Source organism: Falsiroseomonas sp. (assembly GCF_051860665.1).
Lineage (GTDB): Bacteria > Pseudomonadota > Alphaproteobacteria > Acetobacterales > Acetobacteraceae > Falsiroseomonas.
In genome coordinates this window covers 54505-112175 of sequence record NZ_JBHYDM010000002.1, presented here as the reverse complement: position 1 = coordinate 112175, position 57671 = coordinate 54505, and the positions used below count along the sequence as shown (strand labels likewise).

At 69.2% G+C, this 57671-nt stretch carries 47 protein-coding genes and 3 tRNA genes (2 of these 50 only partly in view); 11 read left to right on the top strand and 39 right to left on the bottom strand.

The genetic code is table 11. The annotated features are described in order from the left end of the window. The 4 genes from ACTIF1_RS02320 to ACTIF1_RS02305 form a co-directional block, all read left to right on the top strand. Window positions 1-1287 carry the 3' portion of a hypothetical protein gene (locus ACTIF1_RS02320; RefSeq protein ID WP_439594753.1) on the top strand. It extends 237 nt beyond the left edge of the window, so only the last 1287 of its 1524 coding nucleotides appear in the window; its start codon lies off the left edge, out of view; its stop codon occupies window positions 1285-1287. Then, complete coding sequence (locus tag ACTIF1_RS02315; RefSeq protein WP_439594752.1) at window positions 1280-2560, top strand: glycosyltransferase; 1281 nt, start codon at window positions 1280-1282, stop codon at window positions 2558-2560. Before ACTIF1_RS02320 ends, ACTIF1_RS02315 begins: the two co-directional genes overlap by 8 nt. A 20-nt stretch (window positions 2561-2580) precedes the next feature. Continuing rightward, window positions 2581-3639 (top strand): glycosyltransferase family 4 protein, encoded by a 1059-nt coding sequence (locus ACTIF1_RS02310; protein ID WP_439594751.1) that lies wholly within the window; start codon window positions 2581-2583, stop codon window positions 3637-3639. A gap of 67 nt (window positions 3640-3706) precedes the next feature. Continuing rightward, on the top strand, window positions 3707-4648 hold the full coding sequence (locus ACTIF1_RS02305; protein ID WP_439594750.1) for an alpha/beta fold hydrolase: 942 nt from the start codon (window positions 3707-3709) through the stop codon (window positions 4646-4648). A 60-nt stretch (window positions 4649-4708) separates the two neighbouring features. Here ACTIF1_RS02305 and ACTIF1_RS02300 read toward each other — a convergent pair whose 3' ends face one another. The 3 genes from ACTIF1_RS02300 to dnaE form a co-directional block, all read right to left on the bottom strand. After that, window positions 4709-5872, bottom strand: a complete 1164-nt coding sequence (locus ACTIF1_RS02300; protein ID WP_439594749.1) for a hypothetical protein — start codon at window positions 5870-5872, stop codon at window positions 4709-4711. Continuing rightward, window positions 5872-6606, bottom strand: coding sequence for a hypothetical protein (locus ACTIF1_RS02295; protein ID WP_439594748.1), 735 nt, complete (start codon window positions 6604-6606; stop codon window positions 5872-5874). The genes ACTIF1_RS02300 and ACTIF1_RS02295 overlap by 1 nt, the downstream gene beginning before the upstream one ends. Window positions 6607-6688: 82 nt before the next feature. Beyond that, window positions 6689-10132: a DNA polymerase III subunit alpha gene (gene dnaE / locus ACTIF1_RS02290; protein ID WP_439594747.1), complete on the bottom strand. Its 3444-nt coding sequence runs from the start codon at window positions 10130-10132 to the stop codon at window positions 6689-6691. A 113-nt stretch (window positions 10133-10245) separates the two neighbouring features. Here dnaE and ACTIF1_RS02285 point away from each other — a divergent pair, with 113 nt between their 5' ends. Continuing rightward, entirely contained in the window at window positions 10246-10917 is a 672-nt protein-coding gene (locus ACTIF1_RS02285) for a methyltransferase domain-containing protein (RefSeq protein WP_439594746.1), read from the top strand. Continuing rightward, complete coding sequence (locus tag ACTIF1_RS02280) at window positions 10914-11384, top strand: nucleoside deaminase (protein ID WP_439594745.1); 471 nt, start codon at window positions 10914-10916, stop codon at window positions 11382-11384. The genes ACTIF1_RS02285 and ACTIF1_RS02280 overlap by 4 nt, the downstream gene beginning before the upstream one ends. A 7-nt stretch (window positions 11385-11391) precedes the next feature. Here the strand turns inward: ACTIF1_RS02280 and ACTIF1_RS02275 are convergent, their stop codons facing one another. The 32 genes from ACTIF1_RS02275 to ACTIF1_RS02120 all read right to left on the bottom strand — a co-directional run bounded on the left by ACTIF1_RS02275 (window position 11392) and on the right by ACTIF1_RS02120 (window position 45415). Further along, window positions 11392-12264, bottom strand: a complete 873-nt coding sequence (locus ACTIF1_RS02275) for a hypothetical protein (protein ID WP_439594744.1) — start codon at window positions 12262-12264, stop codon at window positions 11392-11394. 25 nt (window positions 12265-12289) lie between these two features. Beyond that, window positions 12290-12973, bottom strand: a complete 684-nt coding sequence (locus tag ACTIF1_RS02270) for an ABC transporter ATP-binding protein (protein ID WP_439594743.1) — start codon at window positions 12971-12973, stop codon at window positions 12290-12292. Next, on the bottom strand, window positions 12966-14216 hold the full coding sequence (locus tag ACTIF1_RS02265; RefSeq protein ID WP_439594742.1) for a lipoprotein-releasing ABC transporter permease subunit: 1251 nt from the start codon (window positions 14214-14216) through the stop codon (window positions 12966-12968). The genes ACTIF1_RS02270 and ACTIF1_RS02265 overlap by 8 nt, the downstream gene beginning before the upstream one ends. A 2-nt stretch (window positions 14217-14218) precedes the next feature. Then, window positions 14219-15523 carry a proline--tRNA ligase gene (proS, locus tag ACTIF1_RS02260; protein ID WP_439594741.1) on the bottom strand — a complete coding sequence of 435 codons (1305 nt, stop codon included), beginning with the start codon at window positions 15521-15523 and terminating at the stop codon, window positions 14219-14221. A gap of 424 nt (window positions 15524-15947) precedes the next feature. Then, window positions 15948-16256, bottom strand: a complete 309-nt coding sequence (locus ACTIF1_RS02255; RefSeq protein WP_439594740.1) for a DUF1467 family protein — start codon at window positions 16254-16256, stop codon at window positions 15948-15950. Window positions 16257-16263: 7 nt separating this feature from the next. Next, window positions 16264-17901 (bottom strand): ribonuclease J, encoded by a 1638-nt coding sequence (locus tag ACTIF1_RS02250; protein ID WP_439594739.1) that lies wholly within the window; start codon window positions 17899-17901, stop codon window positions 16264-16266. Between the two features lie 102 nt (window positions 17902-18003). Continuing rightward, window positions 18004-18819 carry a type III pantothenate kinase gene (locus tag ACTIF1_RS02245; RefSeq protein ID WP_439594738.1) on the bottom strand — a complete coding sequence of 272 codons (816 nt, stop codon included), beginning with the start codon at window positions 18817-18819 and terminating at the stop codon, window positions 18004-18006. Between the two features lie 6 nt (window positions 18820-18825). Continuing rightward, window positions 18826-19563, bottom strand: coding sequence for a biotin--[acetyl-CoA-carboxylase] ligase (locus ACTIF1_RS02240; RefSeq protein WP_439594737.1), 738 nt, complete (start codon window positions 19561-19563; stop codon window positions 18826-18828). A 4-nt stretch (window positions 19564-19567) separates the two neighbouring features. Continuing rightward, complete coding sequence (nuoN, locus tag ACTIF1_RS02235) at window positions 19568-20986, bottom strand: NADH-quinone oxidoreductase subunit NuoN (protein WP_439594736.1); 1419 nt, start codon at window positions 20984-20986, stop codon at window positions 19568-19570. Between the two features lie 8 nt (window positions 20987-20994). Further along, window positions 20995-22506 (bottom strand): NADH-quinone oxidoreductase subunit M, encoded by a 1512-nt coding sequence (locus tag ACTIF1_RS02230; RefSeq protein WP_439594735.1) that lies wholly within the window; start codon window positions 22504-22506, stop codon window positions 20995-20997. Further along, window positions 22503-24422 (bottom strand): NADH-quinone oxidoreductase subunit L, encoded by a 1920-nt coding sequence (gene nuoL / locus ACTIF1_RS02225; RefSeq protein ID WP_439594734.1) that lies wholly within the window; start codon window positions 24420-24422, stop codon window positions 22503-22505. Before nuoL ends, ACTIF1_RS02230 begins: the two co-directional genes overlap by 4 nt. Window positions 24423-24426: 4 nt before the next feature. Continuing rightward, complete coding sequence (nuoK, locus tag ACTIF1_RS02220; protein ID WP_216836199.1) at window positions 24427-24738, bottom strand: NADH-quinone oxidoreductase subunit NuoK; 312 nt, start codon at window positions 24736-24738, stop codon at window positions 24427-24429. Next, on the bottom strand, window positions 24738-25418 hold the full coding sequence (locus ACTIF1_RS02215) for an NADH-quinone oxidoreductase subunit J (protein WP_439594733.1): 681 nt from the start codon (window positions 25416-25418) through the stop codon (window positions 24738-24740). The genes nuoK and ACTIF1_RS02215 overlap by 1 nt, the downstream gene beginning before the upstream one ends. Before the next feature lie 12 nt (window positions 25419-25430). Further along, entirely contained in the window at window positions 25431-25919 is a 489-nt protein-coding gene (gene nuoI / locus ACTIF1_RS02210) for an NADH-quinone oxidoreductase subunit NuoI (protein ID WP_439594732.1), read from the bottom strand. 3 nt (window positions 25920-25922) lie between these two features. Beyond that, entirely contained in the window at window positions 25923-26930 is a 1008-nt protein-coding gene (gene nuoH / locus ACTIF1_RS02205) for an NADH-quinone oxidoreductase subunit NuoH (RefSeq protein ID WP_439594731.1), read from the bottom strand. Between the two features lie 4 nt (window positions 26931-26934). Continuing rightward, window positions 26935-28974, bottom strand: a complete 2040-nt coding sequence (nuoG, locus tag ACTIF1_RS02200) for an NADH-quinone oxidoreductase subunit NuoG (RefSeq protein ID WP_439594730.1) — start codon at window positions 28972-28974, stop codon at window positions 26935-26937. A 5-nt stretch (window positions 28975-28979) separates the two neighbouring features. Beyond that, entirely contained in the window at window positions 28980-30290 is a 1311-nt protein-coding gene (gene nuoF / locus ACTIF1_RS02195; RefSeq protein WP_439594729.1) for an NADH-quinone oxidoreductase subunit NuoF, read from the bottom strand. A gap of 3 nt (window positions 30291-30293) precedes the next feature. Beyond that, complete coding sequence (locus ACTIF1_RS02190) at window positions 30294-30905, bottom strand: complex I 24 kDa subunit family protein (RefSeq protein WP_439594728.1); 612 nt, start codon at window positions 30903-30905, stop codon at window positions 30294-30296. Next, window positions 30902-32107, bottom strand: coding sequence for an NADH-quinone oxidoreductase subunit D (locus ACTIF1_RS02185; RefSeq protein WP_439594978.1), 1206 nt, complete (start codon window positions 32105-32107; stop codon window positions 30902-30904). The genes ACTIF1_RS02190 and ACTIF1_RS02185 overlap by 4 nt, the downstream gene beginning before the upstream one ends. A 29-nt stretch (window positions 32108-32136) precedes the next feature. Next, a complete protein-coding gene (locus ACTIF1_RS02180; RefSeq protein ID WP_439594727.1) occupies window positions 32137-32784 on the bottom strand; it encodes an NADH-quinone oxidoreductase subunit C in 648 nt (215 codons plus the stop codon). Next, entirely contained in the window at window positions 32777-33337 is a 561-nt protein-coding gene (locus ACTIF1_RS02175) for a NuoB/complex I 20 kDa subunit family protein (RefSeq protein ID WP_216836191.1), read from the bottom strand. Before ACTIF1_RS02175 ends, ACTIF1_RS02180 begins: the two co-directional genes overlap by 8 nt. Window positions 33338-33419: 82 nt before the next feature. After that, window positions 33420-33788, bottom strand: coding sequence for an NADH-quinone oxidoreductase subunit A (locus ACTIF1_RS02170; protein WP_305672488.1), 369 nt, complete (start codon window positions 33786-33788; stop codon window positions 33420-33422). A gap of 288 nt (window positions 33789-34076) precedes the next feature. Further along, window positions 34077-34153 (bottom strand) — tRNA-Asp (locus tag ACTIF1_RS02165). A gap of 531 nt (window positions 34154-34684) precedes the next feature. Continuing rightward, window positions 34685-34756: transfer RNA gene (locus ACTIF1_RS02160), tRNA-Val, on the bottom strand. 113 nt (window positions 34757-34869) lie between these two features. Beyond that, window positions 34870-35142: an HU family DNA-binding protein gene (locus tag ACTIF1_RS02155; RefSeq protein WP_216836189.1), complete on the bottom strand. Its 273-nt coding sequence runs from the start codon at window positions 35140-35142 to the stop codon at window positions 34870-34872. Between the two features lie 293 nt (window positions 35143-35435). After that, a complete protein-coding gene (gene lon, locus ACTIF1_RS02150) occupies window positions 35436-37856 on the bottom strand; it encodes an endopeptidase La (protein ID WP_439594977.1) in 2421 nt (806 codons plus the stop codon). A gap of 179 nt (window positions 37857-38035) precedes the next feature. Next, on the bottom strand, window positions 38036-39292 hold the full coding sequence (gene clpX / locus ACTIF1_RS02145; RefSeq protein WP_439594726.1) for an ATP-dependent Clp protease ATP-binding subunit ClpX: 1257 nt from the start codon (window positions 39290-39292) through the stop codon (window positions 38036-38038). A gap of 178 nt (window positions 39293-39470) precedes the next feature. Further along, window positions 39471-40112: an ATP-dependent Clp endopeptidase proteolytic subunit ClpP gene (gene clpP / locus ACTIF1_RS02140; protein WP_439594725.1), complete on the bottom strand. Its 642-nt coding sequence runs from the start codon at window positions 40110-40112 to the stop codon at window positions 39471-39473. Window positions 40113-40394: 282 nt separating this feature from the next. Beyond that, the gene (tig, locus tag ACTIF1_RS02135; protein ID WP_439594724.1) at window positions 40395-41741 is read right to left on the bottom strand and encodes a trigger factor; all 1347 of its coding nucleotides are present in this window, start codon (window positions 41739-41741) and stop codon (window positions 40395-40397) included. 150 nt (window positions 41742-41891) lie between these two features. Next, a tRNA-Leu gene (locus ACTIF1_RS02130) sits at window positions 41892-41972 on the bottom strand. Between the two features lie 12 nt (window positions 41973-41984). Further along, entirely contained in the window at window positions 41985-43034 is a 1050-nt protein-coding gene (locus tag ACTIF1_RS02125; protein WP_439594723.1) for a class I SAM-dependent methyltransferase, read from the bottom strand. Then, on the bottom strand, window positions 43031-45415 hold the full coding sequence (locus tag ACTIF1_RS02120) for a 1-deoxy-D-xylulose-5-phosphate synthase N-terminal domain-containing protein (protein WP_439594722.1): 2385 nt from the start codon (window positions 45413-45415) through the stop codon (window positions 43031-43033). The genes ACTIF1_RS02125 and ACTIF1_RS02120 overlap by 4 nt, the downstream gene beginning before the upstream one ends. A 260-nt stretch (window positions 45416-45675) precedes the next feature. Between ACTIF1_RS02120 and ACTIF1_RS02115 the strand changes: the two genes are divergently transcribed. Genes ACTIF1_RS02115 through ACTIF1_RS02105 form a run of 3 tightly spaced genes read left to right on the top strand, consistent with a single transcriptional unit; the run spans window position 45676 to window position 48679 of the window. Continuing rightward, window positions 45676-47202: a sensor histidine kinase gene (locus tag ACTIF1_RS02115; protein WP_439594721.1), complete on the top strand. Its 1527-nt coding sequence runs from the start codon at window positions 45676-45678 to the stop codon at window positions 47200-47202. Then, the gene (locus tag ACTIF1_RS02110; protein WP_439594720.1) at window positions 47199-47636 is read left to right on the top strand and encodes a response regulator; all 438 of its coding nucleotides are present in this window, start codon (window positions 47199-47201) and stop codon (window positions 47634-47636) included. Before ACTIF1_RS02115 ends, ACTIF1_RS02110 begins: the two co-directional genes overlap by 4 nt. Continuing rightward, on the top strand, window positions 47633-48679 hold the full coding sequence (locus ACTIF1_RS02105) for a sensor histidine kinase (RefSeq protein WP_439594719.1): 1047 nt from the start codon (window positions 47633-47635) through the stop codon (window positions 48677-48679). The genes ACTIF1_RS02110 and ACTIF1_RS02105 overlap by 4 nt, the downstream gene beginning before the upstream one ends. Before the next feature lie 30 nt (window positions 48680-48709). On the opposite strand, the gene ACTIF1_RS02100 is transcribed toward ACTIF1_RS02105, so the two are convergent. From ACTIF1_RS02100 to ACTIF1_RS02085, 4 genes are all read right to left on the bottom strand, one after another. Next, window positions 48710-51895 carry a chemotaxis protein CheB gene (locus ACTIF1_RS02100; RefSeq protein ID WP_439594718.1) on the bottom strand — a complete coding sequence of 1062 codons (3186 nt, stop codon included), beginning with the start codon at window positions 51893-51895 and terminating at the stop codon, window positions 48710-48712. Window positions 51896-52202: 307 nt separating this feature from the next. Continuing rightward, window positions 52203-53408 carry an MFS transporter gene (locus ACTIF1_RS02095; protein WP_439594717.1) on the bottom strand — a complete coding sequence of 402 codons (1206 nt, stop codon included), beginning with the start codon at window positions 53406-53408 and terminating at the stop codon, window positions 52203-52205. Window positions 53409-53476: 68 nt separating this feature from the next. Continuing rightward, window positions 53477-54916 carry a malonyl-CoA decarboxylase gene (locus ACTIF1_RS02090; protein ID WP_439594716.1) on the bottom strand — a complete coding sequence of 480 codons (1440 nt, stop codon included), beginning with the start codon at window positions 54914-54916 and terminating at the stop codon, window positions 53477-53479. 21 nt (window positions 54917-54937) lie between these two features. Beyond that, window positions 54938-56392, bottom strand: a complete 1455-nt coding sequence (locus tag ACTIF1_RS02085; RefSeq protein WP_439594715.1) for an NAD(P)H-hydrate dehydratase — start codon at window positions 56390-56392, stop codon at window positions 54938-54940. 300 nt (window positions 56393-56692) lie between these two features. Here ACTIF1_RS02085 and parA point away from each other — a divergent pair, with 300 nt between their 5' ends. Then, window positions 56693-57328 carry a ParA family partition ATPase gene (gene parA / locus ACTIF1_RS02080; RefSeq protein ID WP_439594714.1) on the top strand — a complete coding sequence of 212 codons (636 nt, stop codon included), beginning with the start codon at window positions 56693-56695 and terminating at the stop codon, window positions 57326-57328. Between the two features lie 145 nt (window positions 57329-57473). After that, window positions 57474-57671, top strand: the 5' end (the start) of a protein-coding gene (locus ACTIF1_RS02075) for a GNAT family N-acetyltransferase (RefSeq protein ID WP_439594713.1). The gene runs 234 nt beyond the window's last position; only the first 198 of its 432 coding nucleotides appear in the window; the start codon lies at window positions 57474-57476; its stop codon lies beyond the right edge, outside the window.

Sequence of the window (57671 nt, the reverse complement as noted above, 5' to 3'; positions counted from 1 at the left end):
CTCCCCGCCGAAGCACGCCTCGTGCTGCGGGCCGGGGAAGCCTCGGCCGGGCTGCCCCTGCGGGCGGAAGGCGACCTGGCCGCGGCGCTGGCCGCCCGCCCGATGCAGGCCGGCTTCGCCCTGCTGCAGGACTGCGCCAACAGCCCCGCCCTGCACCCGCTGCTGGCCGAGGGGCCGCGCCCCTTCGGCGCCTTCGCCGATTGGATCGCCCGGCTGAACCCGGTGCGCGGCAAGGTGGTCGAGGATGCCCTGGGGCTGGAGGAGGCGGAGACGCTGACCTCGCTCGCCGGCGAGGTGATGGTGGTGGTGCGCGGCAGCACCGCCTTCCCGCGCGAGGCGCTGCTGGAGGCGGTGCCCCTCGGCCTGCTGCCGGATGCCGTGACCGGGCAGACGGAAGCCGTGGCCCCGCCGCTGCTGGACTGGCAGGCGGTGGCGCTGCCGCAGGCCCTGGTCGGCTATGGCCGCATCGACCCGGCCTGGCTCGATCGCCTCTCGGTGCTCGACCTGGTGCTGCAGGTGAAGCCCCGGGGCGAGGAGGCGCATTGGCTGCGCTGCCGGCCCCGCGCCGCCACCGTGCCGGACCTGCTGGACGCCGTCTGCCGCACCACCCCCTTCGCCGAGCCGAACGAGGTCGCCGGCGTTGCCGCCCTCGCCCAGCTGCGCCTGCTGCTGGCGCGGCGGGAAGCCGCCTTCGCGCCACTGCTGGCGAGCCTGGCCGCCCAGCGCGCCGCGCCGGAGGCCGCAGGCCGCCTGCCGCGCCTTGGCCTGATCCTGGCGGCGGATGATCCGGTGGCCGCGCGGCTGTTCCAGGTGACGGCCGGGGAATTCGAGGGCCGCTGCGACCGGCTGCTGGTGATGGGCGATGCGGCGGAGGCGGTGGCCCAGGCCTTCATCCGCCGCGGCCGGCTGCCTGTTCTGGTGGGGCCCGCGGCCGTGCAGGCGCTGCGCGAGGCCGCCGGCCGCGCCGGCGTGCTGGCCGTGGAAGCGCCGCGCTTCGCGGAAGCCGTGGCCCGTGGCCGGCCGGCCGAGGCCTTCTCCCAGCCGCTGGGCGCGGCGGAGCTGGCGCGGCTGCTGGCGCTGCATGGCACGGCCGGCTGCGAATCCGCCCTTTCGGACACATTGGCGCGGCTGCTGCGCCTGCATCGCCTGCGCCCCGGCGATCCCGCCTTCCTGCCGGTGCAGCGCGGCTGGACCAGCCCGCATGCGGCGGAGCTGGTGAATGCGCATCTGGCGCGGCTCTGGTCGATCGGCCCGATTGGCGGCCGGGCGGAGATCGCGCATGGCTGAGCGGGACCGGGTCTGCATCATCGCCCATTCGCACCCGGAATTCTCCAAGGGTGGCGGCGAGCTGGCGGCCTATCGGCAGTTCGAGACGATGCGCGCGGCCGGCCGCGACGTGGTCTTCCTCGGCGCCTGCGAGGTCGGCACCCAGTATGCCGAGGCCCGCCAGATCGAGACGGTGATGCCCTTCGGGGAGGGTGAATACGTCTTCTCCTTCGCCGGGATGGCGGAGGACAAGCTGGCCTGGGAGGATGCCTTCCAGCGCCGCGTGCTGGTGGATTTCCTCGCCGCCCTCGATTGCGACGTCTACCACTTCCACCACTACTGGCGGCTCGGCGTCGACCTGATCGACGAGCTGATGGAAGCCCGCCCCGATGCACGCTTCGTCATGACGCTGCATGAGATGCTGGCGATCTGCCTGCATCACGGCCAGATGGTGAAGACCCGGGCGCGGGAGCTGTGCCGGCGCGAATCGCCGTTGCGCTGCCTGGCCTGCTTCCCCGACCAGACGCTGGAGCGCTTCGCCTATCGCAAGGCGACGCTTCTGTCCGTGCTCTCGCGCTTCGACAGCGTGATCCACCCGAGCGAATTCATCCGCGGCCGCTACCGCGACTGGGGCCTGACCGTGCCGCGCGACCCGGTGGTGGAGAACTACCTGGGGGACGCCATGCTGGCGCGCCCCCGGCGCCCGGTGGATGCGGAGGCGATGGCGCATCGCTTCGGCTTCTTCGGCCAGCCCACCTCCTTCAAGGGGCTCGACGTGCTGCTGCGCGCCCTGCCCATGGCGCTGCGCGGCAACCCGGAGATCGTGCTGACCATCTTCGGGGCGGAGCGCGAGGATGTGCTGCGGCTGTTCCCGACGCTGGAGCCGGTGGTGGAGGCCGCCGGGCCGAGCCTGACCTTCGCCGGCCGCTACGACCCGCTGGATGCGGTGGAGCTGATGGGCAGCGTCGGCTGGGTGGTGGTGCCCAGCATCTGGTGGGAGAATTCCCCGGTGGTGATCCAGGAAGCCCGCCGCGCCGGCACGCCGCTGATCGTCTCCGACATCGGCGGCATGGCGGAGAAGGTGCTGCCCGGCATCGACGGCCTGCACTTCAAGCGCGCGGCGCCGGTGGACCTGGCGCGGGTGATGACGGATGCCGCCAGCCCCGCTTTGCGCGCGGCCTGCGGCGCCAGCCTGCGGGACGTGATGGGGCGCGCCGAGTTCCTCGCGGCGCTGGATGCGGCCTATGCGCCGCGCCAGGCCGTGCAGGTGGCACTGGGCCGGGCAGCGGAGTGAACAGCGGAGTGAGCAGCGGCGTGACCAGCGGCTTGAGCGGGGCGAAGGGCGTGCAGCGCCTGGCCATCCTGATGTCCCATTCCAGCCGCACCATGGGCGGCGCGCGGCGGGACATCATCCTGGCGCGTGCGCTGCGCGCACGGGGCATCGATGCGCGCATGTTCCGCATGCATCCCGGGCCGGAGACGGAGCGGGAGATGCTGATGGACAGCGTGCCCGGCACCTTCTGCTCCTCCGATGACCCCAAGCTTCCCGTGCATCGCCAGACCAGCGCGGCGCTGCGGGCGGAGATCGCGGCCTTCGCGCCGGATGCGATCCTCTACAAGGGGCTCGGCTACGACGTGAATGCGGATGTCCAGTCCGCGCTGCCGTCCGGCACCAGGATCGGCCTGGTGATCGGCGGCGGCGTGAAGGACCCGCTGGTGCCGCAGGCCAGCCTGGTGCTCGGCGAATATCCCGAGCAGATGCAGCAGCACTTCCCCGAGCTGTTCAAGGCAAAGCGCGCCTTGGTGCTGCCGAAGTTCATCGACCTCACCGCCATCGGCGATGGCCGGCCGGTGCCGCGGCGGGAGGCGCTGCACGATATCGCCAATGTCGGCAATTTCGGCGAGACGCGGAAGAACCAGGGCGTGCTGCTGCCTTTCGCCGAACGCCATCGCGTGGTGCTGATCGGCGCCGGCCCGCTGCTGGCGCCGCTGCAGAAGGCGCATGGCGACAATCCCAACCTGACCTTCGCCGGCCACCTGCCGCAGCCCAAGGTCTTCGAGGTGCTGCGCCGATCGCGCATCATGGTGCATACCTCCACCATGGATGGCCTGCCGCGCGCGACGGTGGAGGGCATGGCCTGCGGCCTGCCGGTGATCGCCTTCCAGAAGACGATCAGCGGCGGCATCCCGCCCGGCGCCGGCCTGCTGGTCTCCGAGGCCGGGCTGCCGCATGCGGTGGAGCTGCTGCTGGCCGATGACGGCATGCGCATGCGCATGGGCCGCGCCGCGCGCCGCTATGTCGAGCGCAACCACGGCAAGGCGGCGATCGAGGCCTGCGCGGGCGAGGTGATCCGGCTGCTGTCGGAAGACTGATTGGCCTTCGCAAGGGCTTGACCCGCCCCCGCGCCGGGCGAAGCCTGGGCGCGGAGGAAACCAAGCCATGACCCAGGACGCGGACCAGCCGCCGCCGAGCCCCTATGCCGCCGCGCTGATGCCCGGCTTCCGCTACCGGCGCATCCAGACATCCGGCGCTGAGATCCTCGCCGCGATCGGCGGCGCGGGTCCGCCGCTGCTGCTGATCCACGGCAATCCGCTGACCCATGTGAGCTGGCACCGTGTGGCCGGCGATCTGGCGCGGCGCTTCACCGTGGTGGCCATGGACCTGCGCGGCTATGGAGACAGCAGCAAGCCCGAGGGCGGCGCCGACCACGCCGCCTATTCCTTCCGCGCCATGGCGCAGGACGGGGTGGAGGTGATGGCCGCGCTGGGTTTTGCCCGCTTCGGCGTGGCTGGCCACGATCGCGGCGCCCGCGTCGCGTTCCGCATGGCGCTGGATCATCCCGCGGCAGTCTCCGCCCTGGCCTCGCTGGACATCGTGCCGACCTGGCACCTGCTGTCCAATATCACCCTGGGCTGGGGGCTGGAGAGCTACCACTGGTTCTTCATGGCGCAGAAGGCGCCCTTCCCCGAGAGGCTGCTCTGCGCCGATCTCGGCTACTACATCGACTACAAGCTGAACAAGAAAGGCGTCGGGCTTTCGATCTTCGCGCCCGAGGCCTTCGCCGAATACAAGCGCTGCACCACGCCGGAGCAGGTCCATGCGGTCTGCGAGGATTACCGCGCCACCGTCACGCTGGACTACGAGATGGACCGGGCGGATTTCGGCCAGCGGCGCATCGCCTGTCCCGTGCTGGTGCTCTGGGGCAGCAACAGCCATGTCGGGCGGCACCTGGCGGTGATGGAGGCCTGGCGGCCCTGGGCGCCGGACCTGCGCGGCTGGGCGATCCCGACGGGACATTATCCGGCGGAGCAGCGGCCGGACCTGGTGCTCGGCGCCTTCCTGCCCTTCTTCGCCGGGGAGGAGCCAACGGAGGCGGTGTAGCGCCGGCCCCCACCCGGCCGCTGCGCGGCCACCCTCCCCCGTAGACGGGAGAGGGAGGCTTTAGCCTCGCTCCTTCGCCCGCGCCTGGGCCAGATCCCAGGGCAGTTGGAAAAAGATCTCGTCCCAGCCCCAGAACTGGCGAAGCGAGGTGCGCAGGGCATTCGGCGGCAGCACCGGGCGGCGGCCATCCGGCGCGGTCACCGCCAGCACCGGTGCCAGCACGCCGCGCCAGAAATCGGCGGAGAGCCAGGCATCCACCACGCTGGCATGCCGCCCCGGCGCCAGATCCGCGCGGCGCGGGGCGATGCGCATCGGCGGGGTGCCGAGGAAGATCCCCTCCTTGCCGAAGAACCGTGCCTCCGCCACCACGGAGGAGGAGACACCGACCACCGTGCGGATGGCATCCTGCGCCAGCAGCACATAGGCATTCTCCCGCGTCTCCCGGATGCGGGACAGCGGCAGGCCGACATGGTGCAGGCCAAAGCCATCCGGATTGTAGGGATGCGGCTTGAACAGCACCGGGGCTTCCGGCCCCAGCACGCCATGCAGGGGCACGGCGAAATGCGACAGGTCCAGCAGCCGGCCGTGGCGGATCAGCGCGCGGTCCACCTGGGTCTGGCCGACCAGCAGGCAAGTGGATTCGACCGGCACCCGCGGCGGCATCTTCACCGCGGTGGCCGCCAGCAGGTCGGCCCAGGGTTCGAAGACGTGATCCTCGGCGTGATGCGGCACGAGGCGCGCCAGGATCTCGGGATGGTCGGTCTGGATGGCGAAAAGCACATCCGGGCCGAAGCGATAGGGGTGGATGTTCACGTCCAGCCAGGGGATGCCGGCCAGCGTCAGCAGCCGCTTCTGCAGCTCGGTCAGCTCGAAGCCCACCACCGCCGCGGCCCCGGCGAAGGGGGCGGCAAGCCGCGCCGCGGCCTCCCGCGGCAGCTCCATCGCGTCGAAGACCGCGACCCAGCCCGCGACATCCGGCGTGACGCCGGCGGCGGCGTAGAAGCCGGGCGTGTCGAAGGCGAGCACATCGCTGCCGGGCGGGGCGATGCCCGGCTCGTCCCACAGCAGCGCCTGCACCGGCAGGCCGGTGGCATTCGCCAGGGCGCGGCGCACCAGGCGGTGGAACCACAGGATATTGCCGTTCTGGGAGGATTTGAACAGCTTGTCCTGCGGCCGCAGCAGGTCGCCCGTGACGATGATGCGCGGCGCGGTCGCCCCCTTCATCAGGCGGCGCGCTCGATCCGCAGCCAACCCAGGCCGAGGCCCAGCGCGCGGGTATCGCGCAGCGGGCCCGTCGCCGGGTCGGTGAATCGGTCGCCCGCCACTAGCAGCGTGGTGCGCGCGCCCGCCGGCAGGTCCGGCAGGATGGCGACGCCCTCGCAGGTGGCGACCGCGCCGTCCTGGGAGACCAGGCTGAGGTCGAGCTTCAGCCCATCCAGGAAGACCTCCTGCGCCGCCAGGTCGAGCGGCATGCCGAACGGGGTGCGCAGCGCCAGCGTGACGCGCAGCGCGCCGCCGCCGAGCGCCGGCAGTTGTACCGTGGCCTGCCGCGCCAGGCCGGACCAGCGCAGCGGGCCATCCGCCGTCATCTCGGCCGGGTACCAGCCGAAGCCGGTGAAGCGTTCCGCGGCCACGTCGAAGGCAACGGGGCCCGCTTCCGCCGCCACCTCCGGCCCGGCGGCGGCGCTGCGGCGCTCGGCCGGGATGAAGGGCAGCGGGTCGATGCGCATGCGCTCCGCGCGCGACAGCGCATCGGCCTCCCGCAGCTGGGCCAGCGCCTCCACCTGGGCGGAGAGGCGGGCGATCTCCTCGACGAGGAACTCGCCAAAGAGCCGCGCCTCGGGGTCCAGCCTTTCCAGGAAGGGGCCTGCGACCTCCCGCATCCGGGTCGCCTGGGCGTGCTGCAATGCCGCCTCGATCAGCGCCGCGGCGCGTCGGTCGGGGGAGAGGTCGAGCAAGGGATGATGGCCGTGCGACAGAACAGACCCCCTCCTGCGGGTGGCCTACTGGTAGCCTACCGCGGCGCGGTCTGCGAGGGGGCTACAGCTCCGCCACATCCGCGACGCCCGGCACCACCTTCATCGCCTGCATCAGCCGAGGGGAGACGTTGAAGCGTCCGGGGAGCGCGATCTCCACCTCCTGCCCCGGGCCGGTGACGGAGACGACGCGCACCTCCCCGCGGCCCTTGCCCTCGCGGTCCAGCATGGCGCGGATGTGCTCCACGGCGGCGGTCTGGTCGAGCCAGAGGCGGATGCCCTGGCCCATGCCCTGGGCGACACGCTCCAGCGGCTCCAGCTCCATCGCCGTCAGCCGCACCGTATCGCCATCCAGCCGCACCTCGGTGGTGACCAGCACGGCCGTGCCCTCCGCCAGCATGCCATCGGCGCGGGCAAGGCTTTCGCTGAAGAAGGTGACTTCGAAGCTGCCTTCGGCATCGCTGAAGCGCACCCAGGCCATCTTGTTGCCGGACTTGGTGCGGCCCGACTTCACCGCGACCACCGTACCCGCCAGCTTCATCCGCCCGGACCCGCCGCGGGCGCGCTCCGCGATGCGGGAGGAAGGCACGGCGCCGAGCTTGGTGAGCACGCGCTTGTAGGTATCCAGCGGATGCGCCGAGAGGTGGAAGCCGACGGCATCGGCCTCGTAGCCCAGCTTCTCCAGTTCCGGCCAATCCTGCACCTCCGCCAGGCGCAGCGGCGGCGGGGCGGTCTCGGCACCGAACATGTCCCGCGTCGGATTCGCCCGCCGCTCCCCGGCTTCCTGGGCCGCGCGCAGCACCTGTTCCACGCCCTGCACCATGCGGGCGCGGTTCGGCTCCAGGCTGTCGAAGGCGCCGGCCTTGGCCAGGTTTTCGAGCTGCATCTTGTTCAGATGCTTGGGGTCCACGCGGCCCGCGAAATCGGAGAGCGAGGCGAAGGGCGCGGTGGCGTCGCGCTGCGCCACCAGGTCCTTCATGGCGGCGAGGCCGACGCGCTTCACCGCGGCCAGCGCGAAGCGGATGGCGGGCGTTCCGTCTTCCTTCGCCTCGATGCGGAATTCCGCGCCGCTGCGGTTGATGTCCGGCGGCAGCACGGGAATGCCCAGCCGCGACGCCTCCTGCATATGCCCCGCCAGCTTGTCCGTATTGCCGAGGTCGAGCGACATCGACGCGGCGAGGAAGGCGACCGGATGGTTCGCCTTGAGCCAGGCCGTCTGGTAGCTGACCAGCGCATAGGCGGCCGCGTGCGACTTGTTGAAGCCGTATTCCGCGAACTTCTCCATCAGGTCGAAGATCTCGCCGGCCTTGCCCTCCGGCACGCCGTTCTTCGTCGCGCCCTCGACAAAGATCTTGCGCTGGGCCTCCATCTCGGAGCGGATCTTCTTGCCCATGGCGCGGCGCAGCAGGTCGGCGGTGCCGAGCGAATAGCCCGCCAGCTCCTGGCTGATCTGCATGACCTGCTCCTGGTAGACCAGGATGCCGTAGGTCTCGTTCACGATCGCCGCCATCTTGGGATGCGGCGCCTCCCAGGGCTCGCCATGCTTGCGTTGGCAATAGGCGGGGATGTTGGCCATCGGGCCCGGGCGGTACAGCGACACGGCCGCGATCAGATCCTCGAAGCGGTCGGGACGCATCATGCGCAGGCAGTCGCGCATGCCCTGGCCTTCGAACTGGAACACGCCCGCCGCATCGCCGCGCGCCAGCATGGCGTAGGTCTTCGCGTCGTCCAGGGGGATGCGGTCCAGGTCGATGGTGACCCCCTGCCCTGCCAGCAGCTGCACGGCGCGCTGCAGCACCGTCAGCGTCTTCAGGCCCAGGAAGTCGAACTTCACCAGCGACGCCTGCTCGACGTACTTCATCGAGTACTGGGTGATGAGGTCCGGGCTGCGCGGGTCGCGATAGAGCGGCACGATATCGACCAGCGGGCGGCGGCCGATCACCACGCCGGCGGCGTGGGTGGAGGCGTTGCGGTACAGCCCCTCCAGCTCCTGCGCCACTTCCAGCAGGCGGTGCACCTGTTCGTCGCTGCGCTGCATCTCCTGCAGCTTCGGCTCCCCCTCGATCGCCTGCGCCAGCGTCACGGGCTTGGCCGGGTTGAAGGGGATCAGGCTGGCGATGCGGTCGACCTGGCCATAGGGCAGGCCCATGACGCGGCCGACGTCACGCACGGCGGCCTTGGCCTGCAGCTTGCCGAAGGTGATGATCTGCGCGACGCGATCCTCGCCATATTCGCGGCGGACATAGTCGATGACCTCGTCGCGGCGGTCCTGGCAGAAGTCGATGTCGAAGTCCGGCATCGAGACGCGCTCGGGGTTCAGGAAGCGCTCGAAGAGCAGGCCCCAGCGCATCGGGTCGAGGTCCGTGATCAGCAGCGCCCAGGCGGCGACGGAGCCGGCGCCCGAGCCGCGGCCCGGCCCCACCGGGATGCCCTGCTGCTTCGCCCATTGAATGAAGTCGGCGACGATCAGGAAGTAGCCGGAGAAGCCCATCTTCTCGATGACGGAAAGCTCATAGGCCAGGCGTTCGCGATAGGGCGCGCGGGCGGCCTCCTCCAGCCCCAGCACGTCGAGCCGCCCTTCGAGGCCCTGCTTCGCCATGGCGAAGACCGTCTCGGCCTCCGTCATGCCCTCCATCACCTTGGGGCAGATCGGCAGTTCCGGCTTCTTCGATTCCGCCATCACCGCGCAGCGGCGGGCGATGGCCAAGGTGTTGTCGCAAGCCTCCGGCAGGTCGGAAAAGAGCTCGCGCATCGCGGCGCTGGATTTGAAAAAGTGCTCGGCGGTGACGCGGCGGCGGTCGGGCTCGGCGATGACGCGGCTTTCGGCGATGCAGAGCAGCGCGTCATGCGCCGCGTGCATCGCGGCCTCGGCGAAATAGACATCGTTGGTGGCGACGATGGGCAGGCCGGCTTCATCGGCCAGCGCCAGCAGCCCGGCCTCCACCATCTTCTCCTGCGCCAGGCCGTGGCGCTGGAGTTCCACCACCAGGTCGTCCGGGCCGAAGATGTCCTTCAACTGGGCCAGCAGCTTCGCCGCGGCGTCGCGCCGGCCCTCCGACAGCAGGCGGCCGAGCGGGCCGGTGGTGCCGCCGGTCAGCAGGATCAGCCCGCCGCGGTAGCGGTCCAGCGTCTCCAGCCCGATGCAGGGCATGCCCGAGATGTCGCTGCCGAGATAACCGGCGGAGGAGAGGCGCTGGAGATTGTCCAGCCCCTGGGCATCCCGCGCCAGGGCCACGATCGGGTCCGGCCGGTGCCGCGCCGGGTCGCCGCCACGCCCCGCCTCATCCGTCACGCCGCGGCCGAGGAAGAGCTGGCAGCCGATGATCGGCTGGATGCCCTTGCCGGTGCAGGCCTGGGAGAATTCCAGCGCGCCGAAGAGATTCCCCGAATCGGTCAGTGCCACCGCCGGCATCCCCGCCGCCCGCGCCAGCGCCGGCAGCTTCTCGGCCTTGATGGCGCCCTCGCTGAGGGAGTAGGCGGAATGGGTGTGCAGGTGGATGAAGGACAAGGCTAGGTCGTCTCCGGCTTCACGGCCCAGGATAGGCGCTCCGCCCGCCCGGCTCCAGCGATGGCTGCGCGCCGCGTCGAGCAGCATGGCACCACCGGCCGGATCCCGATAACGTGGCACCGCGACAACGGGAGGATCAGCGGATGAAGCTGCACAGCTACCTGACCCCGGACGGGATGTTCGACTACGAGAAGTACAAGGCGGTTCAGGAGGCCGGGAACCGGCGCAAGCTGCACGCCCATTGGGTGCACAGGGAGACCATTGGCTTCCTCAGCAACTGGCTGCGGCAGAATATCAGCCCGCTGCGCTTCGGCCTGTGCCACGGCACGCGGCGTGGCTATGAACAGAGCTGGATGCGGGAGCAGCTGGGCATCGAGGTGATCGGCACCGAAATCAGCCCGACCGCCACCGAATTTCCCCATACCATCCAATGGGACTTCCATGATACGAAGCCGGAATGGCTTGAGTCCGTCGATTTCATCTACAGCAACTCCTACGATCACAGCTACGATCCGGAGAAGTGCTTCACCGCCTGGGCCTCCTGCCTGCGGGTCGGCGGCGTGATGCTGCTGGAGCATACCGACCAGAACAGCCCGAAGGCGGTGAGCGAGCTGGATCCCTTTGGCGCCGAGCGCGATGAGCTGGTCGCCCTGCTGAACCGGATCGGCGGCGACCACTTTGGCGTGCGGGAGGTCATCGGGACCTTCCCCTTCACGCCCGCCGCGCACCTCAAGGACCTGCACTTCATCATCGTCGAGAAGCGCAAGCGGATGGACGGGCGGTGAGCGAGGGCGATCTCGCCCTTCTGCGTCGCACGATCACGCTTTCGGCCGAGGCGCATGCCGCGGGGCAGCACCCCTTTGCGGCGCTGCTGGCGGATGCCGAGGGCCGGGTGCTGATGGAACAGGCCAATGCCTTCCACCCGCAGGGCGACGGCACCGCGCATGCGGAGCGGGTGCTGGCCACCCGCGCCTGCCTGGAACTGCCGCCCGAGGTCCGCGCCCGATCCACGCTTTTCAGCAGCGCGGAGCCCTGCGCCATGTGCGCGGGCGCGATCTACTGGGCCGGGATCGGCCGGGTGGTCTTCGGCCTGTCCGAGCGTCGGCTGAAGGCGCTGATCGGACCCCACCCCGAGAACCTGACCCTGGACCTGCCCTGCCGCGAGGTCTTCGCGGCCGGCCAGCGGCGGATCGAGGTGGTGGGCCCCCTGCTGGAAGACGAGGCCGAGGCGCCGCACCGGGGCGCCTGGTAGCGCCGCGCTACGCGGAGAGTTCGTGGCAGACCAGGCGCAGCGCCTCCTCCGCGGCGATCGCCTGCCCCGCCTCCGGGCCGGCGAGGAGCAGGTCCATCTCCTCCGGCGTCGCGGTCCAGGGCGCCACGGGAAAGCGGTGGAAGCGATAGCGCGCATCGCTCACCGGCAACAGGTCCACATCCGGCCGCTGTTGCGGATGGAACATGCCAGCCAGCGGAAGATGGATCGTCTCCGCCTCCGACAGCCAGGCCGCAAGCCAGGAGAAGCTGCTGATGGAAACGACCAGGTGCCGCGCCGCGCGCAGCGCCGCGAAATCCTCCATCGCGCCGCGGCTCGGCAAGAAGGTGGCGTCGGGGAAGCGGGTGCGCAGCGCGCTGGAATAGGCGTCTTCCCCGAGCTGCCCGAGGAAGACGGGATGGCGGCCGGTCTCCGCGACCAGCCGCGCATAGAAGGCGATGGGCAGCGGGCGATAGTCCTTGTGGACCCCGCCGATGATCTCGGCGCCGCGGACGTTGATCACCAGATCCTCCGGCCCGAAGCCGGGATCGCGGCAAGGGCCTGCGCGGAACAGGTTGCGGACCTCCTCCAGGGGGTCCAGCAACTCCATCCGCATGCCCAGCGCATTGGTCTCCACGCCCTGCACCAGGCCGGTCCGCAGCACATAGGCCAGCCTGTCCAGGTTGAGCTTGTGGCCGACCACCTTGAGGTGGCGGGCCGGAAGCGGGAGGACGGGCGGGCGGATTCCCCAGTCCCGCAATGGCTTCCCGGTGAGCACCGCACCCGGAACGCGCCGCGCCAGCGCGACCGCGAACATGTGCTGGAACATCATATTGCCGAGGCCGGCGGTCAGGTGCTGGTGGATGACTACGGGGTCCGCCATGGCCCCGTCCTTCCAGGCAGGTCGATCAAGCGGACATCACCTTGCCGTCCCGCAGCGTCACCACCCGGTCCATCCGCCGCGCCAGGTCGGGGTTGTGGGTGGCGATCAGCGCCGCCATGCCCTGCCCGCGAACCGCCTCCAGCAATTCGGCAAAGACCCGGTCGCTGGTGCCGACATCAAGGTTGCCGGTCGGCTCGTCCGCCAGCAGCACGCGCGGCTTGTTGGCGAGCGCGCGGGCGATGGCGACGCGCTGCTGCTCGCCGCCCGAGAGCTTGCCGGGGCGATGATCCTCCCGCCCCTTCAGGCCGAAATCGGCGAGCAGCGCGCGGGCCCGCGCATCGGCCTCGGGCTTCGCCACACCATCGGCCATCTGCGGCAGGGCAATGTTCTCGATGGCCGAGAATTCGGGCAGCAGGTGGTGGAACTGGTAGACGAAGCCGATGCCGGTGCGGCGGATGGCCGTCCGCGCATCATCGCCCAGCGTGCCGGCGGCCTGGCCGGCGAAGAAGACCTCGCCCGCATCCGGCTTCTCCAGCAGGCCTGCCAGGTGCAGCAGGGTGGACTTGCCGGTGCCGGAGGGGGCGACCAGGGCCACGATCTCGCCGGCCACGAGAGTCAGGTCGGCGCCCTTCAGCACCTCCAGCGTGCCGGCTTCGGTGCGGAAGCGGCGCGTGACGGCGCGCAATTCCAGCGGTGCGGGTTCACTCATTGCGCAGCGCCACCACAGGGTCGGTCTTGGCCGCGCGCCAGCTCGGATAGATGGTGGCCAGCAGCGACAGGCCGAGGCCCATGCCGACCACCTGCATCACCTCCTTCGGATCGACCACCGCCGGCAGGCGCGTCAGGAAATAGACCTCCGCATTGAACAGCTCGGTGCCCGACAGCGACTGGATCGCCTGGCGGATCGCCTCGATGTTCAGGCAGAAGACGAGGCCCACGGTGAAGCCGATCAGCGTGCCCAGCACGCCGACGGAAGCGCCACACAGCAGGAAGACGCGCAGGATGGCCCCGCGCGTGGCCCCCATGGTGCGCAGCACGGCGATGTCCCGCCCCTTGTCCTTCACCAGCATGATGAGCGAGCTGACGATATTGAAGGCGGCCACCAGGATGATCAGCGTCAGGATCAGGAACATCACGTTCCGCTCCACCTGCACCGCCGCGAAGAAGCTGGAATTCGCATCCTGCCAATCGACGATGCGCACGGGCGTATTCTGCAGGGCCGTGCGGATCTCCCGCGTGACGGCGCGCACGCCGGTGGGATCGCTGACAAATACCTCGATCTGCGTGGCGGCATCGCCGGTCTGGAAGAAGGTCTGCGCGGCCGGCATGGGCAGGAAGACGAAGCTGCTGTCGTATTCCTGCATGCCCACCTGGAACAGCGCGACGACGGTATAGGCGCGCACCCTGGGGACCGTGCCGAAGACCGTCGTGCGCCCCTGCGGCGAGACCAGCGTCAGCTTGTCGCCGATGCCGATCCGCAGCTTCTGCGCCAGCCGCGTGCCGATGACGATGGCGTCGTCACCCTCGAACCGCGCCAGCGAGCCTTCCATGATGTTCTGCGCGACCAGGCCGCGGGCGCGCAGATCCTCCGGCTTGATGCCGCGCGCGAGACCGCCCGAGGCGCCGCCCTGCTCGCTGGTCAGCAGCACCTGCCCCTCGATGATCGGCGTGGCGGAGACCACGCCGGGCAATCCGCGGATGCGGCCGGCCATCGCGTCGTAGTCGCTGATCGGCCGCTCGATGCCGTGCACGCCGAGATGGCCGTTCAGCCCGAGGATGCGCCCCAGCAGTTCGATCCGGAACCCGTTCATCACGGACATCACGATGATCAGCGTGGCAACGCCCAAGGCGATGCCGACGAGGGAGAAGATCGCGATGACGGAAACGAAGCGCTCGCCCTTGCGGGCGCGCAGATAGCGGAAGGCGATGGCGCGTTCGAAGGCGTTGAACATGCTCAGCCGCGTATTTTCGCCAGCGCATCCTCGGGGGAGACTTCCATCTTCTCCCCCGTGGCGCGGCGCTTGAGTTCGACCACGCCATTGGCGGCGCCGCGCGGGCCCACTACCACCTGCCAGGGATGGCCCATCAGGTCGGCATCGGCGAATTTCGGCCCCGCCCGTTCGGCGCGGTCGTCATAGAGTGCCTCAGGGATCGCGGCATACATCCGCTCGCTGAGCGCGTCGCAGGCGGTGTCGCCCTGCTTCAGGTTGATCACCACCGCCGTGAAGGGCGCGACCGCATCCGGCCACTTGATGCCGGCCTCGTCGTGGTTCGCCTCGATGGTGGCGCCGACCAGGCGGGAGACGCCGATGCCGTAGCTGCCCATCTCCGGCACCACCGGCTTGCCATCCGGCCCCTGGACCGAAAGGCCCATGGAGGCGGAGTACTTGGTGCCGAAATAGAAGATATGGCCGACCTCGATGCCGCGGGCGGAGACCCGCTTGGCCTCCGGCACCTGTTCCCAGGCGGCGGGGTCGTGCATTTCCTCGGTCGCCGCGTAGTGGCTGGTCCAGGCGTCCACCGCCGGCGCCAGGTCGGCGCCGTAATCCGGGGCGCTGGCCAGCGCGTTCATCTCGAGCAGGTCCTGGCTGACGAAAACCTGCGATTCGCCCGTCTCGGCCAGGATGATGAATTCGTGGCTCAGGTTGCCGCCGATCGGCCCGGTATCGGCGCGCATCGGCACCGCCTTGAGGCCCATCCGGGCAAAGGTCCGCAAATAGGCCAGAAACATCTGGCGGTAGCTGTGCTGGGCGCCTTCCTTGGTGAGGTCGAAGGAATAGGCGTCCTTCATCAGGAATTCGCGCCCGCGCATCACGCCGAAGCGCGGCCGCACCTCGTCCCGGAACTTCCACTGGATGTGGTAGAGGTTGCGCGGCAGGTCCCGGTAGCTCTTCGCGAAGCCGCGAAAAATGTCGGTGACCATTTCCTCGTTGGTCGGGCCGAAGAGCATCTCGCGGTCGTGCCGGTCGCGCAGGCGCAGCATCTCCGGCCCATAGGCGTCGTAGCGGCCGGACTGGCGCCAGAGCTCGGCGGACTGGATGGTGGGCATCAGGATCTCCTGGGCCCCTGCCCGGTCCTGTTCCTCCCGCACGATCTGCTCGATCTTCTGCAGCACGCGCCAGCCCAAGGGCAGCCAGGCATAGATGCCGGCGCTGGTCTGCCGCACCAGCCCGGCGCGCAGCATGAGGCGGTGCGAGGCGATGGTCGCCTCGGCCGGGGTTTCCTTCAGGGTCGGCAGGAAGGCGCGGGAGAGGCGCAAGGAGCGGCTCCTCAAAGAGATCGGGTGGGGCAAACTAATGCCCGCCTTGCTCCGGCGCCAGGGAGGGTGGCCGCTTTGCCGGTTCCTGCGAGGAGTGCTGCACCGCAGCAATAAAAATGCGCCGACCCGCCCATGCGGGTAAGGAAAGAGCAGAAAAATGCTTCGACCCTTAAGATAGTCCTTGCAAGCGCCCCGGCTCTAGGTAAAAAAGAAGGGCCGCACCCGTCAGGGTACGGCCCGAGTTTAGGGAGGAAACGCCAGTCACACGGCAGAAGGAGGATCAACCTCCCTCTGGAACCTAGATTGGCCTCGGCACCCAAGGCGGCACAACAGCAAACGCCGCTGTCGGAAGCTAAAAAAGAGGCTTCCAAAACTGATGTGCCTGGTTATGAGGCGGCACCCGCGGGGAGGCGGGTTTGCCGCCTTAATTTTGTGCAGGCGCCCGCGCGGGACCCGGGAAGACGGCCGAACTGCCGGGTCCGGTATAGGCCCACCAGCCGTCCCGGAAGCTCACCCAGCCACTTTCCATGATGGCGAAGACGCCCAGCCAGAGAATCGCGGCCAGCACCGTGGTGCCCACCAGCTTGCGCAGCAGCAGCGGCTTCTCCGGCGCGCCGCGCCAGCCGCCATCCTCCGGCGCCACATCCACGGGCCGCGTGCCGATCGGCAGCACGATGAACAGGGCGGTCCACCAGATCAGCAGATAGACCACCACGCCGGTGAACCAGGTCATCGGACCCTCACACCCGCATCAGATGCACTTCGACCGAGGGGCGCTTGCGCAGCCGGCGGCCGACGGCCTTGCGCACCGCGGTCCGCGCGGCTTCCCGCAGCAGCCCGTCCTCGCGCTTCAGATTGCCGGGCAGCTCCGTCACGGCGCGGGCCAGGTCGGCCGCGATCTGCCCCGGCTCCTCGCCCGTCTCATCGAACAGGCCGGGACCGGAGATCTGCGGCTTGCCCAGCACCTTGCCCGAGCCGTCGACGACGAAGGAGGCGACGATGACGCCGTTCATCAGCATCTTCTTCCGCGCCGCCAGCACATCGCCGTCCAGCCGCAACAGCCGGTCGCCATCGATGGCCAGGCGCCCGACCGGCACGCTTTCCACCACATCCGGCTTGCCGGGGGCGAAGCGCAGCACGTCGCCATCCTCGATCACAAAGGCGATGGCGCCCAGGCTCTCCGCCAGGTTCGCGTGCTCGTTCATGTGGCGCCACTCGCCATGGACGGGAATCGCGTATTTCGGCCGGACCAGCTGGTACAGGCGCTTCAGCTCGTCCCGTGCCGGATGGCCGGAGACATGCACCATGTGGTCATCCGCGGTCATCACCTTGACCCCGGCGCGCGAGAGTTCGTCCTGCACGCGCAGGATCGCCCGCTCATTGCCCGGGATCATGCGGGAGGAATAGATCACGCAATCCCCCTCCCCCAGCGAGATATGCGGATGGGTATCGGCGGCGATCTTGGTGAGGGCGGAGCGGGGCTCGCCCTGGCTGCCGGTGCAGATCACCAGCAGCTTGTCGTCCGGCACATCCTCCGCCTCATCCTCCGAGAGGAAGCGCGGGATGGAGCGGAGGTAGCCGCATTCGCGGGCCGAGGCATCGGCATTGCGCAGGCTGCGGCCGAAAAGCGCCACCTGCCGCCCGGCGGCGCGGCCGGCGAGTGCGATGGATTCGATGCGCGCCAGGTTGGTGGAGAAGCAGGAGACGGCCACACGGCCCTTCAGCCCCTTGATCAGCGCGGCGAGGTTGCGCCGCACCTCGGCCTCACTGCCCGAATGGCCCTCCACCATCGCATTGGTGCTGTCGCAGACCATGGCCAGCACGCCCTCATCGCCCAGGCGACCGAAGGCGGCTTCGTCGGTCGGCGGGCCGATCAGCGGATTGGGGTCCAGCTTCCAGTCGCCCGTGTGCAGGATGGTGCCGTGGCGCGTCCGGATCGCCAGCGCCTGCGGCTCCACGATCGAATGGGCAACTCGCAGAAATTCGAGGTCGAAGGGCGCCAGCTTCCAGCGGCCGCCGAGCGGGATCACGTTGATCTCCGCCTGCTGCGCCAGACCCACCTCGCCCAGCTTGCGGCGCAGGACGGAGGCGGTGAAGGGGCTGGCATAGATCGGGCAGCGCAGCTTGGGCCAGATATGGGCCACCGCGCCCACATGGTCCTCATGCGCATGGGTGATCACCAGCCCCACCAGCTTGTCCCGGCGCTCGACCAGCCAGGTCGGGTCGGGCACCATCACCTCGACTTCCGGATGCTCCGATCCGCCGAAGCCCAGGCCGAGGTCCACCGCCAGCAGGGCGCCGTCACAGCGGTAGACGTTGAAGTTGAGTCCGATTTCCCCCGTCCCGCCGAGCGGGATGAAGGCCAGGTCACCAGTCATTCTTCTTGTTCCAGTCTTATGCAGCGTTCGTCGTATCGGGGCGCTTCGCGAAGCCCGGCCGCCGCTGTCCCGTCGCCTTCAGGGCGCCTGGGATGGGTGGGCTCAGGGGTCGTCGCGTCGCGCGGTTCGGGTAAAGATGGGTGCGGGATTGCGGAGCGCCAACAGGCGCAAACCATCCAAGGTTGTATCCTGGTCCGTCGTTTCGATCACGGTGGTGCCCTCGGCGAACAGGGGCGCCAGGCCACCGGTGGCGATGACCTTCAGATTGCCGGCGGGATGCTCCTCCTGCTCCGCCCGGATGCGGGCGACGATCCCTTCGATCAGCCCGACATAACCCCAATAGATGCCCGATTGCATCGCCGCCACCGTATTCCGCCCCACAACCGCCTGAGGTCGGCCGATTCCGATGCGCGGCAGGCGCGCGGCGGCCCGGTGCAGCGCCTCGATCGAGAGGTTGATGCCGGGCGCGATGACCCCGCCGAGATAGGCGCCGTCCTTGCCCACCACGTCGAAGGTGGTGGCGGTGCCGAAGTCGATCACGATCAGCGGGCCGCCATAGGTGTGATGCGCGGCCAGCGCATTCAGCAGCCGGTCCGCCCCCACCTCATGCGGCGCATCCACCTGGATCGCAAAGCCCCAGTCCAGATGGGCGCGGGCGACCAGAGGCTCGCATTCGAACCATTCGCGGGACAGGCGGCGCAGATTGTAGAGCGCGGCCGGCACCACGGTGCCGATGACGCAGCGGGTGATATCGGCCGGCTTCAGCCCGGCATGCTGCAGCAGCGTCAGCAGCCAGACCGCGTATTCATCCGAGGTGCGCTCCGCATCCGTGCGGATCCGCCAGCGGCCGCGCCATTCCGTGCCGTCATGCACGGCGAAGACGACATTGGTATTCCCCGCATCCACTGCCAGCAGCATGTTTTTTCAGCTTGCCTCCCGGAAGGCTATCTCGCCGGTCGAGACGGAATGGACCCGGCCCTCGGCGGCGAGCAGCAGGCTGCCATCCTCGGCCAGGCCCGCATATTGGCCTGAACGACCGCCACGGAGCGTGAGCGGTGCCTGCAGCGCCGGCCCATGCGCCATCCAGGCCGCGCGGATGGCGCCAAAACCCTCGTCGCGCCACAGCGCCCGGGCGCGTTCCAGCGCGGCCAGCATGGTGCAGGCCACCGCCTCCGGCGGGATCGGGCCGAGTCCGGCGGTCGGGCGGTCCGGCAGCGCGGGGGGCGCGGCGAGATTGGCGCCGATGCCCATGATGAACCAATCCAGCGTGCCCTCGGCCGTCGCCGCGCTTTCGCAGAGCACGCCGGCGAGCTTGGCCTCGCCCAGCAGCACGTCATTCGGCCATTTCAGCCGCAGGTCCTGGTGGTGCGCCGTGAAGGGTCTGAGCCCCTCGATCATGGCGAGGCCCGCGACCAGCGCCCAGCGCCCGGCATCCCGCACCGGCCCGCCGGGGCGCAGCAGCAGGGAGAAATACAGATTGCCCGGCGGGCTGGACCAGACCCGCCCATCGCGGCCGCGCCCGCCGCTCTGCTCGCGGGCCAGGATCGCCAGCCCCTGCGGCTCCCCGGCCACGGCCAGGCGCTGCAGCAGGGTGCTGGTCGAGGGAAGGCTCTCCTCGATGCGCAGCCGCCAGCCGGGTGGCGGCGCGGCCGGCTCGGTCACCACCTCATCCGGCGATGGCCGTGATGGCCACCTGCGCCGCGGCGATGATCGGCGCCGGGAAGAGGAAGAACAGCACCGTCGCGATGCCGGTGGCGGCCATGACCACCGTGAGCCCAGCGGGGCGCGCATCCAGCGGCGCCGTGCCGGCGTCGAAATACATCACCTTCACGATGCGCAGGTAGTAGTAGGTGGCGACGACGGAGGTGCCGATGCCGACCGCGGCCAGCACCCAGTAGCCGCCCTGCACCGCGGCCAGGAAGACGTAGAGCTTGCCGAAGAAGCCGGCGAGCGGCGGGATGCCGGCCATGGAGAACATGAACACCGCCATCCACATCGCCATGGCGGGATCGGTGCGGCCAATGCCGGCCAGGTCATCCACCTGTTCCAGCGCGCGGCCGTTGCGGCGCATGGCGACCAGCACGGCGAAGGTGCCGATCGAGGTCACCATGTAGATGGCCATATAGACCAGCACGCCGCGGAAGCCGGTGTCGCTGGCCACGGCGAGCCCCATCAGCGCGTAGCCGACATGGCCGATGGAGGAATAGGCCATCAGCCGCTTGATGGTGCGCTGGCCGATGGCGGCGAAGGCGCCGAGCAGCATCGAGCCTATGGAGGCCACCCAGATCACCTGCGACCACTGCGCGGCGAGATCCCCGAAGGGCCCGGCGAGGACGCGCATCAGCAGGGCGATGGCGGCCACCTTGGGCGCGGTGGCGAAGAAGGCGGTCACCGGCGTCGGCGCGCCTTCGTAGACGTCGGGCGTCCACATATGGAAGGGCACGGCGCTGATCTTGAAGCAGAGTCCCGCCAGCACGAAGACCAGGCCCACGATCAGGCCAAGGCTCGCCGTGCCACCGCCCAGCGCATCCGCCAGCCGGTCGAAGTTGGTGCTGCCCGCGAAGCCATAGACCAGCGAGGAGCCATAGAGCAGCAGGCCGGAAGCCAGGGCGCCCAGGACGAAATACTTCAGCCCGGCCTCGGCGCTGCGGGGATTGTCGCGGTCGAAGGCGGCGATGACATAGAGCGAGAGCGACAGCAGCTCGAGCCCGATATAGAGCGACATCAGGTCATTGGCCGAGACCATGACCAGCATGCCGAGCGTGGCGAACAGCATCAGCACCGCATATTCGAAGCGCCCGATGCCCGCCTTCTCGTTGAAATCGAGCGAGAGCACCACGCCCATCGCCGCGCCCAGCAGGATCAGCACCTTCGCGAAGCGGCTGAAGGCGTCCGAGACATACTGGCCGAGGAAGGCCGTGCCCTCCCCCTGCCCGATCACCAGCACCGCGGTCAGCACGAAGGCGCCGATCACGGCCATTGAGACGGGGAAGAAGGTCTCCTTCTTCGGGATCACGCCGGCGGCCAGGATCAGCAGGCCGGCGATGCCGAGGACGATCTCCGGCGTGGCAAGGGTCCAGTTCATCGGGCTCATCACATCCCAGCCAGGCGCGCGGCGCCGAGGGCGGCTTCATGGCGCGCCACCAGCGCGGCCACGGTCGCCTCGAAGAAGTTGAGGAAGGAGGAGGGATAGACCCCCATCCAGATGGTCAGCAGGATCAGCGGCGCGAAGGTGGCGTATTCGCGCGGGCTGAGATCCAGCAACGCCTTCAGATCCTCGCGGACGATCTTGCCGAAGATCACGCGGCGATAGAGGTAGAGCGCATAGGCGGCGCCCAGGATCATGCCCATGCAGGCGCCGAGCGCGACCCAGGGATTCACCTTGAAGGCGCCGACGATCACCAGCAGCTCACCCGGGAAGCCCGCGAGCCCTGGCAGCGCAACGCTGGCCATGGTGAACAGCATGAAGACCAGCGCATAGGCCGGCATGATCTTGGCGACGCCGCCGTAGCGCGCGATTTCTCGTGAGTGAACCCGATCGTAGAGCACGCCGACGCAGAGGAAGAGCGCGCCGGAAACCACGCCGTGGCTCAGCATGGTGAAGAGCGCGCCCGAGAGGCCCTGCGCCGTGAAGGTGAAGATGCCGAGCGTGACGATGCCCATATGGGCGATCGAGGAATAGGCGATCAGCTTCTTCATGTCCTCCTGCGCCAGCGCCACCAGCGAGGTGTAGATCACCGCGATGATGGACAGCGCGAAGATCAGCGGCGCGAAATCGGCAGAGGCCTGCGGCAGCAGCGGCAGGGAGAAGCGCAGGAAGCCATAGGCGCCCATCTTCAGCAGCACACCCGCCAGGATAACGGAGCCCGCGGTGGGCGCCTCGACATGCGCATCCGGCAGCCAGGTATGCACCGGCCACATCGGCACCTTCACGGCGAAGGAGGCGAAGAAGGCGAGGAACAGCCAGAACTGCATGCGCGGCGAGAAGGCCGTCTGCATCAGGCTCGGGATATCCGTGGTACCGGCCTCATACCACACGGCCAGGATCGCCAGCAGCATCAGCAGGCTGCCCGCCAGCGTGTAGAGGAAGAACTTCAGCGCGGCATAGACCCGCCGCCCGCCGCCCCAGATGCCGATGATGAGGAACATCGGGATCAGCACGGCCTCGAAGAAGATGTAGAACAGCACGAAATCCAGCGCCGCGAACATGCCGATCATCATGCTTTCCAGCACGAGGAAGGCGACCATGTATTCGCGCACCCGCGTGGTCACGCTCTCCCACGACGCCAGGATGCAGAGCGGCGTCAGGATGGTGGACAGCAGGATGAACAGGACCGAGATGCCGTCCACGCCCATGTGGTAGCCGACGCCGAATTCCGGCAGCCAGGCCGCACGCTCGACGAACTGGAACTCCGCCGTGGACTGGTCGAAGCCGGTCCAGAGCAGCAGCGACAGGGCGAGCGTGATCAGGCTGGCCCAGAGTGCGGTCCAGCGCGCATTGCGGGCGACGACCTCCTCCTCCCCGCGCACCAGCATGATGACCAGCGCGCCGGCCAGCGGCAGGAAGGTGACGAGGCTCAGGATCGGAAAGCCGGCGGCATTCATCGGGAGGGCATTCCCACCAGGAGAAGGGTCACGAACAGCACCAGTCCGATGATCATGGTGAAGGCGTAGCTGGCGACACGTCCGGATTGCAGCCGCACCGCGCCGCCGGCAACGGAAACCGCCGCCGCCGCCGCGCCATTCGGCATGCCATCGATGAGCCTCATGTCGCCGGTCTTCCACAGCACCCGCGCCAGGTACTGCGTCGGCCGCACGAAGAGGAAGTCATACAGCTCGTCGAAGTACCACTTGTTCAGCAGGAAGCGGTGCAGGCCCGGCAGCGCATTCGCCAGCATCGCCGGCAGCTTCGGCGCGAACATGTACATCACATAGGCGAGCGCAATGCCCGCGAGGCCGACCACCGTCGGCGCCAGCGGCACCCATTCCGGCACGTGATGCGCGTGTTCCAGGATCTGGTTGGCGGCCGAGGTGAAGATGGCGCCGTTCCAGAAATGCTCCTGGTGATGGCCGACGAAGAGGTCATAGAAGTGGTAACCCGTCAGCACCGCGCCGACCGATAGCGCGAGCAGCGGCACCATCATGGTCCACGGGCTTTCATGCACGTGCTCCATGGTGTGGTGGTCCGCCCGCGGCGCGCCGTGGAAGGTCAGGATGATCAGGCGCCAGGAGTAGAAGGCGGTCAGGAAGGCGGCCAGCAGGCCCATGGCGAAGGCGTAGCTGCCGGCGCCGCTATGCGCGGCATAGGCCACTTCCAGCACCATGTCCTTCGAGTAGTAGCCAGCGAAGTAGGGCACGCCCGCCAGCGCCAGGGAGCCGATCCACATCATCGCGTAGGTCAGCGGGATCTTCTTCCAGATGCCGCCCATGCGGCGGATGTCCTGCTCATCGGACATTGCGTGGATCACGGACCCGGCGCCGAGGAACAGCAGCGCCTTGAAGAAGGCATGCGTGAACAGATGGAACATCGCGGCCTGATAGGCGCCGACGCCCACCGCGAAGAACATGTAGCCGAGCTGCGAGCAGGTCGAATAGGCGATGATGCGCTTGATGTCGTTCTGCACGCAGCCGATGGTCGCCGCGAAGATCGCCGTGGTGGCGCCGACGATGGTGATGATGGTGAGCACCGTCGGCGCGTATTCCAGCACCGGCGACATGCGGCACATCAGGAAGACGCCGGCGGTGACCATGGTGGCCGCATGGATCAGCGCGGAGACCGGCGTCGGCCCTTCCATCGCATCCGGCAGCCAGGTGTGCAGGCCGATCTGCGCCGACTTGCCGCAGGCGCCGAGGAAGAGCAGCAGCGCGATCACTTCCAGCGCCGGCATGCCGAGGAAGGTGGTGCTGCGCGCCGCCTCGACACCGGCGAAGATCGTCTCGAACTCGACGGACTGGAACGTCCAGAAGGTCAGCGCCAGGCCGAGCATGAAGAAGACGTCGCCCACGCGGTTGACGATGAAGGCCTTCATCGCCGCGCGGTTGGCACTTTCCTTCTCGTACCAATATCCGATGAGAAGGTAGCTCGCGAGGCCGACGCCTTCCCAGCCGAAGAACAGCTGCACCAGATTATCCGCCGTCACCAGCATCAGCATCATGAAGGTGAAGAGCGAGAGATAGGCGAAGAAGCGCGGCACCGTCGCGTCGTGCGACATATAGCCCACGGAATAGAGGTGGATCAGCGTCGAGATGAAGGTGACCATCGCCACCATGACCACGCTCAGCGTGTCGTAGCGCAGCGCCCATTCCACCTCGAAGCCACCGACATCGATGAAGGTGAAGAGCGGTGCGACGCCCGGCGCGCTGCCGAGCGCGACCTCGATGAAGGCGAGGCTGCCGCAGACCGCCGCAATGGCCATGCAGGCCACCGTCGCCCATTGGGAGACCTTGTCGCCCAGCCAGCGGCCGAAGAAGCCCGCGATGCAGGCCCCGAGCAGCGGGAAGAAAATCGCGCCGACATACATGGGCTCAGCCCCTCAGCGTGGACACGTCGTCCACCTCGATCGTACCGCGGTTGCGGAAATGGATGACGACGATGGCGAGCCCGATGGCCGCCTCGGCGGCTGCGACCGTCAGGATGAACATCGCGAAGATCTGCCCGGTGAGGTCACCCAGCTGCGCCGAGAAGGCGACCAGGTTGAGGTTCACCGAAAGCAGGATCAGCTCCACCGACATCAGGATGACGATGATGTTCTTCCGGTTCAGGAAGATGCCGAGGATGCCCAGCACGAAGAGGATCGCGCCCACCGTCAGGTAGTGCGAAAGGCCGATGGCCAGCATCAGTGGTGCCCCCCGCCATGGTGTTCGACGCGCTTGGGCTCCGGCGGCGCATCCACCGGCGGCCGCTCGATGCCGAGCTCCGCCAGGCCCGCGCCGCTGCGCACCTGGCGCAGGTTCACGCTGCCCATGCGGTTCACCTGCTTCGAGATGTCCTGGCGCTTCGCCACCGGCTTATTGCGCAGCGTCAGCACGATGGCGCCGATCATGGCCACCAGCAGGATCAGCCCCGAAAGCTGGAACAGCCAGACATGGTCCGTATAGAGAATGCGGCCGATCTCGCGCGTATTGTCCGCGCCCGGCTCCATCGGGTTCAGCCGCAGCCCCGCGGCATCCTCGGCGAAGGTCCAACTGCCGAAGACGAAGATCAGCTCGGCGAAGAGCACCAGGCCCACCGCGCCACCGATCGGCGCGTAGCGCTGGAAGCCCTCCCGGATCGCGGAGAAGTCCACGTCCAGCATCATCACGACGAAGAGGAACAGCACCGCGACCGCGCCGACATAGACGATGACCAGGATCATCGCCAGGAATTCGGCGCCGGCCAGCAGGAACAGCGCCGCGGCGTTGAAGAAGGCCAGGATCAGGAAGAGCACGGAGTGCACGGGATTGCGGCTGGTCACCACCATGACCGCGCTGGCGATCAGCACGGCGGCGAACAGGTAGAAGGCGATGGCGGCGATCATTACCCCGGCCCTTCAGCGATACGGCGCGTCGAGGGTGAGCCGCTGGGCCAGGATCGCTTCCCAGCGATCGCCGTTATCCAGCAGCCTGTCCTTGTCATAGATCAGCTCGGACCGGGTCTCGGTCGCGAATTCCAGGTTCGGCCCCTCGACGATAGCATCCACCGGGCAGGCTTCCTCGCACATGCCGCAATAGATGCACTTGGTCATGTCGATGTCGTAGCGCGTGGTGCGGCGGGACCCGTCCTCGCGCGGCTCGGCCTCGATGGTGATGGCCTGGGCCGGGCAGATCGCCTCGCAGAGCTTGCAGGCGATGCAGCGTTCCTCGCCATTCGGGTAGCGGCGCAGCGCATGCTCGCCCTTGAAGCGCGGCGAGAGCGGCGTCTTCTCATAGGGGTAGTTGATGGTCGCCTTGGGGCTGAAGAACTGCTTCAGGGTCAGCGCCATGCCGCCCACCAGCTCGGTCAGCAGCAGGCTGCGGGCGACGCGATCAAGGGTTGCCATGGATCAAACTCCTCCCGGCAGCCAGCCGAAGATCTTGAGCGCCGCGGCGGTGATGACCAGCCAGACAAGGCTGAAGGGCAGGAAGACCTTCCAGCCGAGCCGCATGAGCTGGTCGTAGCGATACCGCGGGAAGGTCGCGCGCACCCAGACGAAGACGAACAGGCAGAAGCAGATCTTCAGCACGAACCACAGCGGCCCGAGCGCCGGCAGCAGCCCGAAGGGCCCATACCAGCCGCCGAGGAACAGGATGGTGATGAGCGCGCTCATCAGGATCATGTTCGCGTATTCGCCGAGGAAGAACAGCGCGAAGGACATCGAGCTGTATTCGACGAAGAAGCCTGCCACCAGCTCGGACTCGCCTTCCGGCAGGTCGAAGGGCGCGCGGTTGGTCTCGGCCAGGGCGCTGATGAACATGATCACGAACATCGGAAACAGCGGCAGGATGAACCACATATTCTCCTGCGCCCGCACGATCTCCGACAGGTTCAGCGAGCCGACGCAGAGCAGCACGGTGACGATGACGAAGCCCATGGAGACTTCGTAGCTGACCATCTGCGCCGCGGAGCGCAGCGCGCCCAGGAAGGCGTATTTCGAATTCGACGCCCAGCCGGCGATGATGATGCCATAAACGCCGAGCGAGGAGATCGCGAAGAGATAGAGGATGCCGACATTGATATCGGCGATCGCCCACCCATCATTCACGGGGATGACCGCCCAGGCCAGCATCGCCAGCATGAAGGTGATCATCGGCGCCATGATGAACAGCGCGCGCGACGCGCCGGAAGGAATGATGGTCTCCTTCATCAGCATCTTCAGCGCATCGGCGAAGGGCTGCAGCATGCCGAAGGGCCCGACGACATTGGGCCCCTTCCGCATCTGCATCGCCGCCAGCACCTTGCGCTCGGCCCAGGTGAGGTAGGCGACGCCGATCAGCAGCGGCACCAGCAGCGCCATGGCCTGCGCGACCGTCAGCGCGAGCACCCCGATGGGGGTGGCGAGGAAAGCGTCCATGTCCCTACTCCGCCGCCACGGCGAGCGGCGCCGCAAAGGTCGCCGCGCATTGCGCCATCACATCCGAGGCGCGGGCGATGACATCCGCCTGGTGGTAATTGGCCAGCGGCAGCACGAAGGCCGCGCCCGACATGGCTGCGGGGTCACCGGCCGGGCCGGTGGCATCCGCGGCAAAGCGACGCGCAAAACCTTCCTCCAGCGGCATCGCGGCGCGCAGCTGCGCCAGGCTGTCGAAGGGCAGCGTGGCGCCCAGCGCCTCGCTCGCCGCACGGATGATGCGCCAGTCCTCGCGCGCCTCGCCCGGCGGATGCACGGCGAGATGCCCGCGCTGCACGCGGCCTTCCGTGTTCAGCCAGGTACCGTCCTTTTCGGTATAGGCCGCACCGGGCAGGATCACATCGGCGCGGCTCGCGATGCGGTCGCCGTGATGGCCCTGGTAGATCACGAAGGTGCCGTCGGCGATGCTCGCCGGATCCACGCCATCCGCGCCCAGCAGCCAAAGCGCATCGACGCCGCCGCTCAGCATGCCGCCGATATCCTGTCCGCCCGCGCCCGGCAGGAAGCCCAGCGCCAGCGCGCCGACCTGGCCGCCGAAGAGGTGCAGCAGGTTGAAGCCGTGCCAGTCCTCGCGCAGCGCATTGGCCTGGCGCGCCACCTCCCAGGCCGCCGCCAGCACCGCCAGCCCATCGGCGCGCATCAGCGCGCCGCGGCCGAGCAGCACCATCGGGTTCTTGGCGGTCCGCAGCACCTCCATGAAGGGATGCGTGCCATCGAGCAGCGCGCGGATCGCCTCCGGCCCCTCGCCCAGGTGCTCGTGGCTGTAGGTCAGGTCGAGACCCGCCGGGCCGATGCGGCCCACAGGGAAGCGGCCGGCGACCCAGCGCTTGCGGATGCGCGCATTGATCACCGGCGCCTCGGTGCGCGGGTTGCTGCCGATGATCAGCAGCGCATCGGCTTCCTCGATGCCGGCGATGGTCGTGTTGAAGCGGTAGAAATCCGGCCGCGTCACATCGATGGCCGCGCCATCCGTGCGGCAGTCCAGGTTCTCGGACCCCAGCTTCGCCATCAGCGCCTTCAGCGCAAACAGGCTTTCGGCCTCGACCAGATCACCGGCGATCGCGCCGATACGCTGGCCGGACATGCCCTTCAGCTTCCCGGCAATGGCCGCAAAGGCTTCCGGCCAGCTCGCCTGCCGCAGCCCTCCATTCACGCGGATCCAGGGACGGTCCAGCCGCTTGCGCTTCAGCCCGTCGAAGGAGAAGCGGCCGCGATCGGCCATCCACTCCTCGTTCACATCCTCATTGATGCGCGGCAGGACTCGCAGAACCTCGGGCCCGCGCGTGTCGATGCGGATATTCGTGCCCGTCGCGTCCTGCACGTCGATGCCCTCGGTCTTCCGCAGTTCCCAGGGGCGCGAGACGAAGGCATAGGGGCGCGAGGTCAGCGCGCCGACCGGGCAGATATCGATCAGATTGCCGGAGAGCTCGCTGCTCAGCGCCTTCTCCACATAGGTGCCGATCTCGAGATTCTCGCCGCGGTTGGTGCCGCCGAGCTCCGCGGTGCCGGCCACCTCCGCCGAGAAGCGGACGCAGCGCGTGCATTGGATGCAGCGGGTCATGATCGTCTTGATCAGCGGCCCGATGTTCTTGTCCTTCACGGACCGCTTCGCCTCGCGGTAGCGGCTGTGGTCCATGCCATAGCCGACCGCCTGGTCCTGCAGGTCGCACTCGCCACCCTGGTCGCAGATCGGGCAATCCAGCGGATGGTTGATCAGCAGGAATTCCATGACGCCGCGACGCGCATTGCGCACGACGGGGCTGTCCGTCTTCACCACCATGCCATCCGCGACCGGATAGGCGCAGGAGGCGACGGGCTTCGGCGCCTTCTCGACCTCGACGAGACACATGCGACAATTGCCGGCGACGCTCAGCCGCTCATGGTAGCAGAAGCGCGGGATCTCCTTGCCCGCGGCCTCGCAGGCCTGCAGCACCGTGGCGCCGTTCGGGACCTCGACCTCGATCCCGTCGACCGTGACCTTCGCCATCGTCGTTACTCCGCCGCCAGCGGCAAGGCCGCGGGCTTCGCATGCGCGGCCTTGTAGGCGGCGATGCGTTCTTCCATCACGGGACGGTAGTGCCGGATCAGCCCCTGCACCGGCCAGACGCCGCCATCGGCCAGCGCGCAGATCGTGTGGCCCTCGATGCGGCGGGTCACATCCTCCAGCACGTCGATCTCCTCGATCTCCGCGCGGCCCTGCACCATCCGGTCCATCATGCGGCTGACCCAGCCCATGCCCTCGCGGCACGGCGTGCACTGGCCGCAGCTCTCATGCTTGTAGAAGCGCGACAGGCGGGCGATGGCGCGGACGATGTCGGTGGACTTGTCCATGACGATCACGCCGGCGGTGCCGAGGCCCGACTTGTGCTCGCGCAGCGCGTCGAAATCCATCAGCACATCGTCGCAGATATGCTTCGGCAGCAGCGGCGTGGAGCTGCCGCCGGGGATCACGCAGAGCAGATTGTCCCAGCCGCCGCGCACGCCGCCGGCGTGGCGTTCGATGAGCTCCCGCATCGGGATGCTCATCTCCTCCTCGACATTGCAGGGCTTGTTCACATGGCCCTGGATGCAGAAGATTTTCGTGCCGGAATTCTTCGGCCGCCCGAAGCCCGCGAACCAGGCCGCGCCACGACGCAGGATGGTCGGCACCACGGCGATGGTCTCGACATTGTTCACCGTGGTCGGGCAGCCATAGAGGCCGACGGCGGCGGGGAATGGCGGCTTCAGCCGCGGCATGCCCTTCTTGCCCTCCAGGCTCTCGATCAGCGCCGTCTCTTCGCCGCAGATATAGGCGCCGGCGCCGCGATGAACGTAGAGGTCGAAATCCCAGCCCGAGCCCGCGGCGTTCTTGCCGAGCAGCCCGGCCGCATAGGCCTCGTCGATCGCCGCATCCAGCACGCGGCTCTCGTTGTAGTACTCGCCGCGGATATAGATGTAGCCGGCATGCGCGCCCATGGCGAAGCCGGCGATCAGGCAACCCTCAATCAGCGTATGCGGATCGTGGCGGATGATGTCGCGGTCCTTGCAGGTGCCGGGCTCGGATTCGTCGGCATTCACCACCAGATAGTGCGGCCGCTCGCTCGCCTGCTTCGGCATGAAGGACCACTTCATGCCGGTCGGGAATCCGGCGCCGCCGCGGCCGCGCAGGCCGGAGGATTTCATCTCCTCGATGATCCAGTCACGGCCCTTGCCCAGGATACCGGCCGTGCCGTCCCAGTTGCCGCGCCGTTGCGCGGCGGGCAGGCGCCAGTCCTGCAGCCCGTAGAGGTTGGTGAAGATGCGGTCCTTGTCGGAGAGTGCCATCGCCTATTCTCCCCCCGGCACGTCGATCAGCGTCAGCGGCCCGCCTTCCGGCGCGCTGGTCTGGCGGCCGATGCTGCTGCCCGGCGTCGGACGCTCGCCACGCTTCAGCGCCTCGATCAGCGCGACGGTGCGGTCGTAGTCGAGATCCTCGAAATAGTCGTCATCCACCTGCAGCACCGGCGCATTCACGCAGGCGCCGAGGCATTCCACCTCGGTCAGCGTGAACAGCCCATCGGCGGAGGTCTGCCCGACCTGCACATGCGCCGCGTCATGGCAAGCGCGCATCACGTCATCGGAGCCGCGCAGCATGCAGGGCGTGGTGCCACAGAGCTGCAGGTGATGCTTCCCGATCGGCTTCATGTTGAACATGAAGTAGAAGGTCGCGACCTCGTAGACGCGGATCGGCGCCATGCCGAGGCGGTCCGCAATCACGTCCATCGCCACCTTCGGCACCCAGGCGCTGCCCGTGCTGCGGCCCATCTGGCGCTGCACGACATAGAGCAAGGGGATCACGCCAGAGGCCTTCTTCGCCTCCGGATACTTGGCGAGGATCTTGGCGATTTCCGCTTCGCTGGATTCGTCGAAGGCGAAATGCGTGGGCTGTTCGAAGCTCACCGGTCGATCTCCCCGAAGACGATATCGAGGCTGCCGATGATGGCGACGGCGTCCGCCAGCATATGCCCCTTCGAAAGCGCCTCCATCGCCTGCAGATGCGCGAAGCCGGGCGCGCGGATCTTGCAGCGATAGGGGCGGTTGGTGCCGTCGGCCACCATATAGACGCCGAACTCGCCCTTCGGCGCCTCGGTCACCGTGTAGGTCGCGCCGGCGGGCACGTGGTAGCCCTCGGTATAGAGCTTGAAGTGATGGATCAGGCTTTCCATCGAGCGCTTCATCTCGCCGCGGGACGGCGGGGCGATCTTGTGGTCCGCGATCTTCACCGGGCCGGGGCGGATATGGGTCAGGCACTGCTCGATCATGCGCAGCGACTGGCGCATCTCCTGCATCCGCACCAGGTAGCGATCATAGCAATCGCCCTGCACGCCGACCGGGATCTCGAAATCTAGCTGCTCGTACATCTCATAGGGCTGCGACTTGCGCAGGTCCCAGGCGCAGCCGGAGGCGCGCAGGCAGGGGCCGGAGAAGCCCCAGGCCATCGCCTGCTCCGCCGTCATCACACCGATATCCACGGTGCGCTGCTTGAAGATGCGGTTCTGCGTCAGCAGCCCCTCAAGCTCATCGAGGAATTTCGGGAAGCGCTGGCACCAGGCGCCGATCCGGTCTTCCAGACCCGCCGGCAGGTCCTTCGCCACGCCGCCGGCGCGGAAGTAGTTCACATGGTAATGTGAACCGCCGACCTGCTCATAGAATTCCAGCAGATGCTCACGCTGTTCGAAGCCCCAGAGCGAGGGCGTGATGGCGCCGACGTCCAGCGCATAGGTCGTGACGTTCAGCAGGTGATTCAGGATTCGCGTGATTTCCGCGAACATCGTGCGGATCCACCTGGCCCGCAGCGGCACGTCGTTCTCGATCCCGAGCAGCCGCTCCGTCGCGAGAACAAAGCTGTGCTCCATGCACATCGGCGAGACGTAATCCAGCCGGTCCATATACGGCATGGCCTGGAGGTAGGTCTTGTACTCGATCAGCTTCTCGGTGCCGCGATGCAGCAGCCCGATATGCGGATCGGCGCGCTCCACCACCTCGCCCTTCATCTCCAGGATGAGGCGCAGCACGCCATGCGCGGCGGGGTGCTGCGGGCCAAAGTTGATGGTGTGCGTCTCGGCGTCGAACAGTTTTTGGGATGCGTTGGGCCCGTCCATCTGCGGCAGGCCGCTGACCAGCTCGGTGCTCATGATTGGGGCCCCTCGATCTGCCCGCGTTCGCTGCGGATCTGGTGCACCTTCTCGTCACCCGGCAGCGTGGTCATCGCCTCCCAGGGGCTCAGGAAGTCGAACGACCGGAAATCCTGCGTCAGGGTGACGGGCTCGTTCACCACCTGCTTGCGCGTCTCGTCGTAGCGGACCTGCACATGGCCGGTCAGCGGGAAATCCTTGCGCAGCGGATGGCCCTCGAAGCCGTAATCGGTCAGCAGGCGGCGCAGGTCGGGCTGGCCGGCGAAGACGATGCCGTACATGTCCCAGGCCTCGCGCTCATACCAGGTGGCGGCGGGCCAGACATGGATGAGGCTCGGCACCGGCGTCGTCTCGTCGGTGGAGACCAGCACGCGGACCCGATGGTTCAGCGCAAGGCTGAGCAGGTTATAGACCACCTCGAAGCGCTCGGCGCGTTCCGGCCAGTCCATGCCGCAGATGTCCATCACCTGCTCGAAGGCGAAGCGCGGATCGTCGCGCAGCATTTCCATGAAGGGCACGATCTGGTCGCGCTTCACGCGCAGCACCAGCTCGGCGCCGCGCTCGACGAACACCTCCTCCACCACGGCGCCCGCGGCTTCGGCGATGGCGGCGCCCAGCGCCGTCAGGGTCTGTGCGTCAGCCACGGAGGATGGTCCCCGTCCGGCGGATCTTCTTCTGCAGCTGCAGGATGCCATAGACGAGCGCCTCGGCCGTCGGCGGGCAGCCCGGCACATACACATCCACCGGCACCACGCGGTCGCAGCCGCGCACCACGCTGTAGCTGTAGTGGTAGTAGCCGCCGCCATTGGCGCAGGAGCCCATGGAGATCACCCAGCGCGGCTCCGACATCTGGTCGTAGACCTTGCGCAGAGCGGGGGCCATCTTGTTGGTCAGGGTGCCGGCCACGATCATCACGTCGCTCTGCCGCGGCGACCCGCGCGGGATGATGCCGAAGCGATCCAGGTCGTAGCGCGCCATATAGGCGTGGATCATCGGCACCGCGCAGCAGGCCAGGCCGAAGGTCATCGGCCAGAGGCTGCCGGTCCGGGCCCAGTTCACCACCTTGTCCAGGTTGGCGATGACGAAGCCCTTTTCCTCGATCTCCCCGGTGATGCCCCGCACCACCGAGTCCTGCGCCGCCCCGGGGGGCAGAGCCTCCCGGTTCCAGGCGATCGCGTTGCTGTCCGAACCGCTCATGCTGTTCTCCGGGCGCCCCGCCGGCGCCCATTGTCGGAAGGGCCGAGGCCCCACACCTGTCGCAGGGCCTGGCGGCCCGCGGTCATTCCCAGTCCAGCGCGCCCTTGCGCCACTCATAGATGAAGCCGACCGTCAGCACGCCTAGGAAGCCCATCATCGAGAGGAAGCCGAACCAGCCGATCTCCCCCAGCGTCACCGCCCAGGGGAACAGGAAAGCCACTTCCAGGTCGAAGATGATGAAGAGGATGGCGACCAGGTAGAATCGCACATCGAATTTGCGCCGCGTATCGTCGAAGGGCTCGAAGCCGCATTCATAGGCCGAGAGCTTCTCGGCATAGGGCTTCTGCTTCGCGGCCAGAAGCGCGCCGCCGACCATCGCGCTGGCGATGACGGCAGCGATCCCGAGGAACACCAGGATCGGGAAATATTCGGCCAGCAGCGGCTGGGTCATGGGCCCTCGGCTATCCTTGCCTGTCCAGGGTGCCACACGGCGCCCTTGCTGTTCCACCTGCGCGTCATGGCAGGGCTGACTGCGCGAATCCCGCAGGCCCCGTCCCTATCGCGTTGCAGCGCAGCGGAGATTAGCCGCCTGCCGCTTACTCCGCCATAGGGCCGATGCATGATGAAAGCGTTGACATGCATTGTCTTTTTCGCCGGCTGGCGCACGAACAGGAAAGGGGCGCGCGCCTTGCGGCGCCCACCCTGATCCTGTCACAAACTTTGGGAAAAACTGTTCGCGTGGCGCGAGTGACGGGGCTCGAACCCGCGACCTCCGGCGTGACAGGCCGGCGCTCTAACCAACTGAGCTACACCCGCCCGCGAACAGTGAGCCGGGGAATAGGGGCGCAGGGGCGGGCTGTCAACAGGCCCGGCGACCCCGCCCGAAGCCCCTCGCCCGGCCCGGAAGGTCGCTGAAGCCGGAAAGTGACGGCTGTGTTTCCCGCGATTCGCGCAAACTATCCGCAGGGCCGCGGGCAGTGATTTGACAGCTGGAGGGGCCGAAAGCCGGCGCAGAGGGCGCAAATCTTTGGCGAAAAAACTTGCGGGATGGAGGCATGGGCGCGCCGCGCTGCACTGCGGTGCCGCGCAGGTCGCCTGGCCCGAGGATGCGAGCAGGGCGGCACCGGGCTTCGGCGCCGGTTGCAGCAGGTCGCGCCATCCGCGCGCCGCGCTGCACTACGGTGCCGCGCAGGTCGCTTGGCCCGAGGATGCGCGCGGCGGCGGCACCGGGCATCGGCGCCGGTTGCTGCAGGTCGCGCCATCCGCGCGCCGCGCTGCGCGGCGGTGCCGCGCAGGTCGCTTCCTTCTCCCTCCGGGGGATTTTTCCGCGGCTTTGCCGCGGAAAAATGGGCGCTGACGGGATCGAACCGCCGACCACCTGTGTGTAAGACAGGCGCTCTACCGCTGAGCTAAGCGCCCCTGGCCGAACGGGGAGTTACGACGCCCGGCCGGGCCCGCCAAGGCCCCCCACAAAGCAAAAGGGCCAGCCCCTGCGGGCCGGCCCTTCCACGTCACCCGCCGGGGCGGATGGATCAGTTCACGGCGTCCTTCAGACCCTTGCCCGCCTTGAAGCGCACGGTCGTCGTCGCCGGGATCTTGATCTCCTCACCGGTGCGGGGATTGCGCCCCTTGCCGGCCTTGCGCTTGGAGGTGCTGAAGGTGCCGAAGCCCACCAGCCGGACCTCCGTGCTGCTCTTCAGCGCCGTCTGGATCGCATCGAAAACCGCGTCGAGCACATCGCTCGCCTTGGCCTTGGGAAGATCCGCAGCCTCCGCAACAACGGCGACCAAATCCTGCTTGTTCATGTGGGACCCCCCTTCAGGTTCCTGTGCATGTCTGATGGAACGGGCCCGAATCACGCCCCGCTATGGCGGCACACTAGGAGCCGTGTTTCAGCCGCGTCAACGCCGCCATCCGCGATTCCCGGCAGACTTCCGCGCTTCGTGCCCAAGATTCGGTGGAAAAACCGCCCGCCGCGACCGCGCGCGCCCGGCCGCTCCCGAAACACCGCGCCGGGCCGCGCAAATAGACGGAAGGCGCGCACCTTCCGGATGCGCGCCTTCATCTTCAACCACCGAAACGAAGCTCAGGCCTAGGCTCAATGCGGGCGCACCGCCGCCCCGTCCCCGCCCGCCGCGCCCGCGGCCGGCGCCGGCTCGGCCGGCTCCTCCCAGGCAATGGCCTCGGGCTTCCGCGCCAGGGCCTGGGAGATCACCTCATCCGCGTGGCTGACCGCGATGATGGTCAGGCCCTTCTTCACGTTGTCGGGGATCTCGGCCAGGTCCTTCTCATTCTCCTTCGGGATGAAGACCGTGGTGACGCCGGCCCGCAGCGCCGCCAGCAGCTTCTCCTTCAACCCGCCGATCGGCAGCACCCGGCCGCGCAGCGTGATCTCGCCCGTCATCGCGATGTCCTTGCGCACCGGGATGCCGGTGAGCACGGAGACGATGGAGGTCGCCATCGCCACGCCGGCCGAGGGGCCATCCTTGGGCGTCGCGCCTTCCGGCACATGCACGTGGATGTCCCGCTTCTCGAAGATCGTCGGCTTGATGCCGAAGTTGATCGAGCGGCTCCGCACATAGGACAGCGCCGCGGAGACGCTTTCCTGCATGACGTCGCCCAGCTTGCCGGTGGTCTTCACCGCGCCCTTGCCCGGCACGACCACGGATTCGATGGTCAGGATCTCCCCGCCCACCTCGGTCCAGGCCAGGCCGGTGACGACGCCGACCATGTCCTCCGCCTCGGCCTCGCCGTAGCGGAACTTCCGCACGCCGGCGAACTTGTCGAGGTTCTTGACCGTGACCGCGACCTTCTTCGCCTTCTTGGAGACGATCTCCTTGACCGCCTTGCGGGCGATGCCGGCCAGCTCGCGCTCCAGGTTGCGCACGCCCGCCTCGCGGGTGTGGTAGCGGACCATGTCGCGCAGCGCCTCGTCCGAGATGCTCCACTCGCCCTTCTTGAGGCCATTGGCCTCGCTGACCTTGGGCAGCAGGTGCCGCTTGGCGATCTCGACCTTCTCATCCTCGGTGTAGCCGGGGATGCGGATGATCTCCATGCGGTCCAGCAGCGGCTGCGGCATGCGCAGGCTATTGGCCGTGGTGACGAACATCACGTCGGACAGGTCGTAGTCGACCTCCAGGTAATGGTCGTTGAAGGTTGTGTTCTGCTCGGGGTCCAGCACCTCCAGCAGGGCCGAGGACGGGTCGCCGCGCCAGTCGGCGCCCAGCTTGTCGATCTCGTCCAGCAGGAAGAGCGGGTTCGAAGACTTCGCCTTCTTCATGCCCTGCAGAACCTTGCCCGGCATGGAGCCGATATAGGTCCGCCGATGGCCACGCACCTCCGCCTCGTCCCGTACGCCGCCGAGCGACATGCGCACGAAGTTCCGGCCGGTCGCCTTGGCGATCGACTTGCCCAGCGAGGTCTTGCCGACACCAGGGGGGCCGACCAGGCACAGGATGGGACCACGAATCTTAGGCGAGCGCGACTGCACCGCCAGATACTCGATGATCCGTTCCTTGATCTTGTCGAGCCCGTAGTGGTCGGCATCCAGCACCGCTTCCGCCGCGACCACGTCGTTACGGATTCGGGTCTTCTTCTTCCAAGGGATGCTCAGCATCCAGTCGAGGTAGTTGCGGACCACGGTGGCTTCCGCAGACATGGGCGACATGGTCTTGAGCTTCTTCAGCTCCGCCATCGCCTTCTCGCGGGCCTCCTTCGACAGCTTGGTGGCCTTGATCTTGGCCTCCAGCTCCGCCGATTCGTCCTTGCCTTCCTCGCCCTCGCCCAGCTCCTTCTGGATCGCCTTGAGCTGCTCGTTCAGGTAGTACTCGCGCTGCGTCTTCTCCATCTGCCGCTTCACGCGGCTCCGGATGCGCTTCTCGACCTGCAGGACGCCGATCTCGGATTCCATATGGGCGAAGACCCGCTCGAGCCGCGGGCCGACGCCCTCGATCTCCAGCAGTTCCTGCTTCTCCGCGATCTTCAGGTTCAGGTGGCTGGCCACCGTATCGGCCAGCTTGGCCGGCTCCTCGATCTGGTTGATCGAGACCAGCACCTCCGGCGCGATCTTCTTGTTCAGCTTGATATACTGCTCGAACTGCGCGACCACGGTGCGCGCCAGCGCCTCCAGCTCACGCCCCTCGGGCTTCGCGGCCTCCTCCGCCGGGGCGGCGAAGGCCTCGAAATAGGGCTCGGTGCCCTTGTAGGCGGCGATCTTCGCGCGGCGGCCGCCCTCGACCAGCACCTTCACGGTGCCGTCCGGCAGCTTCAGCAGCTGGAGGACCGTGGAGACGGTGCCGACCTGGTAGAGGTCGTCGGAGCCCGGGTCGTCCTGGGCCGCGTTCTTCTGCGCAACCAGCAGGATCTGCTTGTCGTCGCGCATCACCGCTTCCAGGGCGCGGACGGATTTCTCTCGGCCGACGAAGAGCGGCACGATCATGTGGGGGAAAACGACGATGTCACGCAGCGGCAGGACGGGAAGCAGCTCGCCGCGGACGGGTTCAGTGGGATTGGCCGCCATATCGGACCTCACTTTGGACGATCGGCGCGGAGGCCGCCCCCAGGCGGCCCACATGGGCGCCTGGTTTTCGGCACGGCTCCCGGCGCCACGGGATTGTCAGAACAGATGGCCCCCCTTCCCCACCACCACAAGGCGCGCCCCCTTCCGGGGTCCTCGTGCCAGGGAAGCCATCCGCAGTCTCACCCCGCAGATTGCTCCGCGGGGCGTTCACCGTAGATGAACAGCGGGCTCGCACGGCCCTCCGCCACCTCGCGGTTCACCACCACCTCCTCGATATCCTCAAGGCCAGGCAGGTCGAACATGGTGCCGAGCAGGATCGACTCCATGATGGAGCGCAGGCCGCGCGCCCCGGTGCGGCGCTGGATGGCCCGCGTCGCGACCGACTTCATCGCATCCTCGGTGAAGGTGAGCTTTGCCCCCTCCATCTCGAACAGCCGCTGATACTGTTTGACCAAGGCATTCTTCGGCTTGGTCAGGATCTCGATGAGCGCCTTCTCATCCAGGTCCTCAAGCGTCGCGACGACCGGAAGGCGGCCGATGAACTCAGGGATCAGGCCGAACTTCAGCAGGTCCTCGGGCTCGACCTCCTTGAGGATCGCACCCGTGCGCCGCTCATCCGGCGCGCGGACCTCGGAGCCGAAGCCGATGCCCGAACCCTTGCCGCGGGCGCCGATGATCTTCTCCAGCCCCGCGAAGGCGCCGCCGCAGATGAACAGGATGTTGGTCGTGTCCACCTGCAGGAATTCCTGCTGCGGATGCTTCCGGCCGCCCTGCGGCGGGACGGAGGCGACCGTGCCCTCCATGATCTTCAGCAGCGCCTGCTGCACGCCCTCGCCCGAGACGTCCCGCGTGATGCTGGGGTTGTCGGACTTGCGGGAAATCTTGTCGACCTCGTCGATATAGACGATGCCGCGCTGCGCCCGCTCCACATTGTAGTCTGCGGCCTGCAGCAGCTTGAGGATGATGTTCTCCACATCCTCGCCGACATAGCCGGCCTCGGTGAGGGTGGTGGCATCCGCCATGGTGAAGGGCACGTCGAGGATGCGGGCCAGGGTCTGCGCCAGCAGCGTCTTGCCCGACCCGGTGGGGCCGATCAGCATGATATTGGACTTGGCGATCTCGACCTCGCCGGCCTTCGCCCCATGCGCCAGGCGCTTGTAGTGGTTGTGCACCGCGACGGAGAGGACCTTCTTGGCGTGGTCCTGGCCGATGACGTAGTCATCCAGCACCTTGCAGATCTCGCGCGGCGTGGGCACGCCATCGCGGGACTTCACGAGGTGCGTCTTATGCTCCTCGCGGATGATATCCATGCAAAGCTCGACGCATTCATCGCAGATGAACACGGTGGGCCCGGCGATCAGCTTCCGGACCTCGTGCTGCGACTTGCCGCAGAACGAGCAATACAGGGTGTTCTTCGAGTCGCCGGACTTGCTCATGCGCGCTCCGAAAGCCTCAAGCCGCGGCCGCCTCGCAGGCTGACGGACCGGGATACCTGCCCCCCGGCCGGGGGGCGGGAAACGAAGGAGTTTAGCCCCGCATCGCCGCGGGGGAAAGTGCAACCCTTCGGGTGGCGGGGCGGCAGGGTGCCGCGCCCTCCGGGCCCGAGGGGGGACCTCAGATCTTCACCGTATCGGCGGGCGGCACCGGGCGCTGTTCCACGACCTGGTCGATCAGCCCGAAATCCCGGGCCTCCTCGGCGGTCATATAGGTGTCGCGCTCCATCTTGGCCTCGATCTCCTCGAGCGACTGGCCGGTATGGTGCACATAGATCCGGTTCAGACGCTCCCGCGTCTTCAGGATCTCCCGCGCCTGGATGGCGATGTCGGACGCCTGGCCCTGGGCGCCGCCGGAGGGCTGGTGGATCATCACCTGGCTGTTCGGCAGGGCGAAGCGCTTGCCCTTGGCGCCGGCGGTCAGCAGCAGGCTGCCGGCCGAGGCCGCCATGCCGACGCAGACGGTGGAAACCGGGCTGCGGATATACTGCATGGTGTCGTACATCGCGAGGCCGGCCGTCACCACGCCGCCCGGGCTGTTGATGTAGAAGGCGATCTCCTTGTTCGGGTTCTCGCTCTCCAGGAACAGCAGCTGGGCGCAGATCAGCGACGCCACCTGGTCGAAGATCGGCCCGGTCAGGAAGATGATCCGCTCCTTCAAAAGGCGCGAATAGATGTCATAGGCACGCTCGCCCCGTGCCGTCTGCTCGACGACCATGGGGACGAGGTTGTTGTAGATCTCGACCGGATCGCGGTCACGCATGGTGGTCCCTTTCATGCCCGTCCGTCGCCGGCCTGGGCGCAATCCCCTGGCGGAGGCGCCTGGCCCCAGCCTGACACCGAATCTCTGCCATTCCCTTTAAGATGGGGAAAGCCGGGCGGCCCGCAAAGCCCCCCCTGCCGCAGCGTCCAACCCGGCGGGCGGAACTGGGGTGCCGGGCCGCCGAAGGCAAGTGCCCCACCTGGCCGGGAAACAAGAACGGGGCGGGCCTGGAAGGCGCCGCCCCGCGGAACAGTTCGGCCCGGCGGTCCCGGGCCGGCATCGTCAGGCCGCGGCTTCGTCCTGGGCGGTCAGCGCCGTGGGCTCGACCTGGTGGTCGGTCACCTTGGCCAGTTCCAGCACGAAATCGACCACCTTCTCCTCGAAGATCGGCGCGCGCAGGTTCTCGATGGTCTGCGGATTCTTGCGGAAATACTCCAGCACCTGCTTCTCCTGGCCCGGATAGCGGGAGGCCTCCTGCCGCATCGCGGCGCTCAGCTCCTCGTTCGTCACCTGGATACTGTTGGTGCGGCCGATCTCGGACAGCAGCAGGCCGAGGCGGATGCGGCGCTCGGCAATGGCGCGGTAATCCGCCTTCAGCGTCTCCTCGTCCTTGCCCTGGTCGTCGGCGTCCAGCTTGCCGGCCTTCAGGTCCTGCTCGACCCGCTGCCAGATCTGGGCGAACTCGCCCTCCACCATGCCGGGCGGCACCTCGAACACGGCCTTCTCGGCCAGCGCATCCAGCAGGGCGCGCTTCACCTTCATCCGGGCCAGGCCGTCATATTCGCCCTGCAGGTTCTCCGCCACCTTGGCGCGCAGCGCGGCGATATCGTCCAGGCCGAGCTTCTTGGCGAAGTCGTCGTCCATCGCCGGCAGCTTCTTCACCTTCAGCGCCTTGGCATGGATGGCGAAGACCGCATCCTTGCCGGCCAGGGCGGCGGAGCCGTATTCGGCGGGGAAGGAGACGTTGATCTCCTTCTTCTCGCCCGGCGTCATGCCCTCCAGCTGCTCGGTGAAGCCGGGGATGAAGCCCTCGCCGGCCACCTCGATGGGGGTGTCGGTCGCGGTGCCGCCCGGGAAGGGCTCGGACAGGCTGCCGTCCTCGTTCCTGGTGCGGCCCTCGAAATCCACCACCAGCATCTCGCCCTTGGCGGCCGGGCGCGGCTCGGCCACCTCGTCCAGCTCCGCCAGGCGTCCGGCGATGGTGGTCAGGAAGGCGTCGATCTCCGCATCGCCCGGCGTCGCCTTCTGCCGGTCCAGCGCGATGGAGGCGAAGTCCGGCATCGGGATCTCGGGCAGCAGCTCGAGGTCGATCTTGTATTCGAGATCGGCGCCCTCGCTGTAGTTCACCAGCTCGATCTTCGGCTGCATGGCCGGCCGCAGGCCGCGATCGGCGATCACCTGGCGCGTCGCGTCGTCCACCGACTGCTCCAGCACCTCGCCGGCCACCGCCTGGCCATAGCGCTGCTTGACCACGGCGGTCGGCACCTTGCCGGGGCGGAAGCCGGGCAGGCGCAGGTCGGCGCCCAGTTCCTTCAGGCGCTTGTCGCGCTTCTCGGCCAGGGTCGCGGCCGGAACGACGACCTGGAACGCCCTTTTCAGCCCCTCGGCGGGAAGCTCGGTGACCTGCATTTCGGACCTTCTTTATGCATAGAGGCGCCCATGACGGGCGCAAGACGCTTTGAGGCCCGCCCCGTTACCGCCCAAGGGCGCCGGGGGCAATGGGCAATGGGCTGAAACCGGGTTGATGCCAGGCCAAGGGCGGCCGGCGGGCCCCGAAAATGCGGGCGGAGGGACTCGAACCCCCATGGCTTGCGCCACTGGTACCTAAAACCAGCGTGTCTACCGTTCCACCACGCCCGCGCTCGGGGCTACCTATCCTGCCTGCGCGGCCTGCGCCAAGCCCGGCCGGCGCAGCACGAAGATATTGGACAGCGCCAGCTTCGGCCCCGGGAGGCCGCCCTGCGCCTCCTCCCGCACGTCCAGTACCTCCAGCCCCGCCGCGGCGGCCAGGGCGAAGACCTCGCGCTGCGGCAGCATGTGCTGCTCCGTCCCCTGCCCGCCGCCGCGGGCCAGGTGGTCATCGATGGCGAAGGCATAGTCCATGCGGTGGGTCGGCAGCTGGAAGATGGCCACCCCGCCCGGCGCCAATCCGGCGAAGGCCAGGCGCAGCAGATGCCCGATGACCGGCGGCGGATTGTGCTGCAGCACGTTGCGGCTGAACCAGAGATCCCACTGCCCGCTGGGCATCGGCCCCAGCATGGTGCTGGCGTGCCAGCGGATATTGCCGATTCCCTGCTGCTCCGCCTCGCGCTGGGCCAGGTCCAGATGCGGCTGGGAGATGTCGCAACCGGTCACCGTCGGGAACAGGCCCGCGAATGCCAGGGTGGCGCGCCCCACGCCGCAGCCATAGTCCAGGCAGCGCGGCAGGCTGGCGGGGTCGATCCCGTGCCGCGCCAGCAGGCGGCGCACCAGCTCCAGCTCCTCGGCGCCCGTCGCATAGAAGGCCTTGCGATTCTGGTCGATCCGCTCCGGCCGGAAGCGGTCCTCGGCCAAGACCGACCAATGCGGCGCCTCCTGCCCCAGCCGGGCCCAGTGATGGCCGACGCGCTCCAGCATCGCGGCCATGCGCGGGCCGTCCGCGTGCAACTCCACCGGCACCGCGTCCGGCGCCAGCGGCAGGGCGGCGGCGGCAGGGCGCGGCGCCTCGATCTGCTTCAGGAAGCGGCCGAATTCCTCGGATTTCACGAAGCGCTTGCGCAGATCGGCGCGCGTCGGCTGGGTCGCCAGGTGGCGCAGCACCACCGCCTCGCTCTCCGGCTCCCGGCCCAGGATCATGCGATAGGCGGCGCGGACATCCTCCGGCGTCGCCATCGGCGCGGCGGGACGCGCCCGCGGCGGGCGGGGCGGCCTGGTCAGGCTCATCGGCCGAGCACCGCGGCGGCGCAGGCATCCAGGATGGCGGCGGCGTCCAGCCCATAGGCGGCATAGAGGTCCGGCAGGTCGCCGGCCTGGCCGAATCGGTCGACGCCCAGCGGCACCACGCGCTGGCCGCGCACCGCGCCGAGCCAGGCATGCGCCGCCGGATGGCCGTCCAGGATGGTGACCAGGGCCGCGTCGCGGTCCAGCGGCGCCAGCAGTGCCTCGATGGCCGAGGGCGCGGCCGCCCTGCCCTGCCGCGCGCCACGCCGCGCCTCCAGCCAGCCGGCCTGCAGCCGGTCCGGGCTGGTCACCGCCAGAAGCCCGGCATCGGGCACATCCTCCCGCACCGCATCGAAGGCCTCCCGCACCTCCGGCGCGATGGGGCCCTGATAGGCGATGGCGAGTTTCGCGCCCGGCCCCGGCGGCACCAGCCAATAGCCGCCGGCGATGACGCCGGCCGGGTCCAGCCGCCGTTCCGGCTGCGCCAGGGCGCGGGTGGACAGGCGCAGCCAGACGGCGCTGCCGTCCGGCTTCTGCATATGGTCGAAGGCGAAGCGCATCAGGATGGCGAGCTCATCTGCATAGGCGGGTTCATAGGCCACCAGACGGTCCTGGGCGATGCCGATCAGCGGCGTGTTCACCGACTGGTGCTGGCCGCCTTCCGGGGCGAGGGTCAGGCCCGAAGGCGTTGAAACCAGAAGAAACCGTGCATCCTGGTAGCAGCCATAGATCAGCGCATCGAGCCCACGGTTGACGAAGGGATCATAGACCGTCCCCACCGGCAGCAGCCGCGCGCCATAGAGCGAATGGGACAGACCCAGCGCGCCCAACAGAAGAAAGAGGTTCTGCTCGGCGATGCCGAGCTCGATATGCTGCCCCTCCGGCCCCATCCCCCAGCGCTGCGCCGAGGCCAGCTTGGCATCCCGGAAAACGTCGTTCTTCAGATGGCGGTCGAAGATCCCCCGCCGGTTCACCCAGGGGCCGAGATTGGTGGAGACGGTGACATCCGGGCTGGTGGTGACGATGCGCTCGGCGAGTGCCGCATTCTCCCCCTGGCCGCGTCCGATCTCGGCCAGGATCTCGCCGAAGGCGGCCTGGGTGGACATCATCCGCCCCGGCGGAATGCGCGGCGCCGGCAGGGTGGCCGGCACCGGGATGGTCTCGGACCGCAGCTGCCGTCCTTCCGGCGCCAGGGGCTTGGCGAAGGGGACATGGTCCAGGAAGGCCTGAAGCTCCGCCTCCGGCAGGTCCAACCCCTCGAAGCGGTCCCATTCATGGCCGTCGCGGATGCCCATGGCGTCCCGGAAGACCGCCATCTGCTCCTTCGTCATCAGCCCCGCATGGTTGTCCTTGTGCCCCGCGAAGGGCAGGCCCATGCCCTTGATGGTATAGGCGATGAAGCAGGTCGGCTGGTCGCCCTCGGCATCCGCGGCCCGGAAGGCCTCGGTCAGCGTCTCGATGTCATGGCCGCCGAGATTGGTCATCAGCGCCGCCAGCTCGTCATCGTCCAGCGGGTCGATGATGGCGCGCACCCCCTCGATCCGGCCGAGCTCGGCCAGGATGGCGCGGCGGAAGGCCGCCCCCCCCTGGAAGGTGAGCGCGGCGTAGAGGCTGTTCGGGCAGTCGTCGATCCAGCGGCGCAGCGCCTCGCCCTCCTCCCGCGCGAAGGCGGCTTCCAGCTTGCGGCCGTATTTCAGGGTGACGACGTTCCAGCCCATGTCGCGGAACAGGCCCTCGATGCGGCCGAAGAGACGGTCCGGCACCACGCTGTCGAGCGACTGGCGGTTGTAGTCCACCACCCACCAGACATTGCGGACATCGTGCTTCCAGCCCTCCAGCAGGGCCTCGTAGATATTGCCTTCGTCCAGCTCGGCATCGCCGACGATCGCCACATGCCGCCCCGGCGCGATCTCCGGCCGCGCAAGCCCGTGCAGGCGCACGTAGTCCTGCACCAGGCTGCCGAAACTCGTCAGCGCCACGCCGAGGCCGACTGAGCCGGTGGAGAAATCCACCTCCGCCCCGTCCTTCACCCGGCTGGGATAGGGCTGGATGCCGCCGAACTGGCGCAGCGTCGCCAGCTTGTCGCGGTCCTGCCGGCCCAGCAGGTAGTTGATGGCATGGAAGACCGGCCCCGCATGCGGCTTCACCGCCACCCGGTCCTGCGGCCGCAGGATCTCGAAATACAGCGCCGCCAGGATGGAGACGGAGGAGGCGCAGGAGGCCTGGTGCCCGCCCACCTTCAGCCCGTCGCGATTGGGGCGGATATGGTTGGCGTGGTGGATCATCCAGGCCGAGAGCCAGAGCAGCTTGCGCTCCAGCGCATGCAGCAGGCGCAGGCGGTCGGCGGGCGACGCCTCCGCGCGGATCGGCCGTTCCACCGTCATGCTGCTGTTCCTCGGCATCCGTTTCCGCGGGCAGCATAGGGGCGGCGGCGGCGGGTGCGAAGCTTTCCGGATACGCGTGGCAGGCCAGCCTCGGCGCCGTGCGGCCGCCGCCCGTTCCGTGGCGCGGAACACCCGGCTGCTGTCACGCCCATGTGAAGACCGGTAGCGGATCGGTTGCGGCCGCGCTCTTGTGCCGGGACCCGTCCCCCGGCGATGTGGCGGCCTCTGGTCGCCTCCTGCAATGAAACCGAAACGGATCCATGACCTGGACTCAGGCCGCTTTCGGCCGAATCACGCTGGCGCTCACCGCCCTCGGCTTTGCGATCCTTCTGGCGCTCGGCGTCGGTTTCGTCTGGCTGGTGCAGGAAACCCGCAGCTATGCCGCCGCCGTGGTGGCCACGCAGCAGATCCGCGTCGCGGCCTCCGAGCTCTTGAGCGTGCTGCAGGATGCGGAGACCGGCCAGCGCGGCTTCCTGCTGACCGGAGATCGCGGCTACCTGGCCCCCTTCACCGATGCCGAGACCCGCTACGACGAGGCGCTGCGCGACCTGGCCGGGCAGGTGACGGCCGATGGCGGCTGGGTGGCGCCGCAGGTGGAGCTGCGGGAGCGGGTCGAGGCCAAGATGGCCGAGCTGCGCGAGAGCGTGCGGCGGGCCGAGGCCGGTGACATGGCCGGCGCCCTGGCGCTGGTGCGCGAAGGCCGCGGCAAGGTGCTGATGGACGAGGTGCGCAGCCTGCTCGCGGGGGTGGAGGAGCGCACACTGGCGCGGCAGGAACGGCGCAGCGCCTATCTCAAGCGCACGGGCGGGCTGCTGACCACCTCGGCCATCGTCGGGCTGCTGCTGATCGCGCTGGTCAGCCTGGGCACGCTGCGCATCGCGCGCAGCTATACGCGGGACCTGGAGGCGGCGCAGGACGCGCTGCAGCGCGCCAATGCCAGCCTGGAACAGCGCGTGAACGAGCGCACGGGTTCGCTGATAGCGGCGAACGAGGAGATCCAGCGCTTCGCCTATATCGTCTCGCACGACCTGCGGGCGCCGCTGGTCAATGTGATGGGCTTCACCCAGGAGCTGGAGACCGCCATCGGCACGGTGCGGGAGACGGTGCAGCGGGCGGAGGCCGAGGCACCGCAGCTGGTGACCCAGGCGCTGCGCGATGCGGTGCAGGAAGACATTCCGGAGGCGATCGGCTTCATCCGCTCCTCGACCAACCGCATGGACCGGCTGATCGGCGCCATCCTGGCCCTGTCGCGCGAGGGTCGCCGGCGGCTGACGCCGGAGCCGGTGCCGCTGGAGGGGCTGCTGGAGGGCATTGCCGGATCGCTGCAGCACCAGCTGGACCATGCCGGCGCCGAACTGCGCCTGCAGGCGCCCTTCCCCACGCTGCAGACGGATCGGCTGGCGCTGGAGCAGATCCTGGGCAATCTGCTCGACAATGCCACCAAGTACCTGCAGCCCGGGCGGCCCGGCCGCATCCTGGTGCGGGCGCGGCGGGAGGCGGGGCTGCATGCGATCGACGTGGTCGACAATGGCCGCGGCATCGCCACGCGGGACCATGCGCGGGTCTTCGAGCTGTTCCGCCGCTCCGGCCCGCAGGACCAGAAGGGCGAGGGCATCGGCCTGGCCCATACCCGCGCCCTCGCCCGCCGCATGGGCGGCGATATCCGCCTCGCCTCCCGCCTCGGCGAAGGTTCCGTCTTCACCCTGCTGCTGCCGGATGCCCTGCCGGCGCCCGACCCGGCGTCGAATCCGAACGGCGCATCCCAGCCCGAGGAACAGCCCGCATGAACGTCTCCGCCCAGGCCGTCACCATCGTCATGATCGAGGACGATGACGGCCATGCCCGGCTGATCGAGAAGAACCTGAAGCGGGCCGGCGTCTACAACGAGGTGCTGCACCTGAACTCGGGCACCGCCGCGGTGGACCACCTGTTCGGCCCGCATCGCCAGGGCGGCGCGCCGGTGCTGGTGCTGCTCGACCTCAACCTGCCGGATATGAGCGGCATCGATATCCTGGCCCGGCTGAAGGCGGATCCCGAGCTGCGCCTCGCCCCCGTCATCGTGCTGACCACCACGGATGACGACCGGGAGATCCGCCGCTGCTATGAACTCGGCTGCAGCGTCTATATCACCAAGCCGGTGAACTACGAGACCTTCGCCCAGGCCGTCCGCCAGCTGGGCCTCTTCCTCGCCGTCATCCAGGTGCCGCCGACAGCCCCATGACCGACCGCGCCTCCCGCATCCTCTATATCGACGACGACCAGGCGCTTTGCCGCCTGGTGCAGCGCGCCCTGGCGCGGCTGGGGCGGGAGGTGGTGACGGCGAATGACGGCGATGCGGGGCTGCGGATGGCGCGGGAGGGCCAGTTCGCCGCGATCTGCCTCGACCACTACATGCCGGGCGCGGATGGGCTCGAAACCCTGGCCGCGCTGCATGCCCTGCCCGACCCGGCGCCGGTGATCTTCGTGACCGGCGCGGACGAGACCCGCGTCGCCGTCGCGGCGCTGCGGGCGGGCGCCGAGGATTTCGTGGTGAAGACCCCGGGCGAGAGCTTTCTCCTGCTGCTGCAGCGGGCGATCGAGGGCGCGGTGGACCGCGCCGCGATGCGCCGCAAGCAGGCGGATGCGGAAGCCGCGGTGCGGGAGGCGCGCGACCGCGCCGAGGAACTGGCCGCCAGCCGCGCCCTGCTGCTGCAGGAAGTGAACCACCGCGTCGCCAACAGCCTCCAGATCATCGCCAGCCTGACCCGGCTGCAGGAAGGCGCGGTGGCGGACCCGGCCGCGCGCGCCGCGCTGGCCGCCGTACGCCACCGCATCGCCGCCGTGGCCCAGGTGCATCGCCGGCTCTATACCTCGGCCGATGTGCGCTCCGTCGCGCTCAGCGACTATCTGGGCGGCCTGCTGGCCGAGATCGGCCGCAGCGTGGAGACGGCGCGCATCGACTTCACCGGCGCGCCGCTGGAAGTGCCGCCGGACCGCGCCGTCTCGCTCGGCGTCATCCTCTCCGAGCTGGTGACCAATGCGCTGAAATACGCCTATCCGGATGCGCCGCAGGGCGGGCCGATCCGGGTGACGCTGGCCATGGAGAATGGCGGCGGCGTGCTGCGGGTGGAGGATGACGGCATCGGCGGCGCGGGGGCGGAGCGGCCGGCCGGCACCGGCCTCGGCGGGCGGATCGTGCAGGCCATGGCGCAGACCATCGGCGGGCTGGTGGAATTCGCCGGCGGCCCGGGGTCCCGCATCACCGTCCGCTTCGCGCTCGCCTGAGCCGGCCGTCGCCTTCGGCCCCGCCGGGCGTCAGTGGGTGACCTGCGGCAGGGTCGGCATGGCTTCCGCCTCCGGCATCCGCGGCGGCGGCCCCTGCAGCGGCACATCGAGCGTGGTCACGCGCTCGCCCTCCGCCTGGCGCTGCGTCATCCGGCCCGCCAGGTCGTGCTTCAGCAGCCGGTTGATCAGTTCCGTGCCAAAGCCGCGCCGGTGGTTCCGTTGGTCGGGCGGCAGCGGCTCCGTCGGCGGCGGGCCGCCGCGCTCCGTCCAGGTCAGTTGCAGCCGGGCCGCCGGGCCCTGCCCCTCGATCCGCCAGCCGATCCGCAGCTGCCCGAAGGGAACGGAGAGCGCGCCATGCCTGCTGGCATTGGTGGCGAGCTCATGCAGCACCATGCCCAGCGTCAGCGCCACCTTGGGCCGCAGCGGCACGGCGCCGCCGCCGAAGCTGACGCGGCCGGTGCGGTCGCTATGCGGCGCGATCTCCTTCGCCACCAGCGCCTCCAGGTCCACGGCGGTCCAGCCCTGTTCCCCCACCAGCTCATGCGCCCGCGCCAGGGCCTTGATGCGCCCGCCGAAGGCGGCCGAGAAATCCTCCAGCGAGGCGGCATGGCGCATGGTGCTGGTGGAGACCGCCTGCACCACCTGGAGCATGTTGCGGACGCGGTGGTTCAGCTCATCCACCAGCGTGCCGAGGATCTCGCCCTCCACCACCTTGGTGACGTCGAAGAAGGTCAGCACCACGCCATCCACCTCGCCTTCCGCCGTGCGATAGGGCAGCAGGCGCATCAGGTAGTGCACCTCGCCATCGCGCGCCGTCACGCGGCGTTCCACGGCGGTGCGCTCATCCAGCACGCGGCGCACCTCCCGCCGCAGGTCCACCGCATCCAGGTGGCCGGTGAAATCGGTCACCGGACGGCCGCGGTCACCGGGCACCAGGTTGAAGATGCTGGTCACGGCCGGGGTGAAGCTGCGGATCACCATGTGGCGGTCGAGGAACAGGGTCGCGATCTGCGTGCTGTCGAACAGGTTGTGCAGATCGGCATTGGCGCGGTCCAGCTCGTCGATCTTGCCCGAGAGCTCGGAATTCGCCGCGCGCAGCTCCTCGTTCACCGATTGCAGCTCCTCCTTCGAGGTCTCGAGCTCCTCGTTGGTGGATTGCAGCTCCTCATTCACCGAGACCATCTCCTCGTTGGCGGAGGTCAGCTCCTCGGTCGCGGTCTCGTATTCCTCGGTGATCGCCTGCAGCTTCTCCCGCGTGTCGCGCAGTTCGCGCTCCAGCAGCAGCACATGGCCCTGGCCCGCCTCGTCCGGCGGCGTGGCGGAGGGTTTGGCATCGGCGATATCGGCGAAGACGACCAGGTAGTGCCGCTCCGCCGCCTCCCGCCGCTCCATGGGCGTGATGGTCAGCGCGATGCTGGTGCGGCGCGCGCCTTCCTCGATCTCGACCAGCGGGCGCACCACTGTGGCCTGCTTCTCCATCGCCTCCCGCAGGGCGGCGCGCAGGGTGAAGCGCAGGCCGGGGCGCGCCATCGCCACCAGCTGGCGGGTCGGCCTGCCGCTGGCAGGTTCCAGGTAGCGGCCGAGATGCGCCGACTGGTGCAGCACGTCGCCATCACGGTTCACCACCACATGGGCCGGTGAGAAGCGGTCCAGCACCAGCGCCTCCACCGCCTGGCGCAGCTCCGTCCCGCGCGGCACGGCCGGCGGGCGCAGCAGGGCGCGGGAGGGCCAGATGCGCGCCGGCCCGCGCGGCGCGGCCAGCAGCCGCGCCGCCGGACCGTCCACGGCCACGTCGTCGCGCCGGCGATAGATGCGGTGCGCCTTGTCCTCGGCGCTGAACAGCTGCGCATGGCGCAGGATGGTCTCGGCGATGCCGAGGAACAGGAAGCCGCCCGGCCGCAGCGCATAATGGAACAGCGGCACCACCTGGTCCTGCAGCTCCGCACCCAGATAGATCATCAGGTTGCGGCAGGAGATGAGGTCGATGCGGGAGAAGGGCGGATCGTTGATCAGGCTGTGCGGCGAGAAGACGCAGAGGTCGCGCAGCGGCCGGGCCACGGCGAAGCTCGCCGCATCCACGGTGAAGTGCCGCGCCAGCCGCTCCGGCGCGATGCCTTCCAGCAGCGGGCCCGGGTAGCGGCCGCGGCGCGCGACGGCGAGCGCCGCCTCGTCGATATCGGTGGCGAAGATCTGCGCCCTGGCGCCGCCGGGATGCGCCTCCATCCATTCCCGCAGCAGGATCGCCAGGGAATAGGCTTCCTCGCCCGTGGCGCAGCCGGGCACCCAGATGCGCACCACCTCCTCCGGCCCGCGCCCGGTGAACAGCCGGGGGATGACCCGCTCGGCCAGGGCGGCGAAGGCATCGGGGTCGCGGAAGAAGCTGGTGACGCCGATCAGCAGGTCATGGAACAGGCACCGCGCCTCCTCGGCATCCACGCGCAGGCGGGCGGTATAGGCCTCCAGCCCCGGCAGCCGCAGCACATGGATGCGGCGCTGCACGCGGCGGAAGAAGGTGCGGTCCTTGTAACCGGCGAAATCGTGCCCCACCGCCGCCTGCAGGATCTCCGCGATGACGGCATGCGCGGCCGTGGTGGCTTCGTGGCTCAGCCGCTCATAGGCCGGCTCGGCGAAGGTGGCGGAAAGCTCGGCCAGCCGCGCGGCGATCTGCTCGGAGGGCACCACCAGGTCCACCACGCCGGCGGCGATGGCGCTGTGCGGCATGTCGCCGAATTGCGGCGTGGTGCCGTTGCTGCCCTGCGCCATGGTCAGGCCGCCCGCGGCCTTGATCGCCTTCAGCCCCAGCGTGCCGTCGCTGCCGCTGCCGGAGAGGATGATGCCGATGGCGCAATCCTGCTGGTCCTCCGCCAGGGAGGCGAGGAAGACGTCGATCGGATGGCGTTCGCGGCCGCGCTCCATCGGCTGCGGCCGCAGCAGGATGCGGCCGGCCCGCAGCGTGATGACGGCGTTCTGCTGCAGCACATAGGCGTGGCCGGATTGCAGCTGCAGCCCGTCCTCGGCCACCACGATCGGCAGGTCGGTGCAATCGCGGAGGATGGCGGGCAGCGCGCTGAGATGGCCGGGGGCAAGGTGTGTCACCACGATGAAGGACATCCGCATGGGCTGCCGGATGGTGCGGAACAGGGACCGCAGCGCCTCGACGCCGCCGGCGGAGGCGCCAATTCCAACGATGGGGAAGCGCGCCGGAACCTTTGTCATGTGATCCTGACAATTGTGCCGGAACGGGCCGGCGCCCTGCCAGGATCGGCCGATCGCCGGCCGCCCTGCACCGGCCCAGGCCATGCGTCATCAAGATGATGACAGTTGTTACTCTTCCGTCACGGAGTATCCTAACACTATCGGCGTCGTGCCGTCACCTTTGCGTGACACGAGCCCAACAATGTCCTGCTTCTTTGTTTTTGCGTGAATTCAATAACCCTCGACATGGACCGGCTTCGGCCGGCAGCCGGGGCCAAGAAAATGATGGCCGCCGGCGGGCGCCCCTGCCCCGGTATTTCGGACGGTGTCAGTCCTCACGCGGCCTGCGCCACCAGCGCCGGGTCAGCACCAGCGCGCAGATGCCCTCCAGCCCTATCACCATGGTGGCGGTGGGCGCGCCCAGCCAATGCGCCATGGCGCCGAGGTGCAGGAAGCCGATCAGCCCCAGCCCGATGCAGGCCGACAGCACGCCGAGCGCGCGGGAGCGCATCTCGGGTGGCGCGGTGGTGTACACCAACGTCGCCTGCATGGCCGCGAAGGCGGCGCTGCCCACCCCCACCAGCAGCAGCGCCAGCGCCGCCGGCACGGCGGAGGTGATCGCCGCGAAGACCGCGAACATGCCGCAATACATGGCCGTGCCGCCGACATAGATGGCGCGATACCAGGCCGGCCGCACCAGCGGCACCAGCAGCGCCGCCCCGAGCAGCGCCCCCAGCCCGTCCATCCCCGCCAGCAGGCCGACGCCATCCGGGCCGAGGCGCAGCTGTTCCTGCCCGATCACCGGAATCATGGAGGAGACCGGCCAGGCGAAAAGGTTGAAGATCAGGGTCACGATCATCACGCCCGCCATGCCCGGCGTGCGCAGCACCAGGCCGAAGCTTTCGCGCATGTCGCGCAACACGCTGGCGGCGCGCGGCTCCACCTTGCTGCGATGCGCCAGCCGCAGCGCCGCCAGCACCGCCAGCCCATAGAGCGCGGCGCAGAGCAGGAAGGCGGGCCCCAGGCCGGCCGCGGCCAGGATGGTGCCGCCCACCGCGGGGCCTGCGATGCGGCTGGCATTGTTGCAGACGACATCCAGCGAGACGGCGCGCGCCATGCGGCTGGCGCCCACCACCTCCCCCAGCATCATCCGCCGCACGGGATTGTCCGCCGCCCAGACGATGCCGGCGATGAAGCTGGCGAGGCCGAGATGCCAGACCGCCAGCACGCCGGCCAGCGCCAGCGCCGCCAGCACCAGGGCCACCAGGCCCTGCACGGTCAGCATCAGCAGCAGCGCGGAGCGCCGCTGCACGCGATCCGCCGCGACGCCCAGGAAGGCGCCGAAGAGCCCCATCGGCAGCAGCCGCAGCAGCGTCATCATGGCGACCAGGAAGGCGGATTGCGTCTGCTGCCAGACCACCACCCCGATCACCAGCATCTCCAGCCAGCGGGCGATGGAGACGAGCAATCCGACCAGCAGGATGCGCCGGAAATCCGGCACGCCCAGCACGCCGCGCGCAGCTGTTCCCTGCAAGGCATCCATCCGACGTTTCCGCCGCGATCCTCGCAGCCGCGGCGGGATGGCTCAAGCCGGCCGGGACTTCAGATGTATCCCTTGGCCAGCTTGCGGATGGCGGCGGAGGCTGCGCGCCTGCCTTCGCCTGCATACTCCTCGTGGTAGTCCTCGATCTTCGCCGGATCGTAGCGGTAGTTCACCATCAGCCCGCAGGACTCCCGAAAACCTTTCTCGGAGATGTCGCCGCGCCAGTTCAGCCGCTCGACCCTGGCGCCGTTGGACAGATGAAAGTGCGCCACCGGGTCGCGCGCGCGCTTGCCGCCGCGGCCCGATTCCGCCAGCAGGTAGCGGGCGCAGGCGCGCAGCAGGATGGGCTCCAGCGCCTTGGCCGTCGCCTCCACCCGCGCCCAGCCGCGGCGCGCGATCAGGCGGCGCAGCGTCTGCGGCGCGGTCTCCGCCACCGCCTTGGCGGCATCGGCGCCGGGGGCGGCGATGGCGGGGTCGGGCGGCGCGGCGGCGCGCAGCACCTGCGCCTCCTCCTCCGTCAGCAGCGTGGTGTCGCCGGCCTCCAGCTTCTCCTCCAGCCATTTGCGGAAGCCGGGGATGGGGGAGAGGGTGGCGAAGCAGTCGAGGTTGCCGAATTCGGCGCTCAGCAGTTCCACCACCCGCTTGATGAGGAAATTGCCGAAGGAGATTCCATCCAGCCCGCGCTGGCAGTTGTTGATGGAATAGAAGATGGCGGTATCCGCCGCGCGCGCATCCAGCAGCGGCGCCTTCTCGTCCAGCAGGCCCTGCACATTGGCGGCCATGCCCTGCACCAGCGCGACCTCGACGAAGATCAGCGGCTCGTCCGGCATGCGGGGGTGGAAGAAGGCGTAGCAGCGGCGGTCGGAGTCCAGCCGGTTCTTCAGGTCGCGCCAGGTGCGGATGCGGTGCACCGCCTCATAGCCCACCAGCTTCTCCAGAAGCTCGGCCGGCGAGGACCAGTCGATCCGCCGCAGTTCCAGGAAGCCGACGTCGAACCAGCTGGCCAGCAGGCTGCGCAGATCGGCCTCCAGCGCCTGCAGCATGGCATCGCCCTGCATCCGCGCCAGCAGGTCGGCGCGCAGCTGGACCAGGAACTTCACGCCATCCGGCAGGGTGGTGAATTGCGTCATCAGCCGCAGGCGCGGCGGCTCCAGCACCCGGCGCAGGCGGGCCTTGGCGGTGGCGCGGGCCTCGGCATCCCCGGCCGTCGCCACGGCGTCCCAGGCGCGGGCCACCGCCTGGGCATCGGAATCGAAGCCGGCCAGCACGCGCAGGAATTCGCCGCGCGCCGAATGGTCCCCGGCCAGGTAGCTCTGCGCCAGGCGGGCGGCGCGGGAACGGGCGGAAACCTCGCCCCCCTTGGCATCCAGGCAGGCGCGCATCTGCGCGGCCAGCCCCTCCTCATCCGCCGGGGCGGAGGAGGCGATGTCGCGCCAGAGCGATGTCACGCGCCGCAGCGCGCGGTCGATCAATCCGGGCGGGGCAGCCACATCCGACATCACGGAACCTTTCGGCATATTTCAGGGATCATGCCCGAGGACCCGGCCCCGGTCGAGCGCCATCCCTGACATCGTGGCGGGAATGAGGCCGGGCAAGTCCTCCGCCAGCAACCCCGCCCCGGCCCGCTGGGCGGCCGCGCCATGCAGGTGGCAGGCACAGGCGGCGGCCTCGAAGCGCGGCAGGCCCTGGGCCAGCAGGCCGGCGACGATGCCGGCCAGCACGTCGCCGGTGCCGCCGGTGGCGAGCCAGGGCGGCGCATTGGCATTGATGGCGACCCTGCCATCGGGCGCGGCGATCAGGCTGTCCGGCCCCTTCAGCACCACCACGGCGCCGGTGGCCCGCGCGGCGTCGCGCACCGCCGCCAGGCGGTCCGCGCCGGGCGGGCCGAAGACGGCGGCGAATTCGCCGGCATGCGGCGTCAGCACGGCGCAGCCGGCCAGCGCCGCCGGGTCGCCGGTGGCGGCGCGCAGCGCGCCGGCATCGGCCACCACCAGCCGCCCGGCCGCCACCGTTTCGCGCACCAGGCCCCGCGTCGCGGCATCCGGCGGCAGGCCCGGGCCGATCACCCAGACGCCGATCCGCGCCTCCGCGCGCAGCGCCTCGATCGGGCCGGTGGCGACCATGACGCCCGGCGCGCCGGCGCGCAGCACGGCGGCGGTCGCGTCATCCGGGGCCCAGGTGGTGAGCAGCCCGGCGCCGGCGCGCCGCGCGCCTTCGGCAGCCAGCCGCGCCGCGCCGGTCATGCCCGCCCCCGCCACCACGGCGACATGGCCGCGCGCGTATTTATGCCCCGTCGCCTGCGGCACCGGCAGGCGCCACAGCGCCGGACCGTTGCGGAAGGCGCGTGGGGCGATGGCGGGCAGCACCGCGGCCGGCAGGCCGATATCGGCCAGCACCACCTCCCCGCACAGCGCGCGGCCGGGATACAGGAGATGGGCGGGCTTCAGGCGGAAGAAGGTGACGGTCAGCGCCGCCTGGGGGGCGAAGCCCCGCACCGTGCCGCTCGCGCCATCGAGGCCGGAGGGGACATCCACGGCCACCAGCGGCGCGCGCACCGCGGCCAGCACCTGCGCGACATGCCCCTCCACCGGGCGGGACAGGCCGGCGCCGAAGACCGCGTCCACCACCAGCCCGGCGCGCGCCACCTCGTCTTCCGAGAAGGGCAGCACCAGGCCCCGCCAGGCGGCGGCCATGGCGGCGGCATCGCTCCCCGGCACCGGCGGCCCCAGGGCGGCGAGGGCCACCGGCCAGCCGGCCTGCTCCAGCAGCCGCGCCACCACATAGCCGTCGCCGCCATTATTGCCGGGCCCGGCCAGCACCAGGGTGCGGACCGGGCGGAAGCGGCGCCGGATGGCCCGCGCCACCGCCCTGCCGGCGGCCTGCATCAGCGCCAGGCCCGGCACGCCCCCGGCAATGGCGGCGGCATCGGCCTGGGCCATCTCGGCCGGGGTCAGCAATTCGTGCGGCATGTCCATGGCCGCGAGCCTAGGCCGGCCCGATCCCGCAAAGAACCCGGGACGGCCGCGGCCCGGGGCGCCGCCCTTCGGCGTCGGCACGCCGCCCAACCAGCCGCCGCGCCCCGCCCCGCCGGCTGGTCACCAGACCCTGCCCGCCCCGGCGGTGCCGGGCGCCCGGCAGCGTGACGGACTTCGGCAACAGCCCGGTGCCGCACCGCCCCGGCGCCTGGCCGGATGCCTCCACCACCGGCCGCCGAGGGCGACCGGCGGCCCGGGCTTTGCTAGGCTCTCCGCGAATCAGGTCGTGGAGTCGCCCGCATGGCCTTCGTCATCGCCGTGGCCCAGCGCAAGGGTGGGGCCGGCAAGTCCACCCTGAGCGCCAATCTCGCCACCGCCCTCGCCGGGCAGGGGCACCGGGTGGCGCTGCTGGACACCGACCCGCAGCAGACGCTGACGCGCTGGGGCGCGGAGCGTGCCAAGGCCGGGCCCCGCGCGCTGCCCCTGCATCTGGAGGCGCCCGCCGGCTGGCGCCTGCCCGCCGCGCTGGACAAGCTGCGGCGCGGACAGGATGTGGTGCTGCTGGACACGCCGCCGCATGCCGATACGGATGCGCGCATCGCCATCCGCAGCGCCGACCTGGTGCTGGTGCCACTGCAGCCCTCCTCCGCCGATCTCTGGGCCATGGATGCCACCCTGGAACTCGCGCGCGGCGAAAAGCGGCCGGCCGCCATCGCGCTGAACCGGGCGCCGGCCAGCGGCCGGTTGCTGGCGCAGGTGCTGGCCGAGCTTGGCCGGCGGGACCTGACCCTGCTCGAGCCTGCGATCGGCAACCGCACCGGCATCGCCCAGGCGTTTTCCCTGGGGCTGGGCGTGACCGAATCGGCGCCCCGGTCGGTGGCGGCGGCGGAGATGCGGGCGCTGGCGGAAGCCCTGATGGCGCATCGCCGCGGCTAGGCGGGGCTTTTCAGCCGCACCGCGATGTGGCCACTTGCCGCGCCGCAACTGATGGAAACGGAGACGGCGGCGCATGGCCAAGGCGGCAGGGGGCGGGACGAAGCGGCCAAAGACATCCGCGGCGAAGCCCGAAGCGCCGCGCGGCATGAGCCCCGATGCGGGCGTGGAAATCTCCGAGGACACCTTCCCTGAGCTGGATGCCGTAGCCGCCATCCAGCGCGGCCTGCATGCCTTCAACCAGGAAATGGGCGGCCCCTATGACCGGGAGCCGGTGACCCTGCTGGCCCGCGCCCCGGACGGCACCGCCCGCGGCGGGCTTTTGGGCCTCACCTTCTGGGGCTGG

What these genes read in the sequence shown, in the direction of transcription:
- ACTIF1_RS02315 (WP_439594752.1), top strand. Translation starts at nt 1,280, where the DNA reads ATGGCTGAGCGGGACCGGGTCTGCATCATCGCCCATTCGCACCCGGAA.
- ACTIF1_RS02305 (WP_439594750.1), top strand. Translation starts at nt 3,707, where the DNA reads ATGACCCAGGACGCGGACCAGCCGCCGCCGAGCCCCTATGCCGCCGCG.
- ACTIF1_RS02300 (WP_439594749.1), bottom strand. Translation starts at nt 5,872, where the DNA reads ATGAAGGGGGCGACCGCGCCGCGCATCATCGTCACGGGCGACCTGCTG.
- ACTIF1_RS02275 (WP_439594744.1), bottom strand. Translation starts at nt 12,264, where the DNA reads ATGGCGGACCCCGTAGTCATCCACCAGCACCTGACCGCCGGCCTCGGC.
- ACTIF1_RS02270 (WP_439594743.1), bottom strand. Translation starts at nt 12,973, where the DNA reads ATGAGTGAACCCGCACCGCTGGAATTGCGCGCCGTCACGCGCCGCTTC.
- ACTIF1_RS02265 (WP_439594742.1), bottom strand. Translation starts at nt 14,216, where the DNA reads ATGTTCAACGCCTTCGAACGCGCCATCGCCTTCCGCTATCTGCGCGCC.
- ACTIF1_RS02255 (WP_439594740.1), bottom strand. Translation starts at nt 16,256, where the DNA reads ATGACCTGGTTCACCGGCGTGGTGGTCTATCTGCTGATCTGGTGGACC.
- ACTIF1_RS02250 (WP_439594739.1), bottom strand. Translation starts at nt 17,901, where the DNA reads ATGACTGGTGACCTGGCCTTCATCCCGCTCGGCGGGACGGGGGAAATC.
- ACTIF1_RS02245 (WP_439594738.1), bottom strand. Translation starts at nt 18,819, where the DNA reads ATGCTGCTGGCAGTGGATGCGGGGAATACCAATGTCGTCTTCGCCGTG.
- nuoN (WP_439594736.1), bottom strand. Translation starts at nt 20,986, where the DNA reads ATGAACTGGACCCTTGCCACGCCGGAGATCGTCCTCGGCATCGCCGGC.
- ACTIF1_RS02230 (WP_439594735.1), bottom strand. Translation starts at nt 22,506, where the DNA reads ATGAATGCCGCCGGCTTTCCGATCCTGAGCCTCGTCACCTTCCTGCCG.
- nuoL (WP_439594734.1), bottom strand. Translation starts at nt 24,422, where the DNA reads ATGTATGTCGGCGCGATTTTCTTCCCGCTGCTCGGGGCCTGCATCGCG.
- nuoK (WP_216836199.1), bottom strand. Translation starts at nt 24,738, where the DNA reads ATGCTGGCCATCGGCCTTTCGCACTACCTGACGGTGGGCGCGATCCTC.
- ACTIF1_RS02215 (WP_439594733.1), bottom strand. Translation starts at nt 25,418, where the DNA reads ATGATCGCCGCCATCGCCTTCTACCTGTTCGCCGCCGTGCTGATCGCC.
- nuoI (WP_439594732.1), bottom strand. Translation starts at nt 25,919, where the DNA reads ATGGCAACCCTTGATCGCGTCGCCCGCAGCCTGCTGCTGACCGAGCTG.
- nuoH (WP_439594731.1), bottom strand. Translation starts at nt 26,930, where the DNA reads ATGGACGCTTTCCTCGCCACCCCCATCGGGGTGCTCGCGCTGACGGTC.
- nuoG (WP_439594730.1), bottom strand. Translation starts at nt 28,974, where the DNA reads ATGGCGAAGGTCACGGTCGACGGGATCGAGGTCGAGGTCCCGAACGGC.
- nuoF (WP_439594729.1), bottom strand. Translation starts at nt 30,290, where the DNA reads ATGGCACTCTCCGACAAGGACCGCATCTTCACCAACCTCTACGGGCTG.
- ACTIF1_RS02185 (WP_439594978.1), bottom strand. Translation starts at nt 32,107, where the DNA reads ATGGACGGGCCCAACGCATCCCAAAAACTGTTCGACGCCGAGACGCAC.
- ACTIF1_RS02175 (WP_216836191.1), bottom strand. Translation starts at nt 33,337, where the DNA reads ATGAGCGGTTCGGACAGCAACGCGATCGCCTGGAACCGGGAGGCTCTG.
- ACTIF1_RS02170 (WP_305672488.1), bottom strand. Translation starts at nt 33,788, where the DNA reads ATGACCCAGCCGCTGCTGGCCGAATATTTCCCGATCCTGGTGTTCCTC.
- ACTIF1_RS02155 (WP_216836189.1), bottom strand. Translation starts at nt 35,142, where the DNA reads ATGAACAAGCAGGATTTGGTCGCCGTTGTTGCGGAGGCTGCGGATCTT.
- lon (WP_439594977.1), bottom strand. Translation starts at nt 37,856, where the DNA reads ATGGCGGCCAATCCCACTGAACCCGTCCGCGGCGAGCTGCTTCCCGTC.
- clpX (WP_439594726.1), bottom strand. Translation starts at nt 39,292, where the DNA reads ATGAGCAAGTCCGGCGACTCGAAGAACACCCTGTATTGCTCGTTCTGC.
- clpP (WP_439594725.1), bottom strand. Translation starts at nt 40,112, where the DNA reads ATGCGTGACCGCGATCCGGTCGAGATCTACAACAACCTCGTCCCCATG.
- tig (WP_439594724.1), bottom strand. Translation starts at nt 41,741, where the DNA reads ATGCAGGTCACCGAGCTTCCCGCCGAGGGGCTGAAAAGGGCGTTCCAG.
- ACTIF1_RS02125 (WP_439594723.1), bottom strand. Translation starts at nt 43,034, where the DNA reads ATGAGCCTGACCAGGCCGCCCCGCCCGCCGCGGGCGCGTCCCGCCGCG.
- ACTIF1_RS02120 (WP_439594722.1), bottom strand. Translation starts at nt 45,415, where the DNA reads ATGACGGTGGAACGGCCGATCCGCGCGGAGGCGTCGCCCGCCGACCGC.
- ACTIF1_RS02115 (WP_439594721.1), top strand. Translation starts at nt 45,676, where the DNA reads ATGACCTGGACTCAGGCCGCTTTCGGCCGAATCACGCTGGCGCTCACC.
- ACTIF1_RS02110 (WP_439594720.1), top strand. Translation starts at nt 47,199, where the DNA reads ATGAACGTCTCCGCCCAGGCCGTCACCATCGTCATGATCGAGGACGAT.
- ACTIF1_RS02105 (WP_439594719.1), top strand. Translation starts at nt 47,633, where the DNA reads ATGACCGACCGCGCCTCCCGCATCCTCTATATCGACGACGACCAGGCG.
- ACTIF1_RS02100 (WP_439594718.1), bottom strand. Translation starts at nt 51,895, where the DNA reads ATGACAAAGGTTCCGGCGCGCTTCCCCATCGTTGGAATTGGCGCCTCC.
- ACTIF1_RS02090 (WP_439594716.1), bottom strand. Translation starts at nt 54,916, where the DNA reads ATGTCGGATGTGGCTGCCCCGCCCGGATTGATCGACCGCGCGCTGCGG.
- ACTIF1_RS02085 (WP_439594715.1), bottom strand. Translation starts at nt 56,392, where the DNA reads ATGGACATGCCGCACGAATTGCTGACCCCGGCCGAGATGGCCCAGGCC.
- parA (WP_439594714.1), top strand. Translation starts at nt 56,693, where the DNA reads ATGGCCTTCGTCATCGCCGTGGCCCAGCGCAAGGGTGGGGCCGGCAAG.